Here is a 55,957-nt window from a genome sequence, read left to right as displayed (position 1 = left end):
GCGCCCTCTCAGCCCGGTGCTCCGAGCTCCCGCGTGTGCAAAGGTGCCTCCACGCTAGCGTCAAATCGGGCGCGCTGAACAGAGGGCCCCCCGCATCCTCCGGCTTCTTGCGATGATCGGTCGGTGACCCCACCCACGCAGACTCACGAACCGGGCGCCCACTCGCACAGTCATGGCCCCGCCATGCCGGTCTCCCGGCACCTCCGCAAGGTGATCGCGGCGGTGCTGATTCCATTCGCGGCCGCCGTGGTGGTCGGGCTCGCCGTGCTCTGGCCGGGCGGCGCACCCGCGCACGAGCGGACCGGCGTGGGCTTCGACCGGCAGACCTACGCGGGCCAGGTCGTCCAGATCGAGCGCGTCGCCTGTAAGGACGTGAACGCCTCCCAGGTCCCGTCGACCGGTGACACCTCGACTCCGCAGGGCCGCGAGGCGGTCCAGGAGGAGACGGGGGAGTGCAAGAAGGCGACGGTCGAACTGAAGGAGGGCAAGGAGAAAGGTCACACCTTCGTCGAGATCGTCCAGCCCGACGCACCGCGGCAGTTTCACGTGAAACAGGGCGTTGTGGTCGCCTATGCGCCGGACGCTCCCCGGGATCTCCAGTACTCGGTCTCCGATGTGGACCGCCAGTTCCCGCTGACGCTGCTGGCGGGGATCTTCGCGCTCGCGGTGATCGTGGTGGGACGGATGCGGGGGGTCATGGCGCTGGTGGCGCTCGTGGTCTCGTTCGCGATCCTGACGCTGTTCATCCTGCCGGCGATCCTCCAGGGCTCGAATCCGCTGGTCGTGGCGGTGGTGGGGGCGAGCGCGATCATGCTGATCGCGCTGTATCTGTGCCACGGTCTGACGGCCCGCACCTCGGTGGCGGTGCTGGGCACCCTGATCTCGCTGCTGCTGATCGGCTTGCTGGGGTCGCTCTTCATCGGCTGGGCGAGCCTGTCCGGCAACACCGATGACAACACGGGGCTGATCCATGGCCTCTATCCGGAGATCGACATGAGCGGCCTCCTGCTGGCCGGGGTGATCATCGGTTCGCTCGGTGTGCTCGACGATGTGACGGTGACGCAGACCTCGGCGGTGTGGGAGCTGCGCCAGGCCGATCCGACGATGGGGCCCAGGGCGCTGTACCGGGCGGGCATCCGGATCGGCCGGGACCACATCGCGTCCGTGGTCAATACGCTCGTGCTGGCTTACGCGGGTGCCGCGCTGCCGCTGCTGCTGCTCTTCTCAATCGCGCAGTCGAGCGTGGGGACGGTCGCCAACAGTGAGCTGGTTGCGGAGGAGATCGTACGGACGCTGGTGGGTTCGATCGGCCTGGTCGCGTCGGTGCCGGTGACGACGGCGCTGGCGGCGCTGGTGGTCTCCGCCGACCGGTCCGCCCCGGAGAACCCCGCGCCCCTGCCATCGCCGCCCGCCCCGGACGGACCGGAGGCGGGCCCCGGGGCCGGGCCCGGCTGGGAGCCTCAGGAGTCCCGGGGGCTGCTGGTGCCGGCCCCGGGGATGCGCGGGACCGGCGGCCGGGGCCGCCGCCGTAAGAAGTAGCCCGAGCGGAGCGGGAGGGATCCGGGCCACCCGGGAGGGCAGAATCACCCGGACGGCCCCCCTCGACGGGCCGTCAGCCCGCGTTCTCCTCGGCGAGGATGCGGCCCAGCTCCTCCTCAAGGCTGCCTTCGAAGTCACTGAGTGTGCGCTCCTGGCCGAGCGGGACCAACCGGTCCGTACGGTCCAGGAAGGCCACCAGCGGTGCGGCGCTCACACGGAAGAGCGCGTGGTCGTCGCCGACCTGGAGCCGCATATGGACGTCCGAGAGGTCCTCGGGGGTCGTCGGGGAGATGTGCACATCACCGTCCCCGCTGGGTGTGTTGATGCCGTCGAGCAGCAGTTCGCGACCGAAAGTCCAGGTCACAGGTGCATCGCCGGGCAGATGGAATGTCATCCGTACCGCGTAGGGATCAGCCACCTTGTAGTGGAGTTCCACCGGGATACGGAACGACAGCTCCTCGGAGACGAGGAAGCTCATCAGGACCTCGGCCTGGACCGACTCGCGCATCGTTGTACTCCGGAGTAGATGGAACAGTGGCTGGGAATGATCCCCGTTGACCCTCTTGACGCAATCGTCCTGTAAGCGCTAGCAGATCACAAGGAGTAATTTTTCAGATACTGATAGAGAGGATTTGCGAGGTCAGCAGGGATCCGATCTCTCTGCGTAACCGCTCGGCCGTCGGAAGCAGCCGCTTCTGTTGACAGAGCGGTATAGAAATGGCCACGGCGGCCGCCATCGCTCCGACCGTGACCGGTACGGCGGCGCAGACCGTGCCGAGCCGGTACTCCTGGCGGGAGAGGACCGGTTCCGTCCGCCCCAGCGCGTCGAGGCGCTCCAGCAGGGTGCTCCGGTCCGGCACCGAGTACGGGGTGAGCGGACGGACGGGGTAGCGGTCCAGATGGTCGCGGCGGGACGCCTCGTCGAGCTGGCTCAGCAGGCACTGGCCGATCGCGTGGGCGTGGGCCGTCGTGCGGAAGTCGGCCCGGGCGTCGACCGCGGGGCACGCGGGGCTGTCGGCCACGGAGACCAGGTCCAGCTCGCCCTCGTGGTAGACCGCGAAGTACACGGGGACGCCCAGCGCGTCGCGTAGCCGGGCGAGGACCTCGGTGAGGGTGGAGCGGCGGCCGCGGACGGCTCCGGCGTGCACCAGGCGCTGGGCGGCGTCCCCGAGGACGAAGACGCCCCTCTCACGTCGGAGATAACCCTCGTAGGTGAGGGTGCGCAGCAGGTGGTAGGCGGTGGGGAGAGGGAGCCCCGTCTCGCGCGCGAGCTGCTTGGCGGTGGCTCCATCCGAATGGGAGCCCACCGACTCCAGCAGCCGCAGCGCCCGCCGCACCGATCCGATCAGCGTGGGAGCCGCGGCGGATGTAGCTGTGACCAAAGATCACCCCCAGGCGTGCGGACGGGCCGGAGCCCGCCGGGTGCGGCAGAGGTGAGCCACTTTAGGGGCAGGTCACAGCCGGGGTTGGTTTCCTCTTCACCTTTCCCTCTGGCGGGCTAACAGCCCTATGGACTGACAGCCCTACCAGTCGCCGCGCGAGGACGACGAGGACGCCGTGAACTTCCGCACGGCGTAGATCAGTCCGCCGACCAGGGCGACGAATATCAGCACCTTGAACAGCACACCGATCACGAAGGCGAGCAGGCTCATGATCAGTCCGCCGAAGACCGCGACGGCGATCACGGGCACCGCGATCCACTTCACCCACCACGGCATTCCCGTGAAAATCTCCCGAACCGCCATCGTCCTTACCTCGCTTCACCGAGTTCCTGATGTGACCGCTGTACGCCTTCGATGCTAGAGCCGCACAGGCCCCCGTGGTGGCCCCGCGGCCCCCGCTCTCCCCTGATCCGACCCTGAGACGCGCCTGAGGGTCAGCCCTCGGGCGGCGAGAAGACGACCATCACCCGCAGATCCTCCGTGATGTGGTGGAACTTGTGCGCGGCCCCGGCCGGCACGTAGACCACACTGCCCCGGCCCACCTGGGTCGTCTCCGTCCCGACCGTGATCGACGCCCGGCCGCTCACGACGAAGTACACCTCGTCCTGCCGGTGCGGCTGCTGCGGATCGCTCGCGCCCGCGTCCAGCGCGTACAGCCCCACGGACATGTTGCGTTCCCGTACAAACTGCAGATACGCGCCGTCGTTGGCGGCACGCTCCGCCTCCAGCTCATCCAGTCGGAATGCCTTCATGCCACGATCAGACCATGAAGAATTTCCTAGTCAAGACGATCGCCAACGCGGCTGCCCTGGCGGTGGCGATCTGGCTGATCCAGAACATCACCTTGACCGGCGAGAACACTGGCAAGAAGGCGCTGACGCTGATCCTGGTGGCGCTGCTCTTCGGGCTGGTCAACTTCCTCGTCAAGCCCGTGCTGAAGCTGCTGACCCTGCCGCTGTTCATCCTGACCCTCGGGCTGTTCACCCTGGTGGTCAACGCCCTGATGCTGCTGCTGACCTCGTGGCTCGCGGACAAGCTGAGTCTGAGCTTCCATGTCGAGGGTTTCTGGACGGCCGTGCTCGGCGGTCTGGTCATCTCCGTCGTGTCCTGGGCGCTCAATGTCGCGCTCCCCGACGACAACGACTGAGGCCGCGGATGAGCCACTCCCAGAACATCGGCGACGGCACCCGCGCCGTGCGGGCCGGGCTGCCCGAACCCGTGAAGCACGAACCGACCCTCCCCGGGCCGGTCTTCGCCGCCCACTTCCATCTGCCCGGCGACCCGACCGGACCGTACACCTACGGCCGCGACGAGAACCCGACCTGGACCCTTCTCGAACAGGCCATCAGCGAGCTGGAGGCGCCCGGCAGGCCCGTCGAGACCGTCGCCTTCGCCTCCGGGATGGCCGCGATCTCCGCTGTGGCCTTCTCCCAGCTCCGGGCCGGTGACGCGGTCGTGCTGCCCGACGACGGCTACCAGGCCCTCCCTCTGCTGCGCGAACGGCTGGAGGCGTACGGCGTGGAGGTGCGGACCGCCCCCACCGGCGGGGACGCCCAGCTCCGCGTCCTGGCCGGGGCCCGCCTCCTGTGGATCGAGACACCGTCCAACCCCGGACTCGACGTCTGCGACGTCCGCCGGCTCGTGCGCGAGGCGCACGCCGGCGGGACCCTCGTCGCCGTCGACAACACCCTCGCCACCCCGCTCGGCCAGCGCCCGATCGAACTCGGCGCGGACTTCTCCGTGGCCAGCGACACCAAGGGCATGACCGGCCACGGCGATCTGCTCCTGGGCCATGTGACCAGCGGCGACCCGGAACTCGCCGCCGGGGTGCGGCGCTGGCGCAAGGTCGTCGGGGCGATCCCCGGCCCGATGGAGGCCTGGCTCGCGCACCGCTCGCTGGCCACCCTCCACCTCCGGGTCGAGCGCCAGTGCGCCAACGCGCTGGTCCTCGCCCGCGCGCTCGCCGGACGCGACGACGTCAGCGGGGTGCGCCACCCCGGGCTGCCCGGCGATCCCTCGCACGCCGTCGCCGAGCGCCAGATGCGCCGCTTCGGCTCCGTGGTCTCCTTCGTCCTGCCCGACCGCGACAAGGCGGAACGTTTCCTCCGAGAGCTGCGGTTCGTGGAGGAAGCGACCAGCTTCGGCAGCGTACGGTCCACTGCCGAACGGCGCGGACGCTGGGGCGGCGACGCCGTACCGGAAGGCTTCATCCGCTTCTCCGTCGGCGCCGAGGACCCCGAGGACCTGCTCGCGGACGTCCTGCACGCCCTCGACACGGTGCGCTGACCCCGCCCCGGCGCCGTAAACGCAGTCGTATACGAAGCTGTATATGAGCCGCAGACGAGCCCGCATACGAAGAGACGGTCCGAGCCTCCCCCCTCATGGCTCGGACCGTCCCAGGTTCCACGCCGTTCCACGCGCGGAGAACCATTTAACCAAGGCTAGTTGACTCTGCGTCAGTGTCCAATCACAGTAGCGACAGCGGCCTATCGACTTATTTATAGTTGGTATCGCGGGGGTGCCGCGGGAGCGAGGCCCTGTCCGGACAGGGCGCGGGCGCGGTTCAAGACGGGAGAGCGGGACATGGACCTGGCTCTGCTGCGCACGTTCGTCACCGTGCACCGCGCCGGTTCCTTCACCCGCGCCGCCGCCCTCCTCGGCCTCTCCCAGCCCGCCGTGACCGGCCAGATCAGGACCCTGGAACGGCAGCTCGGACGCCCCCTCTTCCTCCGCCAGGCCCGCGGTGTCACCCCCACCACCATCGGCGACGAACTCGCGCACCGCGCCGCCCCCCACCTCGACGCACTGGTCGAGATCGCCGAGACAGGACTCGACGAGGAATCCGGCGTACGGACCCTCCACCTCGCCGGACCCCCCGAATTCACCTCCCTGCGCGCCCTGCCCGCGCTCACCCCGCTCACCGCCCAGGGACTCGCCCTGCGCACCTCGTTCTTCGGAAACTCCGAGGAAACCCTGGAAGGGCTGGCCGCCGGACATCATGATCTGGCCATCACCACCGCCCAGCCACGCGGCCAACTTCTCACCGCGACTCCGCTCTGCGACGAGGAACACGTCCTGATCGCGGCCCCCCGCTGGGCGGGCCGCCTCGGCCACGAGGTGCTGCGCGAGGGGGGCGTGGTGCTCGAACAGCTCCCGGTGGTCGAGGTGCACGAGTCCCTGCCGTTCGTCTCCCGCTACTGGGCCACCGTGTTCGAGACCCGGCCCGCGGCGGCGGGCACCGTGATCGCCCCCGACCTGCGGGCGGTCCTGGAGTGCGCGGCGGCCGGCGCCGGACTCGCCGTCCTGCCCCGCTACCTCTGTGAGGCGGCCCTGGAGCGCGGCGAGGTCGTCGCCCTGCTCGACCCGCCCGTACCCCCGCTGCGCACCTACTTCCTCGCCGTACGCACCGGCACCCTCGCCCTCCCGCCCCTCGCACGGGCCCACGAGTGGCTGCTGCGTGCCGCCGTGGAGTGGTGACCGGAAGAACCGGCCGGGGCACCGGCGCGGCCGGAAGCCGATGGGCCGCCGGGAGTTTCAGAAGGGGCGGGACGGGCGAACCTCTTCCCATGACCGAACGGCCCGTGGTCAAGCGCACCGCACGCGCCATCCTGCTGGACGGCGACGACCTGATCCTGATCAAACGGACCAAACCAGGAGTGGACCCGTACTGGCTCACCCCCGGCGGCGGGGTCGAGAGAACGGACGCCACCGTCGTCGACGCCCTCCACCGCGAAGTCGACGAAGAACTCGGCGCCAAGGTCATCGATGTGGTGCCGTGCTTCGTCGACACCGTGGAACACATCGCCGACGGCGGCGTCACCGGCGTCAAGGTGCAGCACTTCTTCGTCTGCCGGCTCGACTCGATGGACACCTCGCTGCGCCACGGCCCCGAGATCGACGAACCCTCGGGGGAGTACGAGATCGTCCGCGTGCCGTTCAGCCGCGTCGGCATCGCCGCCGTCCATCTCGTCCCCCTGTCCCTGCGTCACTACCTGGACGGCAACATCGAGGGCGTACGTGCCATGCACGCCCCCGACCTGGGCTGACCTGACCGGCACACTCCGGCCGGCGTCGGCCCCCGGCGCTACGTGGTGGCGCTCCGTGGTGGCGCTACGTGGTGGCCGCGACCAGCTCGTCGAGGGAGTCGTGACGGATCCGCTCCGAGGGGATCCCCGAACCCCGCAGCGCGTCCAGACTGCTGCGGATCATCCCCGGCGGCCCCGACAGATACGCGTCGAACTCGTGCCACGGGCCGTGGTCGCGCACCGCCTCGGGCAGCCGCCCCGCCAGCCCCGCCGTGGGACCCTCCGCGACCACCGGACGCACCGAAAGCCACGGGTGGGCGCTCTCCAGCTCCAGCATCGTCTCCATGTCGTACAGGTCGTGATCGCTGCGCGCGCCGTAGAACACCTCCACCGGACGCCGGTGCCCGCGCTCGGCGACATCCTCGATCAGCGCCTTGATCGGCGCGATACCGGTGCCCCCGCCCAGACAGAGCAGACCGTTGTCCGTGCTGTGGTCGACGGTCATCGAACCGGCCGGCGGCCCCAGCCGCAGGACATCACCGGGACGTGCGTGGTGGACCAGCGCGTTGGACACCCAGCCGGCCGGCACCGCCTTGACATGGAACGACAGCAGACCGTCCGGCCGAGGAGCCGACGCGAAGGAGTAGTGCCGCCAGACCCGCGGCCACCACGGCGTCTCCAGGCTCGTGTACTGCCCCGCGAGGAACGGGTACGGCTGGTCGGGGCGGACCGTGACCACGGCGATGTCGGAGGTCCGCGACTCGTGCGAGACCACCTCGGCCTGCCACCACGCCGGGGCGTGCCGCTCGTTCTCGGCCGCCGCGTCGATCATGATCTGGGAGATCCTCGTGTACGTCCGCACCCAGGCCCCCTCGGTCTCCTCGTCCCAACTGGCCGAGGCGTAACGCGCCAGCGCGCCCATGAGGGCCTCACCGACAGCGGGGTAGTGCACGGACTGGGTGCCGTACTTGCGGTGGCCGCGCCCGAGCTGCCGCAGATAGTCCATGAGGACATCGGGCGAGTCCATGTGCTCGGCGGCCGTCAGCAACGCCTTGAGCAGCCGGTCGCGCTGCGCGTCCATCGCCACGGGGAACAGCGCGCGCAGATCGGGATGGCGCACGAACAGCAGCGAGTAGAAGTACGAGGTGAGCTGCTTCGACACCGGGCCGATCTCGGCCAGCGACCGGCGGACGAGGATCGCGTCCGGCGAGGCGTTCGGGTCCGGGACGGCGGAAGCGGGCGGCACGACGGACGGCTGCCCCGACGGGGCCGCCGGGGCGACGACCGGCGCCTCGGGCGGCAGCGCCGCCGACACCGGCGCCTGAGGCGGCAGCGGATCGCCCTGCGAGCCCTGCTCACCCCCGGACCACGGCGCGACCTGCTCCGCGGGGGCCGGCGCCCCACCGGCGCCCTCCACGCCCGGGGCCCGCTCGTACTCCGGCTGAACGGGATGGTGCCGTACGGCGTCCGCCGACTCCGGCGGTACGGGACCAGGGTGCGCGGCGGCCGACCGTACGGCTGCCTCCGCGACCGCGGGATCGGGACCGGCAGCCCCGCCCCCGGCCGGTTCCGGGCCCTCGGAGACCTGCGGATGCGCCGCGGGGCCCTCTCCTGCGCGCGGCCCCTTGGCGCGCGGCCGGAACGCGTCGGGAACCCCGTCGTCCACAGGGGACGGTGGCACGGCAGCGGGGTTCTCGGCGCCGCTCGGCCCCTGGCCCGGGGGGTCCTCGCGGCGCGGCGGCGCGGTACGGGTCCCACCGGGGCCCACCGGGCGTATCGAGGCGAAGGTGCGGCCCTGGACGGGTATTCGGTCCCGGCCCGCCTCCCCGGCGCCGCCCGGCGCCGCCGGGTCCGTCCGGCCCTCGCCGCTCGGCGCCCGGCGAGGGGCGAACCAGCCGCCGCCCGTCTGCTCCCCGGAGCCACCGCCGTCCCCGGAAGTGCCGTTGTCAGCCGACGTGGTGGTCGGAGCGTCCATGATGTGCCTCGCCTCGAACATCTTTCGGTCGGTCTGCGCACTTCCGCTGATCCGGAATACGCAAGCGATTCCCCGTTCTGACTCGGACTGCCGACAGCCCGCCTCAACCCCCGCCACAACCCCCACGGGGAGACGAGGCGCAGGAATACGACATAGCGCGCGACGCCCGTCGTCGCAGCATGGCGGGCCACACCTCCGCGACGGACAAAGAGCGCGAAGTTCGGGCATCCGTAATGGACTTACCGTTAGGGTGCATCGCTCCCGCACTCAATCGCCGGATCCCGCCGCGTTTCCGCGGCGCCTCCGGATCAGAGTATTACTGCTGGAGGCGCACCAGTTCATAGACCTCACGCAGATCCCCTCCCGAGTACGTGTGCGTGGCGAGCCCCGCCAGGTGATGATCGGCATTCACCGCCACCGCACAGGGCACCACCGTGAAGATCTCCGCATCGGACATCGAATCACCATAGGCAACACAGCGGTCCAGCCCCACCCCGAACTCCGCACACAGTTGGTTCGCGATCTTCACCTTCGCGGCCGGATGGAGAATGCCCGCCCGGTCCACCGGCTCGACGAAAGGCAGAGCCGGCCACCGCGAACCATGCGTGGCATGCGCACCCCACTCCAGCAGCCGCGAAACAAAGAAATCAGGCGAGAGGGAGATAACAGCGCAGTAATCGCCTCTCATCCGGATGTCCGCCCAGACCTCACGGATGCCCGACAGCCACGGAGCGCCCTCGAAAGCCGCCGCCACCTGCTCCGCCGTCAGCTCGGCCCACAACTCCCGTGCCCGTACCGCGAACTCGTCCGGCGCCAGCCCCCGCGAGACGAACCCCCGTTCCAGCTCCGCGATCTCATGGTCCAGCCCCAACTGCCGGGAGATCTCCACCGCGGCGGCCGAACCACGGATGAGCGTTCCGTCGAGGTCGAAGAGATGAAGCATGCGCCCGTCCATCGTGCCCGCCATACCCGCCATGTTCGCCGAGACTAGTACGCGCGCTCACTCACAGGGCAGACGGTCACCGGCAGCACCGTTGTTTCACGTGAAACAACGCAAACCGGTGGACGAACGATCACCGGATCCGACAGCCTGACCCCCATGCCGACACCGCTCTCCGCGCTGCCCATCCGACGCCTGACCATGAGAGACCTCACGGCCTGCGCGGACCTCGCCGAAGACCGCGACTGGGCACGCGAGGAACACCGCTGGAGCCTGCTCCTGGCCGCGGGAACCGCACACGGCATCGACGACCCGGACGGCAAGGGCCTGGCCGCCACCTGCGTCGTCACCTCCTACGGCAGCACCCCTCACGGCGGAGAACTCGCCGCCGTCGGCATGCTCCTCGTCGCCGGCCGGCACGCCCGTCAGGGCCTCGGGCAACGCCTGATGAACCACGTCCTGCACGAGGCCGGCACCACCCCGCTCGTCCTCCACGCCACCCCCCACGGCAGACCCCTCTACGAACGGCTCGGCTTCACCGGCATCGGCACCACCCGGACCGTCCTCGGCCACCTCAGGCCCTCGGGCCCCGCCACGCCTCCTGTGGCCACCCGGCCCGCCACCGCCGCCGACCTGCCCGCCATCATCCGCCTCGACAACGAAACCTTCGGCGCCGACCGCACCCACCTCCTCGCCCGGCTCCCCGCCTTCGCCGACCGCCTCAGAGTCGCCGAGGAATCCTCCACGATCACCGGCTACGCGGCCGCCTGGCCCACCCCGGAGACCGACGTCATCGGCCCCCTCGTCGCCCGGGACACCGACACCGCGAAAGCTCTGGTCGCCGCCCTCGCCCCCGCCTCGGGCCGGCCGCTGCGCACCTCCGTCGACGTACAGCACGAAGAGCTGCTGAACTGGCTCGAAGAGCGCGGTCTGGAACCCACCGCCCCCACCACGCTCATGGTCTACGGCACCCCCGACCTGCCAGGCGACCGGACCCGGTTGTTCGCACCCCTGAACCTGGCCACGGGCTGACCCCGTACCCCTCCGTCCCCGCACGCCCGCCGCACCCCCACGGCGTACCCTGCCGACCATGAGCGACCTGGAGATACGGCCCGCGGCCCGCGACGACATCCCCGCCATCGTGGCCCTGCTGGCGGACGACACGCTCGGCGCGCAGCGCGAGTCCCCAAACGACCTCGCCCCCTACACCGCGGCCTTCGAACGCCTGCATGCCGATCCGAACCAGCACCTCGTCGTGGCCGTACGCGACCGTCGCGTGGTCGGTACGCTCCAGCTCACCATCGTCCCCGGGCTCTCCCGCCGCGGCGCCACCCGCTCCCTCATCGAGGCCGTACGGGTCCATTCCGACGAACGCGGCAGCGGCCTCGGCACCCGGTTCATCGAATGGGCGATCGACGCATCCCGCCGCGAAGGCTGCCAACTGGTCCAACTGACCTCCGATGCCACCCGCACCGACGCCCACCGCTTCTACGAGCGGCTCGGCTTCACCGCCTCCCACATCGGATTCAAACTGAGCATCTGAAAACCGCATCCTTATCCGATCGGGCTCGTTGCCCCCGGCAAGGGGGCAGGACGTATGCCCATCGGGATCCCGCCCCCGCCGGCGGGCCGCACACGGCCCAGGAGGAGACGGATCACATGCTCGACGAGATAGTTCTGCTGGAGTCCAGTTCCCTGCGCGCGAGCGTCGCCGAACGCGACGAAGTCCTCGACAGGGTCAAAGAACTGGCCCTGTCACCGGACGGACTCCACGCCACGACCAAGGACGTCGCCGCCTACTTCGAGGTGAGTGAGCCAGTCATCCGCGCTGTCATCCACGACCACCGGAGCGAACTCCAGTCGAATGGATACCGCGTTCTCAGCGGCGAGGAACTGAGTTGCTTCAAGCAACTCTGTGGCATCCAGTCCCGCAGCCGCTCCATCGGGATCTTCTCCCGACGGGCTGTCCTGAATACCGCGATGCTGCTCCGTGACAGCATCGTCGCACGTCAGGTGCGTACCTACCTGCTCGACAGCGAGCGGAGGCAGGCCATCGAGCCTGTGGACAACTTAATCCACAGGCTGAAGGAATGGATCGACACCCGCATCACCGACGCCCTTGCCCGGCACCCGGCCGCGCCCGACGACGCGGAAGCCGCGCGCATCGCCGAGGACATCGTCCGCACCACCATCGGCACAGCGGTCGTCCCGGTGCTCAACACCGCCATCCGGAACGATGGCGACCAGCGCGCCCGGATCGAAGCCCTCGAAGACGAGGTGACGCGTCTCCAACGCATCCTGCGCGAGCGCGAGGCCGGATCGATGGGCGCGCTCGACGCCATGAACGCACGCCAGTTCGAACAGCACATCGCCTGGCTCTGCCGCCGTGACGGATGCGATCCGGTCACCGTGGCCGGTGGCCGCGGCGACACCGGGGCCGACATCGTCGCCTACACCCCAGACGGACGCCGCGTGGTCGTCCAGTGCAGAGCACGCACCGCTGCGGCGACCATCACGAGCGGCGACGTACGGCAGTTCATCGGCATGGCCAAGCTCGACCACAGGGCCGACATCGCCCTGCTCGTCGCCACCTGTCCCTTCACTCGCGACGCCCTGCTGCTCGCCGCGCGCCACGACATGACGGCGGTCCACCGCGGTCTGCTGGAGGCATGGAACGGGGGTGTGAAACTCCAGGCGTTCCGCCACTGATCCACCTCAACAACCGGGCCCGAAGCCGCAATTCACGCTTGCGGCTTCGGGCCCGATCACACTCTACCGCCCGGCGCCCTTCGCGCCCGGTTTCACGTGAAACATCACCACCGGTCCTACCCTCCGAGCCCGCGCCAGCCCGCCTCGTCCACCCCGCCGGGAACCGCGTCATCCGGCGCGTACGGCCCCCGGGTGAAGACGAACGAGCCGAGGTCGAGATGGCTCACGGAGCCGTCCGGCCGCCGCACCACGCGCAAGGTCTCCCCCGCGTAGTAACCGTCGAGCCCCGTCCAGCCGCCGTCCGCCGCCGGGGCGAAGACCGAACCGCGCCCACCGCCGCGCAACGGGCGCAGCTCCAGCCCACCGTCCGCGGTCAGCCTCAGCCCCAAGGGCTGCGTCCCCCAGTACCACGGTCCGGTGAGCGCCAGCAGCTCCTGGTCCACCTCGGGCAGCGGCTTCCAGGGCTCCGGGATCCGCGGTTCCGCGTCCGCCACGATCCCGATGAGCTCCGCCGCGACCGATCCGGCCGCCAGCCCCGATGTGGCATTGGCCAGTACGGCCGCCGCCACCCCGTCCTCCAGGCTCACCCACAGGCCGGCGACAAAGCCGGGCAGTGATCCCGTGTGGCCCACGAGTGTCCGGCCACCCTGGCGGATCACCTGCGTTCCGAAGCCGTAGAAGCCATCCCACTGCCCCGCCTCCGGCGCCGCGGCCGGCGTCCTCAACTCCGCCACGGACGCCGCGCTCAGGACCTTCTCGTCGCCTTCCACGAGGAAGCCCGCGAACCGGCAGAGGTCGGTGGCGGTCGACCAGAGCTGCCCCGCCGGCGCCATCAGCCCCAGATCCTCGACCGGCTCCGGCAGCAGCGCGTCGGCCCAGGGGTGGACGGCCCATCCCTCTGCGGCCGGTGCGACCGGCCGTACCGTCGTACGGTCCAACGAAAGCGGCTCAAGAACCTCGCGCCGCAGCACCTCCTCCCAGGACGCGCCCCGTACGGCCTCGATCAGCGAACCCAGCAGCGTGAACCCCGGGTTGGAGTAGTGGTGCCGCCTTCCCGTGGGGTGCAGCACGGGCCGTTCTCCCAGCACGTCCACGAGTTCCGGGCGCAGCGCGGCCGGTGTCCGCTCCCACCATGGCGCGGGAGTCTCCGCGGCGAGCCCCGCGCTGTGGCCCAGAAGCTGTGCGACGGTGACCTCACCGACGCCCGTCCCCGGAAGATGCTTCTCCAGCGGATCCGCGAGGTCGATCAGCCCCTCGTCACGCAGCCGCAGCACCAGCACGGCGGTGAAAGTCTTCGTGATCGACCCGATCCGGTACTGCGTAGCCGTATCCGGGGCATGTCCGTCCCCGCAGCCCCGCGCTCCCGTCCACACCGTCCGCCCCTCACGGGCCACCGCCGCGGCCACCGAAGGCACCCGCGCCTCCGCCTGCGCGACAGCGACACGATGCAACAGAGCCCGCCGCGTACCGGGCAACAAGTCTTCCCAAGGTTCGGTCATGCACCACATCTACCCATGGACACCGCACCGTCGACCGCATTTCACGCTGCGCCGAAACCCCTGCCGTCCGCACGTCGCCGGGAACCGGACAGCGTGTCAAAATCCGGTGGACAGCTCCGGAGGCCGTGGCCACAGTGAGCCGTATGACCTCTCTCGTACGCCATATAACGATCGACTGCTCCGACACCTACGCCCTGGGCAATTTCTGGGCCAAGGTCCTCGGCGCCTCGCTCGCCGAGGACGACCTGCCGGGAGACTCGGAGGCCCTCCTCGAAGCACGGGGCGTCACGCTGCTGTTCATCACCGTCCCCGAGGACAAGATCACCAAGAACAGGGTCCACTTTGACCTCCAGCCGCAGGAGCACACCCGCGACGAGGAGGTTGAACGCGTCCTCGCTCTGGGCGCCACTCTTGTGACGGATCACCGCCGCCCCGACGGCCTGGGCTGGGTGACCCTCGCAGACCCTGAGGGCAACGAGTTCTGCGTGGAACGCAGCGCGGCCGAACGAGCGGCCCGACCCGGCGTACCGACGTGACGCGCTGAACCGGGACGTCATGGGCCGGCGTCAGACCGAACGCGCCGGCCGGGCGCGGCGTCTCGGTCACGTCGCCCCGGGCCGGGCCGGCCAGATCGCGTCCGCGCCTTCACCGCATCCCACGTCGAGTGCTCGCCCCCGCGTCAGACCGGCGATCTCGGTGACGAGCACTCCGTTGGGTGCGCCGCCGAAGACCTGGTCGCGGCTGCGATACCTCTCGTCCCAGGACCGCATGTCCACGGTTCCTGCCTGTCCTCGCCGTACGGATGACCGAGTGCTCAGTGGCGCTCCGTCACGTGGGGGAGCAGGGGGAACAGCCGGGTGATGAGCGCCACCGGCCGGGCGTCGTCCGGCCGCGCCAGGGGGCGCTGTTCGCGGTCCTGGTAGGGCGCGAGCGCCCGCCGGACGGTGTCCGCGACCCGGGCCATCTCCTCAGGGGTCAGATAGGCGACGGCGCTGAAGGCCTCGTCGTGACGCCACTGGGCCGGTGCCCGGTCCCGCTGGGCCAGCCACCGCTGCCAGCTCTCGTCCTCCAGCCCCCGGGCCAGCTCGCCGAACGCCTCCTCCGAGGGCGCCTCGGCAGCGGCGTCGTGCCGCCTCAGCCGCCAGGGGCGTGCCCGGCCTCCGCCGTGGGGTGCCTCTTCGACGTATCCATGGCGTGCGAGCTGCCGCAGATGAAACGAGCAGAGCCCGGAGCTGTGCCCCAGCCGGGAGGCGGCTTCGGTCGCCGTGACCGTACCCACTTCGGCGAGCAGGTCCAGCAGGGCGGTGCGGACCTCGTGCTCGCGCAGCCGGTCGCCGGGGCCGCGTGCACGGTCGCGGGGGGTGTCGACATCGCCTTCAGTCACTTTGCAAACTCTGCTACTTTGCAAAGGACTTGGCAAGCGGTCCTCGCGGGGAGAGCACCGGGCCGCGGCGGCGCCCGCAGCACCCGTGGCGCCCGGAAGCAGAAGCGGAGACAGCGATGTCCGTTCACAACGAACCATCCCGGCCCGTCGACCGACGCGTCCGCGTACAGGGCCGCCCCGTCGACTCCTGGCCTGTCCGGTCACCGGAGGCGGAACGGGGCACGGTGCGCCGGATCACGGTGGTCGGCGAGGAGATCCTCGGCCGCCCGTGCCGGGAGGTGACCGAGTTCGGCTCCCCCGCGCTGTCGGCACTGATCGACGACATGTTCGTGACGATGTACGTGGCCGAGGGCGCCGGTCTGGCCGCCAACCAGGTCGACGTCGACCTCCGGCTGTTCGTCTACGACTGCCCCGACGACCACGGGGTCCGGCATGTCGGCCACGTCGTCAACCCGGTTCTGGAACTTCCTCCTCCGCACAGCCGGCGCCTCCTGGACGACCTCGAAGGCTGCCTGTCCGTGCCCGGCGCCACCATGGGGCTTCCCCGCACCGACCGCGCCGTCGTCCACGGCTTCGACCAGAACGGCAGCCCCCTCGTCATTGAAGGAACGGGCTACTTCGCACGCTGCCTGGAGCACGAAAGCGACCACCTCCTCGGCCACACGTATCTCGACCGGCTGTCCGCCCGGGACCGCAAGGACGCGCTGCGCACGATGGCGGACCGCCGTGCGGACGTCTTCGCCCGACGCGCCGACAGGGCCGCCGAACTGGGCCGATAGGACACCGCCGCAGCACGACCCCGGACACGACACCCCGCCTCACCCGCTCGCGGACCCCGCTCGGAATTTCTTCTCCGCGGGGGAAGTTCCGCAGGGGTGCCCCACTCAGGACGGCGTGTCTTCCCGGACGCCGCCCCACCCTCCCCCAGGGGCGAGCGAAAGACAGGTGAACGATGAAGTCCGTCGTCCGGACGGCCGCCGGCGGCCCCGAAGTCCTCCAACTCGTCGAACGTCCCGTGCCCGAACCCGGCCCGGGCGAGGTACGTGTTCGCGTGTTCGTCTCCGGCGTCAACCCCACCGACTGGCGCAGCCGCAGACGAGCGCTGCCGCCGGGCATGGACGAGCAGGTGCCCCACCAGGACGGCGCCGGAGTCATCGACGCCGTCGGCCCACAGGTCGACCCGGCGCGCATCGGACAGCGGGTGTGGCTCTGGGAAGCCGCGTGGGAACGCCCCTGGGGAACCGCACAGCAGTACACGCTCGTCCGCGACGATCACGCCGTGGCCCTCCCCGACCACGCCCCGTTCGAACTCGGCGCCGCCCTGGGCATCCCCGCCCTCACCGCCCACCGCGCGCTGACCGTCCACGACGGCGGACCGGGGCGGATCGCCCCCGGCACCCTGCGCGACACGACCGTGCTCGTGGCAGGCGGTGCCGGCGCCGTCGGCAACGCGGCCGTCCAGCTCGCCCGCTGGGCCGGAGCACGGGTGGTGACCACGGTCAGCGGCCCCGCCAAGGCCGCCCTGGCCCGCGCGGCCGGCGCCCATCACGTGGTCGACTACCGCACGCAGGACGCGACGGCGGAGATCCTGGCGTGCGCGCCCGAGGGCGTCGACATCGTCGTGGAGGTCGCACCGGGCGCCAACGCCGCCCTCGACATCGCCGTCACCGCGCCCGGAGCCGTGGTGGCCTACTACTCGGGCGGCGAGAACGAGCACCTGTCCGTCCCCGTGCTCTCCTCGCTGCGGGCGAACCTGCGCTGGCAGAGCGTCTTTGTCTACACCGTCCCACCCACGGCGAAGCGGCAGGCGGTCACCGATGTCACGGCAGCCGTCGGCGCGGGCGCCCTGCGCGTGGGCGAAGAGGCCGGACTGCCGCTGCACCGCTACCCGCTGGAACGTGCCGCCGATGCCCACGCCGCACTCGAACAGGGCCTGGTCGGAAAGGCCCTGCTCGACCTCCCGTGACCGTACGGCCGCCTCGACGGGCCGTGGGCGAAGCTACGCCGCCTCACCGGCGCCGGCGACCATGCGGACGAGGGTGTCGATGAGTTCGTCGGCGGTGGAGCGCAACGCGTCCGTGTCCAAGTGGCCACTGAGCTCCATGTCCGTGATGCCGTGGGCGCTGGTGAGCAGGAGGGCTCCGTAACGCCGTGTGTCCCGCTCCCCGACGAGACCGGTGACGACGGCCAGAAACTCCTCGTGGAAGCGTCCGGCCGCGCGGATACGGTCCGCGGCCGGATCGTCCACCGGTCCGCAGAGCTGGCGCCGGACGCGGTCGAGTCCTTCACCGAGTTCCTCCGGGCGGTGTCCTGAGCGCCGGAACAGCATCTGGTACAGGTGCGGTTGGTCCCGGCCGACGCCGATGAGGGTGCGAAGAGCGCCGCGCACCTTGGCGGAGGCCGACAGCGCCGGGTCGGTCCGCAGGGCGTGGATCCGATCGGCGATCCGCTGCCAGCTCTCGGTCGCGACGGTGGTCAGCAGGCTGTCCTTGCCCGTGAAGTGCCGGTACGGCGCTCCCCGGCTCACGCCTGCCCGCGCGCCCACCTCGCGCAGGGTGACCGCTTCCGGGCCACCGAGGTCGAGCAGTTCGGCGGCGGCGTCGAGCAGAGCGCGGCGGGTGAGGGCGGCGGACTCCGCACGGGTGACCATGACACCATCATACAGTTGACAGCGTCATCTGAATCGGTACCGTAATCAAGGTGACAACGTCATCTGAAACTCGGAAACTGATCGTCGTAACCGGAGCCTCCACCGGCATGGGCGCGTCAACCGCCCGCCAACTGGCCCGCCACGGATTCCACGTCCTGGCCGGCGTACGACGCGACCGTGACGCCGACGCCATCCGATCCACCGGCGTCGAACCGGTCATCCTCGACATCACGGACACGGAACACGTGGAAGCACTCGCCGCGCGGATCGCCGACGACCCACGCCCCCTGCACGCGCTCGTCAACAACGCCGGCGTCCAGGTCAACGCCCCGGTCGAGGCCCTGCCGATGGCGCAATGGCGACAGGTCTTCGAGGTCAATCTGTTCGGCCACATCGCCGTCACCCAAGCACTCCTCCCCGCGCTGCTGCGCGACAAGGGCCGCGTGATCAACATCAGCTCGATCGGCGGCAAGTACGCCATGGCCACCTACGGCGCGTACGCCGGCGCCAAATTCGCCCTAGAAGCGGTCAGCGACTCCCTCCGCCGCGAGGTCGCATCACTGGGCGTCCAGGTGGTCGTCGTCGAGCCCGGCGGCGTCCGCACCGAGATCGCCGCCCGCGGCATCACCACGGCGAACGACCTCGCCGCCCGGATGACACCGGAACAGAACGAGCGCTACGGCAGCCTGGTCCAGGCGAACAACCAGTTGATGGCCACGGGCACCGCATCAGGCCTGACCGCCGACGCCGCCGCCCGCGTCATCGTGAAAGCCGTGACAACCCGCAGACCACGCACCCGCTACACCGCCGGACGCGACGCCGCCCTGATCATGCGCCTGGGCCCGATGCTGTCCGACCGCATGCTCGACCGCATCCTCGCCGCCAACCTGCGCCGCCACCACCCGAAGAACGCCACCGCCACCGCGCCCCGGGACGAACGCGTGGTACACACCCGATGACCGACCCCGGCACGAGGTCCGAGAACCCCGCCCACCTGTAGGTTCTCACCTTCGCTGTCAGGCACCGATGCTGTGACGTGGGACCCCGCTCGCTGTCTCGGAGCGTGTCACTCAGTGGCAGTCCCAACGGCGTGTCATTTCCCAGGCCGGAGTTCGTTGTTTTCTACGGGTTCTCTAGAACCAGTCCAGCGACTGGCCGTGCGAGCCGGCGAAGGCCATCGGCTGTTCATCCAGGGCCAGAGCGAACACCGCTCGGTCCGGCGGTGCAGAGCGCGGAAGTTGGGCCTCAACGGTCGGCAAGATGTGGGGTCCCTCGTTCGTGATCCTGGGCGGCGTGCTGAACGGGATGCTGTCCGTCGCGTACCCCCAACCCACGGATGATGGCCCGTACGGCCAAGGGTGTCAGCGGAACTTCAACGCGCGGTACGAGCCGGAATCCCCTCACCCGAAAGAGTGGACGCCCCGACCGGCGAGTCTCACATCGACGGCATAAGCGCCATCAATGTGCCATCGGAGATGAGATTGTGCCGCGAAACCTGAGACCCTGCACACCCGCGTCAGGTCTGCGCCATGTCCACAAAACGCGAGTAGTGCCCCTGGAACGCCACCGTGATCGTCGCCGTCGGACCGTTACGGTGCTTCGCCACGATGAGGTCCGCCTCGCCCGCGCGCGGTGACTCCTTCTCGTACGCGTCCTCGCGGTGCAGCAGGATCACCATGTCCGCGTCCTGCTCGATCGATCCCGACTCACGCAGGTCGGAGACCATCGGCTTCTTGTCCGTACGCTGCTCAGGACCACGGTTGAGCTGTGACAGCGCGATCACCGGCAGCTCCAGCTCCTTCGCCAGCAGCTTCAGGTTTCGCGACATGTCCGAGACCTCCTGCTGACGGCTCTCCGCACGCTTCGAACCACCCGACTGCATGAGCTGCAGATAGTCGATGACCACCAGCCGGATGTCATTGCGCTGCTTGAGACGACGGCACTTTGCCCGGATCTCCATCATCGACAGGTTCGGCGAATCATCGATGTACAGCGGCGCCTGCGAGATGTCCGGCATCCGGCGGGCCAGCCGCGTCCAGTCCTCGTCCGTCATCGTGCCCGACCGCATGTGGTGCAGCGCCACCCGCGCCTCCGCCGACAGCAGTCGCATCGCGATCTCGTTCCGCCCCATCTCCAGGGAGAAGATCACGCTCGGCAGATTGTTCTTGATGGACGCCGCACGCGCGAAGTCCAGCGCCAGCGTGGACTTACCCATGGCAGGACGGGCCGCGATGACGATCATCTGGCCGGGGTGCAGACCGTTCGTGAGCGAGTCGAAATCCGTGAAACCGGTCGGCACACCGGTCATCTCGCCGCTGCGCGAACCGATCGCCTCGATCTCGTCGAGCGCGCCCTCCATGATGTCGCCCAGCGGCAGATAGTCCTCGCTCGTCCGCTGCTCCGTGACGGCGTAGATTTCGGCCTGCGCGGAGTTGACGATCTCGTCGACGTCCCCGTCGGCGGCGTACCCCATCTGTGTGATCTTCGTACCCGCTTCCACGAGCCGGCGCAGCACCGCCCGCTCGTGCACGATCTCCGCGTAGTACGACGCGTTCGCCGCCGTGGGCACCGACTGGACGAGGGTGTGCAGATACGAGGCCCCGCCGACCCGGCCGATCTCACCGCGCTTGACCAGCTCGGCCGCCACCGTGATCGGGTCGGCCGGCTCGCCCTTGGCGTAGAGGTCGAGAATCGCCTGGAAGACCGTCTCGTGGGCCGGACGGTAGAAGTCATGGCCCTTGATGATCTCCACGACATCGGCGATCGCGTCCTTCGACAGCAGCATGCCGCCGAGCACCGACTGCTCCGCGTCGAGATCCTGCGGAGGTACCCGCTCGAACCCGCCGGAGCCGCCGTCCCAGGGCCCGCTCTCGCTGCCCCGCTCGTGCTGCTCCTCACGGCCGCCCCGGCCCTCGCCACGGCGCTGCCGGGAGACAGGCAGACGGTCACTGGGACCGGTATCGGTCCAGGGGTCGTCCAACGGCTCGGGAATGCTCACCGGCCACCTCCTCATGTCCGCCCAGCGGACCTCGCCGTGCCACTCTTTGTACGGCACGACACTGACAAAACGAGAGGCCTGACTCCGGTTCCGGCGCGTCGGACGCCGGTCCACGGTAGGCCCGCCGGCGACGTCAGCCAATCTTGTTATCCACAGGCCATGTGGATGAGAGACCAGATGCTGTGGAGAACCTGGGCGAACCTGTGCACGGACCAGGGGACAGCGCTGTGGACAAAGTCATAGCACCCTTCCTGAACCGCCTTTGACCAGGCCTTTTTCCATCCACCGGCTGTGGGGGAGAAAAACTTTCCCGACTGGGCCAAGATCAGCAGAACCGGCGCACAACCGATCCTTCACCGGAGCCAAAAGTAAGGATCACAAGACCATTGCATCACTTACCTGTGGAAGATTAGGTTGAGCGCATGACACAGGCCCACTCGGCATCCAGGACAGGACGGCGACGGCACGATCGCGAGATCGTCGCACTCGCCGTTCCGGCCTTCGGCGCCCTCGTGGCCGAGCCGCTCTTCGTGATGTTCGACAGCGCGATCGTCGGCCATCTCGGCACCCCGCAACTCGCCGGACTGGGTATCGCGGCGGCCCTGCTGACCACCGCCGTCTCCGTCTTCGTCTTTCTCGCGTACGCCACCACCGCGGCCGTCGCCCGGCGGGTCGGCTCGGGCGATCTCCCGGCCGCCATCCGCCAGGGCATGGACGGCATCTGGCTGGCCCTGCTGCTCGGCGCCGTCGTCATCGCGGTGGCCCTGCCCACCGCGCCGTGGCTCATCAGCCTCTTCGGCGCCTCGGACACCGCCGCTCCGTACGCCATCACCTATCTGCGGATCTCCAGCCTCGGCATCCCGGCCATGCTGGTGGTGCTGGCCGCCACCGGCGTATTGCGCGGGCTCCAGGACACGCGTACGCCGCTGTACGTCGCCATCGGCGGGTTCGGCGCCAACGCGGCGCTCAATGTCTCCCTCGTGTACGGCGCCGGTCTGGGCATCGCCGGCTCCGCCTGGGGCACGGTGATCGCCCAGTGCGCCATGGCCGCCGCCTATCTGATCGTCGTCGTACGAGGAGCGCGTCTCCACGGCGCGTCGCTGCGGCCCGACGCGGCGGGGATACGGGCCAGCGCACAGGCCGGTGCGCCCCTGCTGGTCCGTACGCTCTCGCTGCGGGCGGTTCTGATGATCGCCACGGCGGTCGCGGCGCGGCTGGGGGACGCGGACATCGCCGCGCATCAGATCCTGCTGTCGCTGTGGAGTCTGATGGCTTTCGCGCTCGACGCGATCGCCATCGCGGGGCAGGCCATCATCGGCCGCTATCTCGGGGCGGGGGACGCCAAGGGGGCCCGGGAGGTGTGCCGGCGCATGGTGCAGTGGGGGATCGCGTCGGGTGTGCTGCTGGGGGCGCTGATCGTGGTCGCGCGCCCGTTGTTCATCCCGCTGTTCACGGGGGACTCGGCCGTACGGGAGACGCTGTTGCCGGCGCTGCTGGTGGTGGCGGTGACGCAGCCGTTCGCGGGGATCGTGTTCGTGCTGGACGGAGTGCTGATGGGCGCGGGGGATGGCCCGTATCTCGCCGGAGCGATGCTGGTGACGCTGCTGATCTTCGCGCCGGTCGCTCTGCTGGTACCGGTTCTCGGGGGCGGGCTGACGGCTCTCTGGTGGGCGATGGGGCTGATGATGGCGGTGCGGATGCTGACGCTATGGCTGCGGACCCGTTCGGGTCGGTGGCTGGTCACCGGCGCGACGCGCTGACGCACAGCCAAGCGACTCCAGGGTTGTCGTTTCACGTGAAACACCCGGTGTGCCCGTTTCACGTGAAACATGGCGCGGGGCCTGACCATGGAGAGGCCGGACCGTGGAGAGAAAGAAGAGGGCCGTACCCGGTGGGATACGGCCCTCTTCCTGCTTGCTCTGCCGAGCATGTCGCTTAGGCGGCGACGACCTCGATGCCGAGCTTCGCGGCGACCTCGGGGTGCAGACGCACGGACACCTGGTGCGAGCCCAGGGTCTTGATCGGCGAACCGAGCTCGATCCGGCGCTTGTCGACCTCCGGGCCACCGGCGGACTTGATCGCCGAGGCGAGGTCGGCCGGGGTGACGGAGCCGAAGAGGCGGCCGGCGTCGCCGGAGCGAACCGCCAGACGCACCTTCACGCCTTCGAGGCGGGCCTTGATCTCGTTGGCCTGCTCGATGGTGGCGATCTCGTGGATCTTGCGGGCGCGGCGGATCTGCGCCACGTCCTTCTCGCCGCCCTTGGTCCAGCGGATCGCGAAACCGCGCGGGACCAGGTAGTTGCGAGCGTAGCCGTCCTTGACGTCGACGACGTCGCCGGCGGCGCCGAGGCCGGAGACCTCGTGAGTGAGGATGATCTTCATGATTCGGTCACCCTCCCTTTATCGCGCGGTGGACGTGTAGGGCAGCAGCGCCATCTCACGGCTGTTCTTGACGGCCGTGGCGACGTCACGCTGGTGCTGCGTGCAGTTGCCGGTGACGCGGCGGGCACGGATCTTGCCGCGGTCGGAAATGAACTTCCGCAGCATGTTCGTGTCCTTGTAGTCCACGTACTGGGTCTTGTCCTTGCAGAATGCGCAGACCTTCTTCTTAGGCTTGCGCACAGGCGGCTTCGCCATGGTGTTTCTCCTGTGTGATCAAGAAGTGGGGTACGAGCCCGCCCTTAGAAGGGCGGCTCGTCCGAGTAGCCGCTGCCGGAGCTTCCGCCCCAGCCGCCTCCGTTGCCCCCGCCGCTCTGCGGCTGCTGCTGGCCGCCGGCCGGCGCGCTGGTCGCCCACGGGTCGTCGGCGGGTGCACCGCCGCCGCCCTGCTGGCCACCACCACCGGGGCCGCCGCCCCAGTTTCCGCCGCCGCCCTGCTGGCCGCCGCCGTAGCCGCCCTGGCCACCGCGACCGGTGGTCTTGGTGACCTTGGCCGTGGCGTTCTTCAGGCTGGGGCCGACTTCCTCGACATCCAGCTCGTAGACCGTGCGCTTGACGCCCTCGCGGTCCTCGTAGGACCGCTGCTTCAGCCGGCCCTGCACGACGACGCGCATGCCTCGCTGGAGCGACTCGGCGACGTTCTCCGCCGCCTGCCGCCAGACCGAGCAGGTGAGGAACAGGCTTTCGCCGTCCTTCCACTCATTGGTCTGCCGGTCGAAGGTGCGGGGAGTGGACGCGACGCGGAACTTCGCGACCGCCGCACCGGACGGGGTGAAGCGCAGCTCGGGGTCGTCGACGAGATTGCCGACGACCGTGATGACGGTCTCGCCTGCCATGGGTGAACCTCTCGGCGGGGATTGCTTCTGGCTGCTTGCTGCTACTCGGGCCCGTTGACGCTGAGCTGGTGGCTCAGTGGGTCTCGGGGCGGAGGACCTTGGTCCGGAGGACCGACTCGTTCAGGTTCATCTGTCGGTCGAGCTCCTTGACGACCGCAGGCTCGGCCTGGAGGTCGATGACCGAGTAGATGCCCTCGGGCTTCTTCTTGATCTCGTAAGAGAGACGACGACGGCCCCAGGTGTCGACCTTCTCGACCTTTCCGTTGCCCTCACGGACGACGGAGAGGAAGTTCTCGATCAGCGGGGAGACAGCGCGCTCCTCGAGATCGGGGTCGAGGATGACCATCACCTCGTAGTGACGCATGTGGAACCCACCTCCTTTGGACTCAGCGGCCACGGTCGTTCCGTGGCAGGAGGGTCGTGATGCGTGAGCAACGGTATCGGCCGCCACTGACAATCCGGCTCGTCGGACGAGGGGATCGTGTTCTGGCCAGGGCAGACACCGGTGCAGACCGTACAGACTACCCGCACGGTGGCTTCCTGTTGAAATCCTGCTGCCTGCGGGCGCAATCTGTACACATCGGGTGTGCGCGGCGCTACGATGCGCCGCCTCCGGCAAGGCCAGGAGGTGCCAGATGGCACAGGCAATGCGACCGAACCCCTCCACGTCTCTTTTCTCGACGGACGGGAAGTCCCATCCGCTTCAGGACACGCTGATGGTGGTGACGCTGGCGCTGGGGCTTCTCGCCTTGGTCACGGCGTTCTTCCACCCGTTGCATCTGATCAGTTCGTGGGCGGGGCTGGTGGGGATCCTGACGGGTGCGTACGGGCAGTTCGTCTCCGTGACGACACGCGAACGGTTCCTGATCATCATCGGGCTGGGCGCCTCGGCGGTCGGCTTCTTCCTCGGTATGGCGCACGGCGGTCTGTTCGGCGGGGTGATCGGTTAGGGTCGCGCGTTCGGATCCGGTGTGGTCCGAACGGGCGGCGCCGGGGCCTGTGCCCGTGGGTCGGGCCCCGGGGCATCTCCGTCGGCTCGGCCGACGGCCAGACGGGGCGCTCCATCGGCGCAGTAGGCTTCGGCGCGAGAGCCGGAGCCCCTGTATCGATGGGGACACACCTGCCGAGGAGCGCCCCGTATGAGTCTGACCCTGAGGACCATCAGCCGTGAGCAGCATCTGGCGTATATCCAGAGTCTGCCCGCGGCGAGTCATTGCCAGGTCCCGGCGTGGGCTGATGTGAAGACGGAGTGGCGCTCCGAGAACCTGGGCTGGTTCGACAAGAACGGTGAACTGGTCGGTGCGGGGCTGGTGCTGTACCGGCAGTTGCCGAAGATCAAGCGGTATCTGGCGTATCTGCCCGAGGGTCCGGTGCTCAATTGGTATGCGCCGAATCTGGACGAGTGGCTTCAGCCGATGCTGGCGCATCTGAAGCATCAGGGTGCTTTCTCGGTGAAGATGGGCCCTCCGGTGGTGATCCGGCGATGGAACGCGACGGCGATCAAGTCGGGTATTCAGGATCCTGATGTGAAGCGGCTGCGTGATGTGGAGGCGTCGCACATCGAGCCGCGTGCTTTCGAGGTGTCGGACCGGCTGCGCAAGATGGGGTGGCAGCAGGGGGAGGACGGGGGCGCGGGTTTCGGTGACGTCCAGCCGCGTTACGTATTCCAGGTGCCTTTGGCCAATCGTTCGCTGGATGATGTGCTGAAGGGCTTCAATCAGCTTTGGCGGCGCAATATCAAGAAGGCCGAGAAGGCCGGCGTCGATGTGGTGCAGGGGGGGTACGGGGATCTCGCGGAGTGGCAGCGGTTGTACGAGATCACGGCGGAGCGGGATCATTTCCGGCCGCGGCCGTTGTCGTACTTCGAGCGTATGTGGAGTGTGCTGAACGCCGAGGACCCGAATCGGATGCGGTTGTATTTCGCGCGTCATGAGGGTGAGAACGTGGCGGCGGCGACGATGCTGATCGTCGGTGGTCATGTCTGGTATTCGTACGGTGCTTCGGCGAATCACAAGCGTGAGGTACGGCCTTCGAACGCGATGCAGTGGCGGATGCTGCGGGACGCGTACGCGATGGGTGCGACGGTGTACGACCTGCGGGGTATCTCCGATTCCCTCGACGAGACCGATCACCTTTTCGGTCTCATTCAGTTCAAGGTGGGTACGGGTGGCGAGGCCGTCGAATACATCGGCGAGTGGGATTTCCCGCTGAACAAGCTGCTCCACAAGGCGCTCGACATGTACATGTCGCGCCGCTGACCGATTGACGCGCCGCCGGAGGTTTCCGGCGGCGGCGCGGGGCGGATCCTTCTGGTAGGGCCGTCCCGATCCGCACGACGATTCATCTTCTTGTACACCGCAGCACTCTGATACACCGCAGCCGAGAGAAAGGTTCCGGACCGGCAATGGCGCTCTCCCTCTACGTCGACACCGCGCGCTGGCGGGCGCACCAGAAGTCGGTCATCGAGCAGTTCCCGGGGCTTGTCCCGGTCTGCAAGGGAAATGGCTACGGCTTCAGTCACGAACGGCTCTCCGACGAGACCACGCGTTTCGGTTCCGACACGCTGGCTGTGGGCACGATCTACGAGGCCGCACGCATAAAGGACTGGTTCAGCGGCGATCTGCTGGTACTCACCCCGTTCCGGCGCGGGGAGGAGCCGGTGCCGCTGCCGGACCGGGTGGTGCGCTCGGTCTCGTCCGTCGACGGCGTGTACGCCCTGGTGGGCGCCCGTGTGGTCATCGAGTGCATGAGCTCGATGAAGCGGCACGGGGTGAAGGAGGAGGAGCTGGGCCAGCTCCACGCCGCCATAGAGGACGTACGGCTGGAGGGCTTCGCCCTGCACCTTCCGCTGGACCGTACGGACGGTTCCGACGCGGTCGAGGAAGTCATCGCGTGGATGGACCGGCTGCGCGCGGCGCGGCTTCCGCTGCACACGATGTTCGTGAGCCATCTCGCCGCCTCCGAGCTGGCGCGGCTCCAGCAGCAGTTCCCGCAGACACGGTTCCGGGCACGGATCGGCACACGGCTGTGGCTGGGTGACCACGAGGCGACCGAGTACCGGGGGTCGGTGCTGGACGTCACGCGGGTCGCCAAGGGCGACCGGTTCGGTTACCGGCAGCAGAAGGCCGCGTCCGACGGCTGGCTGGTGGTCGTGGCGGGGGGGACATCGCACGGGGTGGGCCTGGAGGCCCCGAAGGCGCTGCACGGGGTGATGCCACGGGCGAAGGGGGTCGCGCGCGCGGGTCTGGCGACGGTGAACAGGAATCTGTCGCCGTTCGTCTGGGACGGGAAGCAGCGCTGGTTCGCGGAGCCGCCGCACATGCAGGTGTCGATCCTGTTCGTTCCGTCGGACGCGCAGGAGCCGAGGGTCGGGGATGAGCTGGTGGCGCATCTGCGCCATACGACGACACAGTTCGACCGGCTCGTGGACCGCTGAGACACCGCCTCACCGGCGCGCTCCCATCGCACGGGCGCCGCCACTCCCGTACACGCTTGAAGGCTCCCCACCGCGTCCGCACGCGAGGGGGAGCCTTCAGCCGTTTTCCGAGGTGTTCGGGCGACGTCGGTGGCCGGTCGGCGTCGCTGTTCGACCGGAGCCGGTGGTCAGCCGAAGTCGGGTGATCGTTCCTGGGCGGGTGGCAGGCTCTTGCGGACGCCCCATTCGAGCCTGACGCCGCCGAAGTGGGTGGCGGGCGTACCGGCGGGCTCCGGTGCGCTCCTGCCGAGCACGAAGCGGTCCTCCGCCCCGTCCAGGACGCCGCCGGAGGGGTCGTCCGTGCCGTCTGTACGGACGCCGTCCCGTTCGGGCAGGAGTATGTCCCGTACGACCAGGGCGCACAGGTAGAGCGTGCCGAGCAGGTGCAGGGTGATGGCGAGCTGGTAGCCCTCGGTGGGCAGGCCCTTGTGGGCGTCGCCGCTGGTCGTGTACGCGAGGTACATCCAGATGCCGAGGTAGTACATGACCTCGCACGCCTGCCAGACGAGGAAGTCGCGCCAGCGGGGGCGGGCCAGGGCGGCGAGCGGGATGAGCCAGAGGACGTACTGCGGCGAGTAGACCTTGTTGGTGAGGATGAACGCGGCGACGACCAGGAAGGCGAGCTGCGCGAAGCGCGGCCGGCGGGGTGCGGTCAGGGCGAGGGCGCCGATGCCCGCGCAGGCCAGCACCATGAGGATCATGGCGTACGTATTGACGGTGCTGACGTCGATGGAGCGGCCGGTGCGCTGGGTGATGATCAGCCAGAAGGAGCCGAAGTCGATCTGCCGCTCCTGGCTGAAGGTGTAGAACTTCTTCCACCCCTCGGGGGCGAGCAGCATCACGGGCAGGTTCACCGCCAGCCAGGAGGCGGCGGCTCCCAGGAGGGCCGTGCCGTACGCGCGGTAGCGGCCGGCGCGCCAGCACAGGACGAGCAGGGGCCCCAGCAGGAGCGCGGGGTAGAGCTTGGCGGCGGTGGCGAGCCCGATCAGGATGCCGAACGCGAGGGCGCGGCCGCGGGACCACATCAGCATGGCGGCGGCGGTGAGGGCGACAGCCAGCAGGTCCCAGTTGATGGTGGCGGTGAGGGCGAGAGCGGGCGCCAGGGCGACCAGGAGGGCGTCCCAGGGGCGACGGCGGTGGGTGCGGGCGACGCAGACGGCGATGACGGCGGCGCAGATCATGAGCATGCCCGCGTTGACCATCCAGTACATCTGCTCGCGGTACTGGAGGGAGCCGCCGGGGGTGAGCCAGGAGGCGACCTCCATGAAGAGGCCGGTCAGGACGGGGTACTCCAGGTACTGCATGTCGCCGCTGAGCCGGTCGAAGTACGGCACGAGGTTGTCGGCGAAGCCGCGCCCGATGAAGAGGTGCGGGATGTCCGAGTAGCAGGCGTGGGTGTACTGGGAGCTGGCCCCGCGGAACCAGGCCCAGTTGTAGCAGGGCATCTTCTGCACCATGCCGAGTGCGAACATGCCGATCGCCACCAGTGCGACGACGCGTACGGGGGAGAGCCGGCCGCTGCCCGGCCAGGCCCAGCGCCCGGCGGGTCCGCCGATCAGCTCGCTGCCGGCCGCGGCGATCTCGTCCCGCCGGGTGGGCGCGACGTCCGGCGGGTCCTGGTGCACGGTTTTCTCTTCTGCGCTCGGCATGGCGTCCATCCTGCCGTATGCCGCTGTGGACGGGGCGGGGCTGTGGACAAGGGCGAGGGCCGCCGCACCGCCCCGTACGGTGTCCGTACGGGGCGGGTGCGACGGCCCTCGCGGGTGGAGCTGCGGCCTCTCGGCCTGGGCGGGCGGCCGGTGCGGCGGCCTGCGGCGGCTTCGGGTGCCGGAGAGGTCTCCGGCGTGTCAGCCGAAGATGCCTCCGCCTCCCCCGTCGTCGGTTTCCTCATCGGACGGACTTGGCGAGGTGCTCGCCCCGCCGTCGCCGCCCCCGCCGGGTCCGCCGTTGCTGTTGCCCTGGTTGCCGTTGCCCTGGTTGCTGTTGCCCTGGTTGGCGCAGCCGAAGATGTTGTTGCAGGTCTCCTCGGAGCTGGAGGGGCTCTGCGTCGGCGTGTCCTCGCTCTCGCTCTCGGACGGGGTCGCGGACGGGCTGTCCGAATCGGTCGGCGACGGGCTGTCACTCAACGTCGGGGACGGGGAGTCGGCGCCGCCTCCGTAGACCGCCTCGCCGATGGGCTCGGGCTTGGGGAACTTCTCGACGGGCTTCCCCTTGAGCGCCTGCGACATGTAGTCCTGCCAGATGTCGGCCGGGAACGAGGCGCCGTGGATCTTCTTCTGGCCACCGGTGCCGAACATCTTCTCGAACTGACGCTTCGTGTTCTTCGCGTCGTCGTCCATCCGGTACATGTCGATGGCCGTGGAGAGCTGCGGGGTGTAGCCCACGAACCAGGCCGACTTGTTGCCGTCGGTGGTACCGGTCTTGCCGGCGACATCACGGCCGGGGAGCTGGGCGCTGCTTCCCGTACCGCCGTCCTTCACGACGTCCGTCAGCACATCGGTGACGTTGTCCGCGACATTGGAGGGGAAGGCAGCCGTCGCCGTCGCCTTGTGCTGGTAGATGACCTCGCCGCCCTTCAGCACCTTGTCGACGGAGTACGGGTCGCGCTGCTTGCCGCTGGCGGCGAAGGTGGCGTAGGAGCTGGCCATCCGGATGGCGCTCGGGTCGGAGATACCGAGCGAGAACGAGGGAACGTTGGACTTGCTGAGAGAACCGGGGAGCAGACCGGCATTGATGGCCGCCTGGCGCACCTGGTCGATCCCGACGTCCATGCCGAGTTGGACGAAGGGCGAGTTGGCCGACCGCTTCATGGCCTTACGCAGGTTGATGTCGCCGAAGTCCTCGCCGCCGTCGTTGGTCTGGAGCCACTCCTTGCCCTCTTCGTTGGTCCAGATCGAACCGTCGTACTGCTTGATCTTCAGCTTGTCGTCGCCGTTGTAGATGGCCTTGTCGGGCGAGACCGGGGTGCGCTGCTCGTCGCTCTGCTGCGGGGGGAGATTCGGGTCGCGCTTGCCGTGTTCCATGGCCGCGGCGAGGACGAACGGCTTGAAGGTCGATCCGACCTGGGCACCGGTCTGGTCGGCGTTGTTGGTGAAGTGCTTGGTGGCGTCCTCACCACCGTAGATCGCGACGATCTTCCCGCTGGACGGCTCGACCGAGGCGCCGCCGAACTGGACGTGTGTGTCGGTCTCCGGACGCTCCTCGGGATCGATATTGGCGTCGTAGATCTTCTTGACCGACTTCTCCAGCATGCCGACCTTCTTCTTGTTGAAGGTCGTGTGGATCTCGTAGCCGCCCGCGGTGAGGTCGTCGGCCGTGATGCCCCGGTCGTTGTTGTTGACGAAGTTCGCCTTGGCGAGGTCGACGAGGTACCCGACCTGTCCGCCGAGGTCACCGGACTTCTTCGGCGGGTCCGGCATCGGGAACTCGGTGTACTCGGCGCGCTTGCCCGCGTCGAGGAGCTTGTCCTCCACCATTCCGTCGAGGATCGACTTCCAGCGGATCTCGGCCCGCCGCTTGTTGGCCTCGGGGGTGGCGTTCGGGTTGAGCTCGGGGGCACCGGCCGGGTCGTAGAGGGTCGCACCCTTGAGCAGCGAGGCGAGGAAGGCGCACTCGCTCGCGTCGAGGTCCTTGGCGTCCTTGCCATAGTACGTACGGGCCGCGGCCTGGATGCCCCAGGAGTTGCGTCCGTAGTATGACGTGTTGAGGTACCCCTCCATGATCTCGCTCTTGTCCATGTCCGTGCCGACCCGCATGGAGATGAAGAGTTCCTTGAACTTACGGCTGAAGGTCTGGCTCTGGTCACCCAGACGGGCGTTCTTGACGTACTGCTGGGTGATGGTGGAGCCACCCTGGGTGTCGCCGCCCATCGCCATGTTGAACACGGCGCGGCCCATGCCCTTGAAGTCGACGCCGGGGTCGTCCCAGAAGGTCTTGTTCTCGGCCGAGACGACCGCGTTCTGCATGGCCTTGGGGATCTCGGTGATGTTGATGATCTGCCGGTTGACCGCGCCGTCGGCGGCGGCCATCTGGCTGCCGTCGTCCCAGTAGTAGACGTTCTTCTGGGCCTCCGACGCCTTCTGGACGTCGGGGACCTCGACCATGGCGTACGCGATGGTCCCGGCGGCCAGGATGGATCCGACGAAGGCGACACCGAGCCCGGTGGTCTGCTTCCAGGAAGGCACCCAGCGGCGCCAGCCGTACTTGTTGTACCGCGGGTAGTCGATGAACCGCTTCTTGCGCGGTTCATCGTCCCCGGCTCCGCCGCCTCCGCGCCGGCCGCCGCCTCCGCCGGGGCCCGAGCCACCGCCGTCGGCCCCACGTCGGCGTCCACCGCGCTGGGCCGCGCGTCTGGCCTCGGCACGCCCGCCGTAGACGGGCTCCTCCTCGTACCCCTCGGCATGGGAGACCGCGGTCTCGCGTGACGGGGCTGCACGGCGACCGGACGGCTGCTGGGCCGCACGCCTGGACGCGGCACGGCCGCCACCTGGTGGCTGCGGCGTTTTGCGACGGTGCTCGCTCATCGAACGACTACTCCTCGGGCAGGCGCGTACGCCTGGAAGCGGCAGTTGGGTTCCGGTCCCCCGAAATGAATACGGACCGGCCCGGCATAGGGCTCATCCGACATGCATCCGATGAACCGACAGTCTTGACGTTCCTGGACGTCGCTGGGTTCCCGGTGGTCTGCATGCCGCACAGACTACGCACGGTCAAAACCCTCCGAGAGCTGAAGTTCACCCTAAATCAGGCAAGTTGCATCATGAGAATCGGGGATGTGACGCCGTTCACTAAAGCCACCCTTGTCCCCATCGCCTCTCCGATCTATCGTCTGGATGTATCGTGTCGATACATCGTTTCGGCATAAGCGTCCGGGACGGCGTCCCGGACCGTGGAGGAGGCGAGGGTGAGCAGACGCTCGGGCATTCTTGAGTTCGCCGTCCTCGGCCTGCTCCGCGAGTCCCCCATGCACGGCTATGAGCTGCGGAAACGGCTCAACACCTCGCTGGGGATCTTCCGCGCCTTCAGTTACGGAACGCTCTATCCCTGCCTCAAGACGCTGGTTGCCAACGGCTGGTTGATCGAGGAACCGGGCAGCGCCCCGGAGGACGCGCTCGCCGCCTCCCTCGCGGGGCGCCGGGCCAAGATCGTTTATCGGCTGACGGCCGACGGCAAGGAGCACTTCGAGGAACTGCTGTCGCACACCGGCCCCGACGCCTGGGAGGACGAGCACTTCGCTGCTCGGTTCGCCTTCTTCGGGCAGACGGAGCGCGATGTGCGCATGCGGGTGCTGGAGGGCCGCCGGAGCAGGCTGGAGGAGCGTCTGGAGAAGATGCGCGCCTCTCTGGCCCGTACCCGCGAGCGGCTCGACGACTACACGCTTGAGCTGCAGCGTCACGGCATGGAGTCCGTGGAGCGCGAGGTGCGCTGGCTGAACGAGCTGATCGAGAGTGAGCGGGTAGGGCGGGATCAGATGCGGTCCGGCCCCGAGGAACCCGCCGCGCAGGAAGCCGGAGAAGCGGACGGCCTGCCCCGGCACCGGGACGCCGCATCTCCCGGGGGTACGCCCCCGGGACGTCCAGGACCGCCGGATCCGTCCGCGGACCCCACCAAGTGAGGCCTTGCACCTCCGCAGGGTTTCATCACGAACCACTGAGATCACACAGGGAGCAACCGCAATGGGTTCGGTTCGCGTAGCCATCGTCGGTGTGGGCAACTGCGCCGCCTCGCTGGTGCAGGGTGTCGAGTACTACAAGGACGCCGACCCGGCGGGCAAGGTACCGGGTCTGATGCACGTCCAGTTCGGCGATTACCACGTACGGGACATCGAGTTCGTGGCCGCGTTCGACGTGGACGCGAAGAAGGTCGGCCTCGACCTCTCGGACGCCATCGGTGCCAGCGAGAACAACACCATCAAGATCTGTGACGTGCCCTCCGCGGGCGTCACGGTCCAGCGCGGCCACACGCTCGACGGCCTGGGCAAGTACTACCGCCAGACGATCGAGGAGTCCCCCGAGGCCCCCGCGGACATCGTCCAGACCCTCAGGGACAAGCAGGTCGACGTCCTGGTCTGCTACCTGCCCGTGGGCTCCGACGACGCCGCGAAGTACTACGCGCAGTGCGCCATCGACGCCAAGGTCGCCTTCGTCAACGCCCTCCCGGTCTTTATCGCCGGCACGAAGGAGTGGGCGGACAAGTTCACCGAGGCCGGTGTCCCGATCGTCGGTGACGACATCAAGTCGCAGGTCGGCGCCACGATCACGCACCGCGTCATGGCGAAGCTCTTCGAGGACCGGGGCGTCGTCCTGGACCGCACGATGCAGCTCAACGTCGGCGGCAACATGGACTTCAAGAACATGCTGGAGCGCGAGCGCCTGGAGTCCAAGAAGATCTCCAAGACGCAGGCCGTCACCTCCCAGATCCCCGACCGCGACTTGGGCGCCGACAACGTGCACATCGGCCCGTCGGACTACGTGGCCTGGCTCGACGACCGCAAGTGGGCCTATGTCCGCCTTGAGGGCCGCGCCTTCGGCGACGTCCCGCTGAACCTGGAGTACAAGCTGGAGGTCTGGGACTCCCCGAACTCCGCGGGCGTCATCATCGACGCCGTGCGCGCCGCGAAGATCGCCCAGGACCGCGGCATCGGCGGCCCGATCCTCTCCGCGTCGTCGTACTTCATGAAGTCCCCGCCCGTGCAGTACTTCGACGACCAGGCGCGTGAGAACGTCGAGAAGTTCATCGCCGGCGAGGTCGAGCGCTAACACCCGCACCGGCCGCAGTAGTCACGGCGGTTGCGGCAGTCAGGGCAGTTGCGGTGGTGGCGCTCTGCGCGGCGGGCCGTACGAGAAGGGGCACCGGGCCATCAGGTCCGGTGCCCCTCTCACGTACGCCGCCGGTCCGTATGTGACGCTGACCCACATGCCTGTCGTACGGGATCTGCGCGTACTCCTGCGTCTCAGGGACTTCCGCCGACTGTTCGCGGTCCGGCTGCTCTCCCAGGCCGCCGACGGTGTCTTCCAGGTCGCGCTCGCCGCGTACGTCGTCTTCTCCCCCGAGAAACAGACCTCGCCCGCCGCCATCGCCTCCGCGATGGCCGTACTGCTGCTTCCCTACTCCCTGGTCGGCCCGTTCGCCGGGGTTCTTCTCGACCGCTGGCAGCGCCGCCAGGTCTTTCTGTACGGGAACCTGCTGCGCGCGCTGCTCGCCGGGTGCACGGCCATCCTGATCCTGGTGTCCGTGCCCGACGTGCTCTTCTACGCCTCGGCGCTCTCCGTGACCGCAGTCAACCGGTTCGTGCTCGCCGGGCTCTCGGCCGCGCTGCCCCGGGTCGTCGACGACGAGCGCCTTGTCCTGGCGAACTCGCTCTCCCCCACCGCCGGTACCCTCGCCGCGACCGCCGGCGGCGGACTCGCCCTCGTCGTGCGGCTGACCGCGTCCGACTCGGACGCCGCCGTGATGCTGCTGGGCGCCGTCCTCTACATCTCCTCGGCGCTCACCTCACTGCTGCTGGCGCGCGAACTACTCGGACCCGAGCACGCGCCCGTACGGCCCCGGCTGGGCGCCTCACTCGCCTCCACCGCGCACGGGCTCGCCGACGGACTGCGCCATCTCGCCGAGCGGCGCGCGGCGGCGGGCGTGCTGGCCGCCATGACGGTGATGCGCTTCTGCTACGGAGCGCTGACGGTGATGGTGCTGATGCTCTGCCGCTACGCGTGGACGGACCGGGAGTCCGACGGACTGGCGCTGCTCGGGCTCGCCCTCGGAATCTCCGGGGCGGGGTTCTTCGCGGCGGCGCTCCTCACCCCGTGGGCGGCGGGCCGGTTCGGGGCGCGCGGATGGATGGCGCTCTGCGCCACGGCGGCGGCTCTGCTCGAACCGGCGCTCGGGCTGCCGTTCGCACCCGTACCGCTGATGGTCGCCGCGTTCCTTCTCGGCCTGATCACCCAGGGAGCGAAGATCGCGACCGACACCGTGGTGCAGACGACGGTGGACGACGACTTCCGCGGCCGGGTCTTCTCCCTCTACGACGTTCTGTTCAATGTCGCCTTCGTGGGCGCCGCCGGGGTGGCCGCGCTGATGCTGCCGCCGGACGGCCGGTCCGCGCCGCTGGTGGTGATGGTGGCGTTTCTCTACGCGGCCGTCGCGGCCGGGCTGACGCGCGGGAGGCGGTGTTTCACGTGAAACACCGCCTCCTGGGGATCGCGCCCGGGTCATGTTTCACGTGAAACATGACCCGGGCGCCGCAATCAGTTCTGCGCCGCCCACCACTCCTTGAGGGCGGAGACGGCCGCGTCCTGCTCCATGGGGCCGTTCTCCAGCCGCAGCTCCAGCAGGAAGGTGTATGCAGCGCCGATCACCGGCCCGGGGCCGACCCCCAGGATCTCCATGATCTGGTTGCCGTCCAGGTCCGGCCGGATCGCATCGAGTTGCTCCTGCTCCTGAAGCTGGGCGATGCGCTCCTCCAGCCCGTCGTAGGCGCGGGAGAGCGCGGTCGCCTTGCGCTTGTTCCGGGTGGTGCAGTCCGATCGGGTCAGCTTGTGGAGCCGGCTCAGCAGCGGGCCCGCGTCGCGTACGTACCGCCGGACCGCCGAGTCGGTCCATTCACCCGTCCCGTAGCCGTGGAAGCGCAGATGCAGCTCGACCAGGCGGGAGACGTCCTTCACCATCTCGTTGGAGTACTTGAGCGCGGTCATCCTCTTCTTGGTCATCTTCGCGCCCACCATCTCGTGGTGGTGGAAGGAGACCCGGCCGTCCTTCTCGAACCGCCGGGTGCGGGGCTTGCCGATGTCATGCAGGAGCGCGGCCAGCCGCAGCACCAGGTCCGGTCCGTCCTCCTCCAGATCGATGGCCTGCTCCAGAACGGTCAGCGAGTGCTCGTAAACGTCCTTGTGGCGGTGGTGCTCGTCGCTCTCCAGCCGCAGCGCCGGCAGCTCGGGCAGGATCCGGTCGGCGAGCCCGGTGTCGACGAGCAGCGCGAGCCCCTGGCGCGGGCGGGCGGCGAGGACCAGCTTGTTCAGCTCGTCCCGGACCCGCTCGGCGGAGACGATCTCGATCCGTGCGGACATGTCCTTCATGGCCGCGACGACATCCGGCGCCACCGCGAAGTCCAACTGCGCGGCGAACCGCGCGGCCCGCAGCATCCGCAGCGGATCGTCGGAGAAGGACGCCTGCGGGGTGCCGGGCGTGCGCAGCACCTGGGCCGCGAGGTCCTCCAGCCCGCCATGCGGATCGATGAACTCCTTCTGCGGGAGGGCCACGGCCATCGCGTTGACCGTGAAGTCCCGGCGGACGAGGTCCTCCTCGATGGAGTCGCCGTAGGACACCTCGGGTTTGCGTGACGTACGGTCGTAGGCTTCCGAGCGGTACGTGGTGACCTCGATCTGGAAACGCTGGTCCACGTCGCCGACCCGGGCGTCCTTCTGGCAGCCGACCGTCCCGAAGGCGATCCCCACCTCCCACACCGCGTCCGCCCAGGGCCGCACGATCCTCAGGACGTCCTCGGGGCGGGCATCGGTGGTGAAGTCCAGGTCGTTGCCGAGCCTGCCCAGCAGGGCGTCCCTGACCGAGCCTCCGACCAGCGCGAGACCGAAACCGGCTTCCTGGAAACGGCGGGCGAGATCGTCGGCGACGGGGGACACCCGCAGCAGTTCGCTGACCGCGCGGTGCTGCACCTGGCTGAGTGCACTGGGGTTGTCTTCATTGGCTTTCGGCACAACAGAAAAGGGTACGTGCCGTGACTCGTCCGGTCGTCCCCGTTTCGGACTCCCCCCCGCCGATTCACGGGTTTCCGGCAGTGCATGAGATTCTTCCGATCATGTGGAGCAGTCCCCAGCACTTCGCCACAGCGCACATCGTTACCATGCGTGGACGCAGCAACCGACAACCACCAACGGCAGCAGACGATGACGGGACGGGCGAGCGCGTGGCCGAGGCGGCAGACTTCCAGGGGACGGGCCATTGCGCTGCCCGCCGATGGCTGCGGCGCACAGCCTCCGTTCTCGCCGGGGTACCGCTCATGGCGAGTCTGCTGGCCGGTACGGCGGCTCCCGCGGCCCATGCCGCGACCGAGGCTCCAGGTGCCACCGGGAGCCGTACTGTCCGTGTGGCGCTCGACACACTCGCGCCCAGCGCCCCGGTGAAGGGCGACACGCTCACCATCTCGGGGACCGTGACCAACGAGGGCAAGGGCACCGTCAACAACGCGCAGGTGGATCTGCGAGTCGGGCCGCGGACGGCCGGCCGGACCGCCATCGACGACGCCGCGGCGCGCTCCGGTGTCTCGGGTGACGTGGCCCCGATCGGCGGACCGTACAAGGTCGTCCTGCCGAAGCTCCCGGCCGGGATCCCGCAGGACTTCGCCCTGTCCGTACCGGTCGGCAAGCTGGGACTGGACGAGGACGGGGTGTACCAGCTCGGCGTCTCGGTGACGGGGAAGACCTCGGCTGCCCCGTACGACCAGGTGCTGGGGGTCCAGCGCACCTTCCTGCCCTGGCAGCCCGACGGGACGGACAAGAAGACACAGGTCACCGCCTTGTGGCCGCTGATCTCGGCCACGCATCTCTCCGCCGAGACCGGGCCGGACGATCAGCAGACACCGGTCTTCGAGAACGACGACCTGGCCGAGGAGCTGGCGCCCGGCGGACGGCTGGAGCAACTGGTCTCCCTGGGCAGCCAGTCCCCGGTGACCTGGGTGATCGACCCCGATCTGATCGCCACCGCCGACGCCATGACCAGGAACTACAGCGTCAGAAGCGGCGACACGACAGTGCCGGGCCGTAACCAGGCCGTGGCGATCAAGTGGCTCGACTCGCTGGAGAAGGCCGTCAAGGACGGCAAGGTCGTCGCGCTGCCGTTCGCCGATCCGGACCTGGCCTCGCTCGCCCACCGCGGCAAGAGCGTCTCCGGCGCCCTCAGCCACCTCCAGCCGGCCACCGACGTGGCCGACGACACCGTGGAGACCGTCCTCCACGTCAAGCCGTCCGTGGACTTCGCCTGGCCGGTGGACGGCGCGATCGACCCGTCGATCATCGATGTGGCGACCTCGGCGGGCGCCCACAAGGTCATCACCCGCAGCGACAGTCTCCAGGACAACCTCGCGTACACCCCGAACGCCGCGCGGCCGATCGGCGGCGGCACCACGGCCGTCGTCGCGGACTACCGGCTCTCGACCGCCTTCGAGGGCGACATGTCGACGTCGAGCAGTTCCACCCTCGCCGTCCAGAGGTTCCTCGCCCAGTCGCTGGCTGTGACGCTCCAGGAGCCCGACAACGAGCGCAATGTCGTGGTCGCCCCGCAGCGGACGCCGACGGCGGCCCAGGCCCAGTCGATGGCGCGCGCGCTGCGTGCCCTGGAGTCCGAGCGCTGGACCGAGCCGACCGACCTGATGGCGGCCGCGGCGGTCGGCCCGGACGCGGACGCCACCACGAAGGTGCCCAGCGCCTCCCACTACCCGAAGAAGCTGCGCGCCCAGGAACTGCCGACCCAGACGTTCCTCGACATCAAGAAGACGCAGGACCGCTTCGACAAGTTCAAGGCCATCCTCACCTCGCCGGACCGGGTCGCCGCGCCCTTCGGCAACGCGATCAGCCGGGCGATGTCGGCGTCGTGGCGCGGCGACCCGGACGGCGCCGCGCAGTACCGGAACACGGTCGACACCTATCTGCAGAGCCTCACCGACGAGGTGCGGCTCATCCCCAAGTCCGTGCTCACCCTGTCGGGGCGCAGCGCCACGATCCCGGTGACCGTCCAGAACCAACTGCTCCAGGGCGTCCAGAACCTGGTGCTGCGACTGAAGTCGGACAACCCGACCCGGCTGAAGCTCGACGGTGATCTGGCCGTCGCGGAACGACCGATCAAGATCGACGGCGGGCACAGCCAGTCGGTGAAGTTCACCGGCGCGGGCAATGCCAACGGGCCCGTGCAGGTGACCGCGCAGCTCTACACGGTGGACGGCAAGCCGTACGGCGGTCCGATGACCTTCCAGGTGAAGGTCTCGGAGATCACGCCCACCGTGATGCTCGTCATCGCGGGCGGTGTGCTGCTGCTGGTCCTCGCCGGGGTGAAGATGTACAGCCAGCGCAAGCGGGCCGTGGCCCGTAAGGCGGGCGCCGGGCCCGTGGACGGCGGTGACGAGGGCGAGAGCGGCGACGACGGCCCTCACGGCGGCAACGGCGACGGCGACCGGGGCGGCCGGGAGGGTACGGACGCCACAGGACCGGACTCCACCGGGCCCGGCACGGCCGGCCCGGACGCTTCCGGGGCCACGCACGGCACGAAGAACACGGCCGGCTCGAAGGCCGTCGAGGACACAGATCCCGGGCAGCCGAGTGACCCGACACCGGACACCGGTCCGGAAAGCGCGGACGCGTCGGGCGCGGGTGAGAAAGTGGACCGTTGAGCGATGTCGTGGCCGGTCGGCCGGGGACGATGAGGTGGGGTAACCATGAACGCGCCGTACGACGGTGACCGTGGGCCGGGCACGGGCGGCGATCCGGCAGGCCAGGTCCCGCCGCCTCAGCCACCTGCCCAGGACCCGTATGTCCAGGACGCCTACGCGCAGGACCCCTACTGGGCGCAGGACCTGTCCGCGCAGGATCCGGTGACGGAGGCGCTGTACGACCGCGCCTCGCACCCTCCGCCGCCTCCCGGCACCTATCCGGACCGCCAGGACCTGTACCGGCAGCCGTACGCCCAGCAGCCCCCGCCCGATCCGCGGGTCTGGGCGCAGACCCCGCCGCCCGAGCCCTCGGGCCCTTCCCGTCTTCTGCCGTACGGGGACGACGCGCGGACCACCCAGTTCACGGGCGTGGACGACCTGGTCACCCGGGCCGCCGACGAGAGCCCCGCGCCGGACGCGTTCGCCCATCTCTACCGGGACCAGCAGGCCACGGCTCAGGCCGTGGCGGCGCCGGAGCCCGAGGCGGTTCCCGCGGCGGCGCCCGCGAAGAAGTCGGGCGGCAAGGCCGCCGGTCTGCTGAAGTCCAGCGCTCTGATGGCCGCGGGCACCCTGGTGTCCCGGCTCACCGGCTTCGTACGGAGCCTGGTGATCACCGCCGCGCTGGGCGCGGCGCTCCTCGGTGACTCCTTCACCGTCGCCTACACCCTGCCGACGATGATCTACATCCTCACCGTCGGCGGCGGCCTGAACTCCGTCTTCGTACCGCAGCTCGTGCGGGCGATGAAGAACGACGACGACGGTGGCGTCGCGTACGCCAACCGGCTGCTGACCCTGGTGATGGTCGCGCTCGGTGCGATCGTGGCGCTGGCCGTGTTCGCGGCGCCCGTACTGGTCCAGGCGATGTCGGACCCGATCGCCAGCGACGCCGCCGCCAACAACGTGGCCGTCACCTTCGCCCGCTACTGCCTGCCCACGATCTTCTTCATGGGTGTGCACGTGGTCATGGGCCAGATCCTCAACGCGCGCGGGAAGTTCGGCGCGATGATGTGGACCCCGGTCCTCAACAACATCGTCATGATCACCACGTTCGGCCTGTTCATCTGGGTGTACGGCACCGCCGCCGACTCCGGTATGACCGTGACGACGATTCCGCCGGACGGCGTACGGCTGCTGGGCATCGGTACGCTCCTCGGCCTCGTCGTCCAGGCGCTCGCGATGATCCCCTACCTCCGGGAGACCGGGTTCCGCTTCCGCCCCCGGTTCGACTGGAAGGGCCACGGGCTCGGCAAGACGGTCAAGCTCGCGAAGTGGACCGTCCTGTTCGTCCTCGCCAACCAGGCGGGTGTCCTGGTCGTCACCCAGCTCGCCACCGCCGCGGGCAAGGCGTCCGGCACGGACGGCGCGGGCATCCTCGCCTACAGCAACGCCCAGCTCATCTGGGGTATGCCGCAGGCCATCATCACCGTCTCGGTCATGGCCGCCCTGCTGCCCCGGATCTCCCGCGCGGCCAGTGACGGCGACCCGGGGGCGGTCCGCGACGACATCTCGCAGGGGCTGCGCAACTCCGCGGTCGCGATCGTCCCGATCGCCTTCGGGTTCCTCGCCCTCGGTGTCCCGCTCTCCGTCCTGATGTTCTCGTCCAGCGGCCTGGAATCGGCGCGGTCCATGGGCTTCATCCTGATGGCGTTCGCCCTCGGTCTCATCCCGTACTCCGTGCAGTACGTCGTCCTGCGCGGCTTCTACGCCTACGAGGACACCAGGACGCCCTTCTACAACACGGTGATCGTCGCCGCGGTCAACGCCGCGGCCTCCGCCCTCGCCTATGTCCTGCTGCCCCCGCGCTGGGCCGTGGTCGGTATGGCAGCGGCGTACGGGCTGGCCTACGCCGTCGGTGTCGGGGTGGCGTGGCGCCGGCTGAAGAAGCGGCTGGGCGGCGATCTGGACGGCGGACGCGTCCTGCGGACGTACGCGCGGCTCTGCCTGGCGTCCGTACCCGGCGCCCTCGCGGCCGGCGCGGTCGCCTACTTCGTACTGGAGGGTCTGGGCAGCACCGCCCTCGCCTCGATCGTCGCCCTGATCGGCGGCGGCATCGTGCTGCTGGGGCTCTTCTTCGTCGCGGCGAAGAAGATGCGGATCGAGGAGATGAACGCCATGGTCGGCATGGTGCGAGGCCGTCTCGGACGGTGACGCGGCACGGCCGGGTACAACCATCACCGGCTGCCGCGTGTCGTGCATAGCGTCCGACTGTGGGCACAATTGGCTTGGCTGTTGGACAGGGCGCAATGGATGGGGAGGCAGGAGCGACGGTGGCGGAACGTAGCACGGCTGCCGTCGACGTGGCCGGCGACAACGGCGATGAGCCGTTGACCGCCAAGGCGGACAAGGCCACGGCCGACGGGTTGGCGAAGGCCCCGGACACGGCGGAGCGGTCCGCCGCCGACGCGGGCAGTGAGCGGCAGGACACCGAGCCGGGCAGCGCGGCGCCCGAACTCCACAGCGGCCACAGACTCGCCGGACGCTACCGCCTGGAGGAGTGCGTCACCCGTCTGGACGGTTTCAGCAGTTGGCGTGCCGTCGACGAGAAACTGCGCCGTGCCGTGGGCGTGCACCTCCTGCCCGCCGACCACGCGCGGGCCCGTTCCGTACTGGCGGCGGCGCGCTCCGCCGCACTGCTCGGCGACCCCCGCTTCGTCCAGGTCCTGGACGCCGTCGAGGAGGACGACCTCGTCTACGTCGTCCACGAATGGCTGCCGGACGCCGTCGAGCTGACCGCGCTGCTCGCCGCGGGCCCTCTGGAGGCCCATGAGGCGTACCAGCTCGTCAGCCAGGTCTCCCAGGCGATGGCCGCCGCGCACCGCGAGGGGCTGGCCCATCTGCGGCTGACGCCCGGCGCCGTCCTGCGGACCTCGACCGGGCAGTACCGGATCCGGGGCCTGGCCGTGAACGCCGCTCTGCGCGGTATCCGCGCCGACCGGCCCCAGCGCACCGACACCGAGGCGATCGGCGCGCTCCTGTACGCGGCGCTCACGCAGCGCTGGCCGTACGAGAGCGACGCCCACGGCCTCTCCGGCCTCCCCAAGGGGGTCGGACTGATCGCCCCCGATCAGGTACGCGCCGGCGTCCACCGCGGTCTCTCGGAGCTCACGATGCGGGCCCTGGTCAACGACGGGGCCACCGCCTCCCGGCAGGAGCCGCCGTGCACCACGCCGGACGAGCTGTCCGCGGCGGTCGCGGAGATGCCCCGTATCCGGCCGCCGGAGCCCACGTTCGCGGCCCCGCCGGAGTACCAGCGCACCACCTACCAGCAGGGCACCTACGGGCGTACCCAGGCAGGTGCCGGGGTGACTTCCCCGACGCCGGTACTGGCGCCGCCGCCCCCGCTCCAGAGCCGTACCGGCAAGGCCCTCAAGTGGACCGTCGCCGCGCTCCTCATCGCCGCTCTGGGCCTGGGGAGCTGGCAGGTCGCCGATCAGCTCCTCGACAAGGACCGTGGCACACCCGACACCACGCCGACGCAGAGCAGCACAGGGGGCAGTGACAAAGCCGTGAAACCCGCCAAGCCGCTCAAGATCGACGACGCGACGGAGTTCATGCCCGAGGGGTCCGGGATAAGGCCGGAGCTGGTGGCGAACGCCACCGACGGCGCCAGCGGCACGGCCTGGATCACCAAGCAGTACTGGAACTTCCCCAATTTCGGTAACCTCCCCGGCCACACGCAGGGCAGCGGCATCGTCGTCGACCTCGGCAGTGTGAAGGACGTGTCCGGTCTCGACATCCGTATGTACCGCTCCGGCCAGAAGGCCGAAGTGCTGGCCGCCGACGCGGACGCGTCGGACCCGACATCGCTCTCGGACTTCTCCCAGCGGCTCACCAAGCTGGAGACAGTGGGAAGCACGGTGAAGGCCACCCTCGACAAGCCTGTCCGGACCCGGTACGTATTGATCCACATCACCGAGCTGCCGCAGGACGGATCCGCCACCCGCTTCCGCGGGGGCATCTCGGAGATCCAGATCACCGGTTGACCGGAGACAGGGGAGGGGGCCCACCGTTGGACGACGCCGCACTGGGCGACTTGAGCGACCAGGACCTGCTGAGCGCTCATGTCACGGGCCACCCTCGGGCCTTCGGCGAGCTGGTACGGCGCCACCGCGACCGGCTCTGGGCCGTTGCCCTGCGTACCCTCGGGGACCGGGAGGAGGCGGCCGACGCCGTACAGGACGCCCTTGTCTCCGCCTTCCGGGCCGCGCACACCTTCCGGGGGCAGTCCGCAGTCACCACCTGGCTGCACCGCATCACCGTCAACGCCTGTCTCGACCGGGCCCGCAAGGCGGCCTCACGCCGTACCTCCCCCGTGGACGACACCGAGCGGCTGGAGCAGCTTCTCGAACCCCATGAGTCGGCCGAGGCGCCCGCCGAGCGCCAGGACCTCCACCGGGAGCTGCTGGCGGCACTGGCCACGCTCCCCGCCGATCAGCGGGCCGCCCTGATCCTCGTCGACATGCAGGGGTACCCCGTGGCGGAGGCCGCCGCCGTACTCGGGGTGCCCGTCGGTACCGTGAAGAGCCGCTGTGCGCGCGGCCGGGCCAGACTTCTCCCTCTGCTCACCCATCTACGCGGGGGCACCAGGGATAACAGCGGTTCCGAGCGGGGAAGGAACCGGACGCCGCGGGCAACCGTCCCACCGGCATCGGGGCCAAAGGATTCAGGGTCGAGCGATCCTGCTGGAGTGAAGGGCGGAGGTGGGCGCGCATGACATCTACGACCGACACCGCTCAACATCCGGATGTCTCGGAGATCTCCGACCATGCCGAGGGTCTGCTGTCACCGGCCCGCAGCGCCGATCTCCGGCACCATCTCGACGAGTGCGTGCTCTGCTCCGATGTCCACGACTCCCTCGAAGAGATCAGGGGCCTGCTGGGCACCCTGCCGGGGCCGCCGAGGATGCCCGACGATGTCGCGGGCCGTATCGACGCCGCGCTCGCCGCAGAAGCGCTTCTCGACGCGACCACACCGGATGAGTCCACCGCGCCCGACGAGTCCACCGCATCCCCTGTCCCCGCGTCGGCGGCCGAGTCCGCGGAATCCGATGTTTCACGTGAAACATCGCCCCCGCCCGAGCCACGGACCCCGGGTGCCGCACCGGTGTCAGCGCCGGAGACGGTACGGGCCGACCGCCCCGCCGGACGGCCGAAGGCGGCCACCGGGCCCGGCCGTGGTGGGCGGTCCCGCCTGCGCCGACGCCGTACCGCTGTCCTGGGTGCCGTCTTCGGAACGGCCTTCGTGGGCATCGGTGTGCTGCTGCTCCCGTCGCTCCACTCCTCGGACTCCGGCGAAGGCGAAGCCTCCAAGGCGGTCAGCTCCGCCGCGAGCGACGGCGAGCTGTTCTCGGACGCACGGCTTCAGGACCGTGTGGACACCCTGCTGGCCTCCGGCGCCGATGCCGGGACCGGAAGCGAGACCAAGGCAGGCCGGCCGCGCTCCATGGAGGGCGACCGGGGAGGAGCCTCGAACTCTCCCCTCCTCACGCCCGCGCCCGTCGTCCCGGCCTGTATCCAGCGGGGGATCGGCAGCAGCCTGTCGGCGCTGGCCGCAGAGCGGGGCACGTATCAGGGAAGCGACGCCTATCTTGTCGTCCTGCCGCACTCCGATGACAGCACCCGGGTCCAGGCCTATGTGGTCGATGCGACCTGCGTGAAGAGCGCTCCCTCATCCGACGGGACCGTCCTGCTGACGCACTCCTACCTCCGCCGCTGACGCGCCTCGCGCCGAGCCGGGAGACCCCGGGAATGCCGGACCCGTAGGATCCGTTGGATGGGGTGAAAGTCGTTGATCCGGCCCCAGTAGTGCAGTCTGCAGAGACGAGGAAGAAACCCGTGAGCGACGTCCGTAATGTGATCATCATCGGCTCCGGGCCCGCCGGCTATACGGCCGCGCTGTACACCGCGCGCGCATCGCTGAAGCCGCTGGTCTTCGAGGGCGCCGTCACCGCCGGTGGTGCGCTGATGAACACCACCGATGTGGAGAACTTCCCGGGCTTCCGCGACGGCATCATGGGCCCGGACCTCATGGACAACATGCGGGCCCAGGCCGAACGCTTCGGCGCCGAGCTGGTTCCGGACGATGTCATCTCGGTCGACCTCACCAGTGACATCAAGACGGTCACCGACACCGCGGGCACCGTGCACCGCGCCAAGGCCGTGATCGTCACGACGGGCTCCCAGCACCGCAAGCTCGGCCTGGCCAACGAGGACGCTCTCTCCGGGCGTGGTGTCTCTTGGTGCGCCACCTGTGACGGCTTCTTCTTCAAGGACCAGGACATCGCCGTGATCGGCGGCGGGGACACCGCGATGGAGGAAGCCACCTTCCTCTCGCGGTTCGCCAAGTCCGTCACGATCGTCCACCGCCGGGACACCCTGCGTGCTTCCAAGGCCATGCAGGAGCGTGCCTTCGCCGACCCGAAGATCAAGTTCGCCTGGGACAGCGAGGTCGCCGAGATCCACGGCGAGCAGAAGCTCTCCGGGCTGACCCTGCGCAACACGAAGACCGGCGAGACCTCGCCGCTCGCGGTGACCGGGCTGTTCATCGCGGTGGGCCACGACCCGCGGACCGAGCTGTTCAAGGGCCAGCTCGACCTGGACGGAGAGGGCTACCTGACCGTGGCCGCCCCGTCGACGCGGACCAACCTCGCGGGCGTCTTCGGCGCCGGCGATGTGGTGGACCACACCTACCGCCAGGCGATCACCGCCGCGGGCACCGGCTGTTCCGCAGCCCTCGACGCCGAGCGTTTCCTCGCCGCGTTGAGCGACAGCGAGAACGCCGAGCCGGAGAAGACACCCGCAGTCTGACCAGCACTCCTCATCCCCACCACTCAACCCGTAAGGAGGCCGCCGTGGCCGGCGACCTGAAGCATGTGACCGACGGTTCATTCGACGAGGACGTCCTCAAGAGCGGTAAGCCCGTACTGGTGGACTTCTGGGCCGCCTGGTGCGGACCGTGCCGCCAGATCGCCCCCTCGCTGGAGGCCATCGCCGCCGAGCACGGCGACAAGATCGAGATCGTCAAGCTCAACATCGACGAGAACCCGGCCACCGCCGCGAAGTACGGGGTCATGTCCATCCCGACCCTGAACGTCTACCAGGGCGGAGAGGTCGTCAAGACGATCGTCGGCGCCAAGTCCAAGGCCGCACTCGTCCGCGACCTCGACGACTACATCGGCTGACACCACCACGGGCGTCGGCAGACGCACGATGTTTCACGTGAAACGGGTCCGCCCCCATCCGGGGCGGACCCGTTCTCCGTTCGGTTCGCCACTGCCCGCCTCAGAGCGGTCGCAGCGCCGGTTCCTTCTTCACCGCACCCAGGAGCCGGTCGAGCGCCAGCTCCACGTCTTCCTTCCACGAGAGCGTGGTGCGCAGCTCCAGCCGCAGCCGTGGATACCGCATGTGCGGGCGGACCGTCTTGAAGCCCACCGCGGTGAGATGGTCGGCGGGCAGCACACAGGCCGGCTCCTTCCAGCGGCTGTCACCGAACGCCTCGATGGCCTTGAAGTCCCGCCGCAGCAGATCCTTCGCCACGGTCTGCACCATCACCCGTCCGAGCCCCTGGCCCTGATACCCGGGCATCACCCAGGCCGTCATCAACTGGACGGCGTCCGGCGAGACCGGGCTCGTGGGGAAGGCCAGGGAGCGGGGCACATAGGCCGGGGGCGCGTACAGGACGAAGCCGACCGGCAGATCATCGATGAAGACGATGCGCCCGCAGGATCCCCACTCCAGCAGGACGGCCGAGATCCACGCCTCTTTCTCCGCCCCCGCCCGGCCCGCTCCTACCGCGGCTTCACCGCTGACCGGATCAAGTTCCCAGAAGACACACGTACGGCAGCGATGGGGGAGGTCCGAAAGGTTGTCCAGCGTGATCGGTACGAGCCGACGCCCCATGGAGGCTTTTCCTCACTTCTTTCCCCTGCCGCGCCCTGAGCGCCCGTCAGCGCGCCCCGTTCCCGGAGCAGACCACCGACAAAGCCACCGAGCACGCCGAGTCCCAGTCCGGCCGACACCAGTTGGCCGCGGCTCACCGATCGCATGGTCCTCGTTCTCCCTCTGCGGTGGATCAAGGTGGATGCGCCCTACCAGAACGCATCGTATCCACCCAGAGATGCCCCGGACACCGCAGGATCGCAAAGGGCGGGCCGTGTCCGGTCACTCCGGAACACGGCCCGCCCCAGGGGTGCGGTGGAGCCTCAGCTCTCCTCTTCGTCCCCGGGGTCCTCGGCGAGTCCTTGGTCCAGGACGCGCCCCTCACCGGGGGCGAGGGTGCCGAGGATCCGGTCCAGATCGTCTATCGAGGCGAACTCGACGACGATCTTTCCCTTCTTCTGTCCGAGGTCGACCTTCACCCGGGTCTCGAAGCGGTCGGAGAGCCGCGACGCCAGATCGCTCAGCGCCGGCGACAGCCGGGCTCCGGCCCGCGGGCCCTTCGACTTGGGCGCGGTCTGCGGACGCGACCCCATCAGGGTCACGATCTCCTCGACCGCCCGTACGGAGAGACCTTCGGCCACGATGCGGTGTGCCAGCCTGTCCTGCTCCTCGGAGTCGTCCACCGACAGCAGCGCCCTGGCATGACCGGCGGAGAGCACTCCGGCCGCGACCCGGCGCTGCACCGGAGGGGAGAGACGCAGCAGCCGCAGGGTGTTGGAGACCTGCGGACGCGAACGCCCGATCCGGTCGGCGAGCTGGTCGTGCGTGCAGTTGAAGTCCTTGAGCAACTGGTCGTAGGCCGCAGCCTCCTCCAGCGGGTTCAACTGAGCGCGGTGCAGGTTCTCCAGCAGTGCGTCCAGGAGCAGCTTCTCGTCGTCCGTGGCGCGGACGATCGCGGGGATGCGCTCCAGGCCTGCCTCCCGGCAGGCCCTCCAGCGCCGCTCGCCCATGATCAGCTCATAGCGCTCCGACCCCACCTGTCGTACGACGACGGGCTGGAGAAGCCCCACCTCCTTGATGGAGGTGACCAGCTCGGCGAGCGCGTCCTCGTCGAAGACCTCACGAGGCTGCCGGGGGTTCGGCGTGATCGAGTCGATCGGCAGCTCGGCGAAGTGGGCTCCGGCCACGGCCTGCTCGGGTGCCGCCGTGCGCTCCGGTACGACGGCCTCCGCCTCCGGGGAGACGGTGGCCGTCGGCAGCGACGTCACCTTCGCGGCGGCGACCCCCCGCTCCGCCGTCAGTACCGGGGCGCCGCCCGGAGAGGCCGTGGCCGCCCCGGGGGCGGCAACCGGCTGCTCCTGCGGAGCGGCAGGGATCAGTGCACCGAGCCCACGCCCCAATCCTCTACGTCGCTCGCTCACTGGATCCCCTCCGACATGCTCTGCTGGCTGTTCTGGATACCCACATGGGTTTGCTGGGCGTCATAGTGGACCCCCACCCCCCGCAGGGCGATCTCACGGGCGGCTTCGAGGTACGAGAGGGATCCGCTGGAACCCGGATCATAAGTCAGCACCGTCTGTCCGTAGCTCGGCGCCTCCGAGATACGGACGGACCGGGGGATGCTCGTCCGCAGCACCTCGTTGCCGAAGTGGCTCCGCACCTCGTCCGCCACCTGTGAGGCGAGCCGTGTCCGGCCGTCGTACATGGTGAGCAGAATCGTCGAGACATGCAGCGTGGGGTTGAGATGCCCCCGTACCAGATCGACGTTCCGCAGCAACTGGCCCAGTCCTTCCAGTGCGTAGTACTCGCACTGGATGGGGATCAGGACCTCCGCGCCCGCGACCATCGCGTTGACAGTCAGCAGGCCGAGCGAGGGCGGGCAGTCGATGAGGATGTAGTCCAGCGGCTGCTCGTATGCCTCGATCGCCCGTTGCAGCCGGCTCTCCCGTGCCACCAGTGACACCAGCTCGATCTCCGCACCGGCGAGATCGATGGTGGCCGGGGCACAGAAGAGACCTTCGACGTCCGGGACCGGCTGGACCACCTCGGAGAGCGGCTTGCTCTCCACCAGGACGTCATAGATCGACGGTACTTCGGCATGGTGGTCGATCCCCAGCGCCGTGGAGGCGTTGCCCTGTGGATCGAGGTCAACCACCAGCACGCGCGCTCCGTGGAGCGCGAGCGACGCGGCGAGGTTGACCGTGGTGGTGGTCTTGCCTACGCCACCCTTCTGGTTGGCGACGACCATGACGCGCGTCTGTTCGGGGCGGGGCAGACCCTCGCCGGCCCGGCCCAGTGCCTCCACCGCCAGTTGGGCAGCACGGCCAATGGGGGTGTCGTCCATCGGGGGCGGTGTTTCACGTGAAACATCCTCCCCCTGCGACTCGGTGCGGGGACCGGGGACCGGATCGGTCATCGGTCCCGCGATGTTGGCGTCGGACCGCAAGGATTCACTCTCCTCGACTTCAGACTCGCAATGAACAGAGCCTGCCATGCTTTCGGGGTCGTGAACCAGCGAGGCCCGTGGATCTGTGGATGAATCCGCGTCTGTGGACAACCCCGCCCCCCGTACGAGGGGTTTTCGGCCGCGCGGTGTGGCAGACGCGCGGCCTCGGGTGATGATGCCCTGCAGCAGTGAGCGACGTTTCACGTGAAACACGATGCACGCGCCGCGGGGCTAGACCATCACGACACTCCGCAATGCATAGGTATGGCAGCTTGTATGGACCATCACTGATAGCCACTGAGGACTGTACGGCTCAACGGCGGCGCCGTGCACGGCCGGCCCGCGCGGCCTTGGCCCGCTTCGTCGCGAACCGCACACCGCCGGGGCTCTCCCCGACCTCCACCCGCACCACCGTGGCGAGCGGATCGACGATGCCCTCCCCGACCTGGAGGACCGAGGTCTCCACCACGCCGAGCTTGCTCAGCGCCGCACGGGCCCCGTTGATCTCCTCCTCGGCCGTGTCGCCCTTGAGGGCCAGCATCTCGCCGTAGGGACGCAGCAGCGGCACCCCCCAGCCCGCCAGCCGGTCCAGCGGCGCCACCGCCCGTGCCGTCACCACATGGACCGGCTGGAGCGTGCCCAGGACCTCCTCGGCCCGGCCGCGTACCACCGTCACATGATCCAGGCCCAGCAGCTCGACCACTTCCTGGAGGAAGTTCGTCCGCCGCAGCAGCGGTTCCAGCAGCGTGATCTTCAGGTCCGGCCGGACCAGCGCCAGCGGGATCCCGGGAAGACCCGCGCCCGAGCCGACGTCGCAGACCATCACACCCTCGGGCACGACCTCGGAGAGCACCGCACAGTTCAACATGTGCCGCTCCCACAGGCGCGGCACCTCGCGGGGGCCGATCAGGCCGCGCTTGACACCCGCGTCCGCCAGCAGCTCCGCGTAGCGGACAGCCTCCGGAAAGAACTCACCGAAAACAGTGCGCGCCTCGTCCGGTGCGGGGGGAAGCTCTGCTGCCTCCGTCACGGGAACCGTCCTTCCATACCGAACCACCCAGCGGTGGCTGACTATCAGGCTGACAAAGATCGGCCCCGCCTGCGCGACAGGCGGGGCCGAAAACGTTGAACCACTCAGGCAGGGAGCACCACGACGAAGCGCTCGGGCTCCTCGCCCTCGGACTCGCTGCGCAGACCGGCGGCGGCGACCGCGTCGTGCACGACCTTCCGCTCGAAGGGCGTCATCGGGCTCAGCTTCACCGGCTCACCGGTGCTCTTCACCTCGTCCGCAGCCTTGGCGCCCAGCTCGGCCAGCTCGGTGCGCTTCTTGGCCCGGAAACCCGCGATGTCCAGCATGAGCCGGCTGCGGTCCCCGGTCTCCCGGTGGACAGCGAGCCGCGTCAGCTCCTGAAGTGCCTCCAGGACCTCACCGTCGCGCCCCACCAGCTTCTGAAGATCCCCACCGGCCGCGTCGCTGATGATCGAGACCGCTGCCCGGTCTGCCTCGACGTCCATGTCGATATCGCCGTCGAGATCGGCGATGTCGAGCAGGCCCTCAAGGTAGTCGGCCGCGATCTCCCCTTCCTGCTCCAGGCGGGTCAGGGTGTCGTTCCCCTCGGGAGCGGCGGAGATGGTGCCTTCCGTCACGGATGGACTCCTTCTTGATTCTTACTTCTTGGTCGGGTGCTTGGGCCGCTGCTGACCCTTGCGCTGCCCGGACTTGGCCTTCTGGCGTGTGGCACCGGCGGCGGGCTTGCCCGACGGCTTCGGCGCGGTGTCCTGCGCCTCGTCCTTCTTCTGCAACGAAGTCTTCGCCTGCGGTTCGTCCGCCTCGGAGTCACCGGACGCCGACTTGTCCGTACCGGCCTGGGACGCGGCGGCCTGCCGCTGCGCCTTGGTCTGGCGCTTGGGCTGCTGGCGCCTGGCCGCGGCACCCGCCTCGGCCTCGGCGGCGGCGGTGTCGCTCTTGATCACCGTGCCGTCGGGCTGCGCGGCCAGACCCGACTTGCCCAGACCCACGACGAACTTGCGCTCGTTGTCGTTACGGTCCGGACCCTTGGCCACGATCGCCTGCACGACGGTGCGCTTGCGACGGGACCGCACCTCGCCATGCGTGGTGATGCTCTTCAGCAGACGCTGCAGGTACTGGTCCTGCGCCTTGCTGCCCGGGGTCGGGTTCTGGTTGATCACGTACATCTGCTGGCCCATGGTCCACACGTTGGTGGTCAGCCAGTAGACGAGCACACCGACGGGGAAGTTCACGCCGGTGACCGCGAAGATCAGGGGGAAGATGTACATCAGCATCTTCTGCTGCTGCATGTACGGCGTCTTGACCGTCAGGTCGACGTTCTTCGTCATGAGCTGGCGCTGCGTGTAGAACTGCGACGCCGACATCAGGACGATCATGATCGCGGTGACGATCCGCACATCGGTCAGCGACGCGTTGAGCGAGGCGACCTTCTCGCTGCTGTCCAGGAACTTGGCGGCCAGCGGGGCGCCGAAGATGTGCGCCTGCCGCGCACTGTCCAGCAGCCCCTGGTTGATCACGCCGATGGTCTTGCCGCTCGCGATGCTGGAGAGCACGTGGTAGAGCGCGAAGAAGAACGGGGACTGCGCCAAGATGGGCAGACACGAGGAGAGCGGGTTCGTACCCGTCTCCTTGTACAGCTTCATCATCTCTTCGGACTGACGCTGTTTGTCGTTCTTGTAGCGCTCCTGGATCGCCTTCATCTTGGGCTGGAGCACCTGCATGTTCCGCGTCGACTTGATCTGCTTCACGAAGAGCGGGATCAGACAGATACGGATCAGTACCACCAGGGACACGATGGACAGTCCCCAGGCCCAGCCCGTGTCGGGGCCGAAAATCATCCCGTACAGCGAGTGGAACTGGACGATGACCCAGGAAACAGGTGTGGTGATAAAACTGAAGAGACTGGCAATCGTGTCCACTAATCAGGCTCCTTGAGCTTTGGGCGAGGTCTCTGCGGCCGGGCTCGGGGTGTCGGGGGCCGATCCCCCGGAAGGCACGCCGGCAGCGGGCCGCCCGCCCTTACCGCCGCGCCACGCGTTGCGCAGCAGTTCATGCCATCGCGGCCGTTTCCGCGGCGGGACATGGTCCACACCGCCCGGCGACCACGGATTGCACCGCAGAATGCGCCAGGCGGTAAGCGCCGTGCCCTTCACCGCGCCATGGCGGTCGATGGCCGTATATCCGTAGTGCGAACACGACGGGTAGTACCGGCAGACAGGCCCGAGGAGCGGGCTGATCGTCCACTGGTACAGCTTGATCAGAGCCAGCAGCGGGTACTTCATCGCGCGCCCCCTCCCAGCAGCCGCCGGAGAGCGGCGTCCAGGTCTCGGGCCAGCAGTGCATGGTCGGCGTCACCTGATCCGGGCAGCGCCCGTACGACAACCAGGCTACCGGGGGGCAGCGCGGACAGTCGGTCGCGTATGAGATGGCGCAGACGCCGCTTCACACGGTTCCGTACGACCGCTCCGCCCACCGCTTTGCTTACGACGAAACCCGCACGCACCGGGGAAGCGCTCTCCCCAGGCGCGTGCGGGTCCGTTGCACCGCTGTTCAGATGGACGACGAGGAGCGGGCGTCCGGCCCGGCGGCCTCGTCGTACCGCGGTCGCGAAGTCCTCGCGCCGCCTCAGCCGATTCTCGGTAGGCAGCACGTCATGACCTGTTTGTCAGCAGGCGATCAGGCGGACAGACGGGCGCGACCCTTGCTACGACGCGTCGCGAGAATCGCGCGGCCGGCACGGGTACGCATCCGCAGCCGGAACCCGTGGGTCTTGGCGCGACGGCGGTTGTTCGGCTGGAAGGTGCGCTTGCTCACTCGGGGGCTCCAGAAAATGATGTGTGGATGGCGGGACATCGCCTGGCTGTCACCGTGCGCCCACGAGAAGCTGAGAAGCTCGCGATCACGCCCGAGTGCACCGCTTCATAACCACAGATCGTGATCTTTGCCCATCGGAGGCAGGCGGCAGCAGCCATCGACAACTCGACCTGGTCACGGTACGCGCGGCTACGCCATCCGGTCAAACCAGCTCGGTGCCGGGCTCCATTGTGCACAGGCTGTGGACAACAACTTGAACCGCGCGGGTCGGCCTGACTACCTTGGCGGAGACCGCCCCCTGTGCGCCGGTCGGTCTTCACCCCGGCGTTTCCCGCCGGCCTTCCCACCCCGTCCCGGGAAGCACACATTCGTGGGACCAGCGAGAGAGCGTGTCTTGTGGCTGATGTACCTGCCGATCTTGCCGCAGTGTGGCCACGAGTGCTGGAGCAACTCCTCAGGGAGGGCCAGCAGGGCGTAGAGCCCAAGGACAAACAGTGGATCGAACGGTGCCAGCCACTGGCCCTGGTCGCCGACACCGCGCTGCTCGCCGTCCCCAACGAGTGGGGCAAGCGCGTCCTCGAAGGGCGCCTCGCCCCCCTCATCAGCGAGACGCTGAGCCATGAGTGCGGCCGGCCCATCCGGATCGCGATCACCGTCGACGACTCGGCGGGCGAACCCACCCCGCCGGCCCCGCCCGTACCCCAGCAGCACCGCTACCAGGGCCCGCTCCACGACGAACCGCGCCAGGACGACGGTTACGACGGCTACGGGCACCGCCCCTCCGACGACGGCATGCCCTCCGTACGCCCCGCCTACCCGGACTATCCGCAGCAGCGCCCCGACCCCGGCGCCTGGCCGCGCACCCAGGAGGACCTGTCCTGGCAGTCCCGCTCCGGCGGTTACCAGGACCGCGACCCGTACGCCACCGCCCGGCCGCAGCACCACGACTACCGGCAGCCGCAGGGCCAGGACCGGTCCCCGTACGAGCGGTCCGCCGACCAGCACGACCACCACGCCCGCCACGACCGGCACGATCTCCAGGAGCCGCCGGCGCCCCGGCACGGCGGCGGGCAGAGCGTGGGCCGCGCGCGGGCCGGAGCGCCGGGGCCGCTGGGCGCCCAGCCCGCCCCCGCGCCGGGCCCCGGCGAGCCGCAGGCCCGGCTCAACCCCAAGTACCTCTTCGACACCTTCGTCATCGGCGCGTCCAACCGCTTCGCGCACGCGGCGGCGGTCGCCGTCGCCGAGGCGCCGGCCAAGGCGTACAACCCGCTCTTCATCTACGGCGAGTCCGGGCTCGGCAAGACCCACCTGCTCCACGCCATCGGGCACTACGCGCGCAGCCTCTACCCCGGTACGCGGGTGCGCTACGTCAGCTCCGAGGAGTTCACGAACGAGTTCATCAACTCGATCCGGGACGGCAAGGGCGACACCTTCCGCAAGCGGTAC

At 69.2% G+C, this 55,957-nt stretch carries 53 protein-coding genes, 1 pseudogene and 1 riboswitch (2 of these 55 only partly in view); of the genes and pseudogenes, 27 read left to right on the top strand and 27 right to left on the bottom strand.

Features of this window, described 5'->3' with window-relative positions; all coding sequences use genetic code 11:
• Positions 1–43, bottom strand: a riboswitch (TPP riboswitch) (it extends 102 nt beyond the left edge of the window).
• A 140-nt stretch (positions 44–183) separates the two neighbouring features.
• Positions 184–1,539 carry a YibE/F family protein gene (locus ACIQ7D_RS08005; protein WP_403935079.1) on the top strand — a complete coding sequence of 452 codons (1,356 nt, stop codon included), beginning with the start codon at positions 184–186 and terminating at the stop codon, positions 1,537–1,539.
• A gap of 73 nt (positions 1,540–1,612) precedes the next feature.
• Here the strand turns inward: ACIQ7D_RS08005 and ACIQ7D_RS08000 are convergent, their stop codons facing one another.
• The 4 genes from ACIQ7D_RS08000 to ACIQ7D_RS07985 all read right to left on the bottom strand — a co-directional run bounded on the left by ACIQ7D_RS08000 (position 1,613) and on the right by ACIQ7D_RS07985 (position 3,733).
• Positions 1,613–2,047 carry an SsgA family sporulation/cell division regulator gene (locus tag ACIQ7D_RS08000; protein ID WP_329822853.1) on the bottom strand — a complete coding sequence of 145 codons (435 nt, stop codon included), beginning with the start codon at positions 2,045–2,047 and terminating at the stop codon, positions 1,613–1,615.
• Positions 2,048–2,150: 103 nt separating this feature from the next.
• Positions 2,151–2,921, bottom strand: a complete 771-nt coding sequence (locus ACIQ7D_RS07995) for an IclR family transcriptional regulator (RefSeq protein WP_403934864.1) — start codon at positions 2,919–2,921, stop codon at positions 2,151–2,153.
• Positions 2,922–3,062: 141 nt separating this feature from the next.
• Complete coding sequence (locus ACIQ7D_RS07990; RefSeq protein WP_403934861.1) at positions 3,063–3,284, bottom strand: DUF5326 family protein; 222 nt, start codon at positions 3,282–3,284, stop codon at positions 3,063–3,065.
• Positions 3,285–3,415: 131 nt separating this feature from the next.
• On the bottom strand, positions 3,416–3,733 hold the full coding sequence (locus tag ACIQ7D_RS07985) for a cupin domain-containing protein (protein WP_403934858.1): 318 nt from the start codon (positions 3,731–3,733) through the stop codon (positions 3,416–3,418).
• 14 nt (positions 3,734–3,747) lie between these two features.
• Here ACIQ7D_RS07985 and ACIQ7D_RS07980 point away from each other — a divergent pair, with 14 nt between their 5' ends.
• The 4 genes from ACIQ7D_RS07980 to ACIQ7D_RS07965 all read left to right on the top strand — a co-directional run bounded on the left by ACIQ7D_RS07980 (position 3,748) and on the right by ACIQ7D_RS07965 (position 7,027).
• Positions 3,748–4,128 carry a phage holin family protein gene (locus ACIQ7D_RS07980; protein WP_403934856.1) on the top strand — a complete coding sequence of 127 codons (381 nt, stop codon included), beginning with the start codon at positions 3,748–3,750 and terminating at the stop codon, positions 4,126–4,128.
• Positions 4,129–4,136: 8 nt separating this feature from the next.
• A complete protein-coding gene (locus ACIQ7D_RS07975) occupies positions 4,137–5,267 on the top strand; it encodes a cystathionine gamma-lyase (RefSeq protein ID WP_403934853.1) in 1,131 nt (376 codons plus the stop codon).
• A 297-nt stretch (positions 5,268–5,564) separates the two neighbouring features.
• Positions 5,565–6,458 carry a LysR family transcriptional regulator gene (locus ACIQ7D_RS07970; protein WP_403934850.1) on the top strand — a complete coding sequence of 298 codons (894 nt, stop codon included), beginning with the start codon at positions 5,565–5,567 and terminating at the stop codon, positions 6,456–6,458.
• An 89-nt stretch (positions 6,459–6,547) separates the two neighbouring features.
• A complete protein-coding gene (locus tag ACIQ7D_RS07965; protein WP_403934847.1) occupies positions 6,548–7,027 on the top strand; it encodes an NUDIX domain-containing protein in 480 nt (159 codons plus the stop codon).
• Between the two features lie 64 nt (positions 7,028–7,091).
• On the opposite strand, the gene ACIQ7D_RS07960 is transcribed toward ACIQ7D_RS07965, so the two are convergent.
• Positions 7,092–8,981 (bottom strand): globin domain-containing protein, encoded by a 1,890-nt coding sequence (locus ACIQ7D_RS07960; protein ID WP_403934844.1) that lies wholly within the window; start codon positions 8,979–8,981, stop codon positions 7,092–7,094.
• A gap of 316 nt (positions 8,982–9,297) precedes the next feature.
• A complete protein-coding gene (locus tag ACIQ7D_RS07955) occupies positions 9,298–9,948 on the bottom strand; it encodes an HAD family hydrolase (protein ID WP_403934841.1) in 651 nt (216 codons plus the stop codon).
• 132 nt (positions 9,949–10,080) lie between these two features.
• Between ACIQ7D_RS07955 and ACIQ7D_RS07950 the strand changes: the two genes are divergently transcribed.
• The 3 genes from ACIQ7D_RS07950 to ACIQ7D_RS07940 all read left to right on the top strand — a co-directional run bounded on the left by ACIQ7D_RS07950 (position 10,081) and on the right by ACIQ7D_RS07940 (position 12,630).
• Positions 10,081–10,953, top strand: coding sequence for a GNAT family N-acetyltransferase (locus ACIQ7D_RS07950; protein WP_403934839.1), 873 nt, complete (start codon positions 10,081–10,083; stop codon positions 10,951–10,953).
• 58 nt (positions 10,954–11,011) lie between these two features.
• Positions 11,012–11,464: a GNAT family N-acetyltransferase gene (locus tag ACIQ7D_RS07945; RefSeq protein WP_403934837.1), complete on the top strand. Its 453-nt coding sequence runs from the start codon at positions 11,012–11,014 to the stop codon at positions 11,462–11,464.
• Between the two features lie 116 nt (positions 11,465–11,580).
• Positions 11,581–12,630 carry a restriction endonuclease gene (locus tag ACIQ7D_RS07940; RefSeq protein WP_403934835.1) on the top strand — a complete coding sequence of 350 codons (1,050 nt, stop codon included), beginning with the start codon at positions 11,581–11,583 and terminating at the stop codon, positions 12,628–12,630.
• Positions 12,631–12,746: 116 nt separating this feature from the next.
• Here the strand turns inward: ACIQ7D_RS07940 and ACIQ7D_RS07935 are convergent, their stop codons facing one another.
• Positions 12,747–14,129: a serine hydrolase domain-containing protein gene (locus ACIQ7D_RS07935; RefSeq protein ID WP_403934833.1), complete on the bottom strand. Its 1,383-nt coding sequence runs from the start codon at positions 14,127–14,129 to the stop codon at positions 12,747–12,749.
• A 143-nt stretch (positions 14,130–14,272) separates the two neighbouring features.
• Between ACIQ7D_RS07935 and ACIQ7D_RS07930 the strand changes: the two are divergent.
• Positions 14,273–14,653: pseudogene (locus ACIQ7D_RS07930) on the top strand (VOC family protein); the annotation flags it as partial.
• 78 nt (positions 14,654–14,731) lie between these two features.
• Here the strand turns inward: ACIQ7D_RS07930 and ACIQ7D_RS07925 are convergent.
• Positions 14,732–14,899, bottom strand: a complete 168-nt coding sequence (locus ACIQ7D_RS07925; protein WP_403934830.1) for a hypothetical protein — start codon at positions 14,897–14,899, stop codon at positions 14,732–14,734.
• Between the two features lie 44 nt (positions 14,900–14,943).
• Positions 14,944–15,513: a winged helix-turn-helix domain-containing protein gene (locus ACIQ7D_RS07920; protein WP_403934827.1), complete on the bottom strand. Its 570-nt coding sequence runs from the start codon at positions 15,511–15,513 to the stop codon at positions 14,944–14,946.
• 116 nt (positions 15,514–15,629) lie between these two features.
• On the opposite strand from ACIQ7D_RS07920, the gene def reads away from it, so the two are divergent.
• The gene (gene def, locus ACIQ7D_RS07915; protein WP_403934824.1) at positions 15,630–16,292 is read left to right on the top strand and encodes a peptide deformylase; all 663 of its coding nucleotides are present in this window, start codon (positions 15,630–15,632) and stop codon (positions 16,290–16,292) included.
• Positions 16,293–16,465: 173 nt separating this feature from the next.
• Positions 16,466–17,479: an NADPH:quinone reductase gene (locus ACIQ7D_RS07910; RefSeq protein ID WP_403934822.1), complete on the top strand. Its 1,014-nt coding sequence runs from the start codon at positions 16,466–16,468 to the stop codon at positions 17,477–17,479.
• Positions 17,480–17,512: 33 nt separating this feature from the next.
• Here ACIQ7D_RS07910 and ACIQ7D_RS07905 read toward each other — a convergent pair whose 3' ends face one another.
• On the bottom strand, positions 17,513–18,163 hold the full coding sequence (locus tag ACIQ7D_RS07905; protein WP_403934820.1) for a TetR/AcrR family transcriptional regulator: 651 nt from the start codon (positions 18,161–18,163) through the stop codon (positions 17,513–17,515).
• 50 nt (positions 18,164–18,213) lie between these two features.
• Between ACIQ7D_RS07905 and ACIQ7D_RS07900 the strand changes: the two genes are divergently transcribed.
• Positions 18,214–19,122 (top strand): SDR family NAD(P)-dependent oxidoreductase, encoded by a 909-nt coding sequence (locus tag ACIQ7D_RS07900; RefSeq protein WP_403934818.1) that lies wholly within the window; start codon positions 18,214–18,216, stop codon positions 19,120–19,122.
• 557 nt (positions 19,123–19,679) lie between these two features.
• Here the strand turns inward: ACIQ7D_RS07900 and dnaB are convergent.
• Entirely contained in the window at positions 19,680–21,161 is a 1,482-nt protein-coding gene (gene dnaB / locus ACIQ7D_RS07895) for a replicative DNA helicase (protein ID WP_403934815.1), read from the bottom strand.
• A 422-nt stretch (positions 21,162–21,583) separates the two neighbouring features.
• Here dnaB and ACIQ7D_RS07890 point away from each other — a divergent pair, with 422 nt between their 5' ends.
• A complete protein-coding gene (locus ACIQ7D_RS07890; RefSeq protein ID WP_403934812.1) occupies positions 21,584–22,921 on the top strand; it encodes an MATE family efflux transporter in 1,338 nt (445 codons plus the stop codon).
• A gap of 175 nt (positions 22,922–23,096) precedes the next feature.
• Here the strand turns inward: ACIQ7D_RS07890 and rplI are convergent, their stop codons facing one another.
• From rplI to rpsF, 4 genes are all read right to left on the bottom strand, one after another.
• Complete coding sequence (gene rplI, locus ACIQ7D_RS07885; RefSeq protein ID WP_384994226.1) at positions 23,097–23,543, bottom strand: 50S ribosomal protein L9; 447 nt, start codon at positions 23,541–23,543, stop codon at positions 23,097–23,099.
• A gap of 18 nt (positions 23,544–23,561) precedes the next feature.
• A complete protein-coding gene (gene rpsR, locus ACIQ7D_RS07880) occupies positions 23,562–23,798 on the bottom strand; it encodes a 30S ribosomal protein S18 (protein WP_003967857.1) in 237 nt (78 codons plus the stop codon).
• A gap of 44 nt (positions 23,799–23,842) precedes the next feature.
• On the bottom strand, positions 23,843–24,436 hold the full coding sequence (locus tag ACIQ7D_RS07875) for a single-stranded DNA-binding protein (protein WP_403934809.1): 594 nt from the start codon (positions 24,434–24,436) through the stop codon (positions 23,843–23,845).
• A gap of 73 nt (positions 24,437–24,509) precedes the next feature.
• Entirely contained in the window at positions 24,510–24,800 is a 291-nt protein-coding gene (rpsF, locus tag ACIQ7D_RS07870) for a 30S ribosomal protein S6 (protein ID WP_006604399.1), read from the bottom strand.
• A gap of 271 nt (positions 24,801–25,071) precedes the next feature.
• Here rpsF and ACIQ7D_RS07865 point away from each other — a divergent pair, with 271 nt between their 5' ends.
• The 3 genes from ACIQ7D_RS07865 to ACIQ7D_RS07855 all read left to right on the top strand — a co-directional run bounded on the left by ACIQ7D_RS07865 (position 25,072) and on the right by ACIQ7D_RS07855 (position 27,872).
• Positions 25,072–25,386, top strand: a complete 315-nt coding sequence (locus tag ACIQ7D_RS07865) for a hypothetical protein (protein ID WP_403934806.1) — start codon at positions 25,072–25,074, stop codon at positions 25,384–25,386.
• A 189-nt stretch (positions 25,387–25,575) separates the two neighbouring features.
• Complete coding sequence (locus ACIQ7D_RS07860) at positions 25,576–26,694, top strand: lipid II:glycine glycyltransferase FemX (protein WP_403934804.1); 1,119 nt, start codon at positions 25,576–25,578, stop codon at positions 26,692–26,694.
• Between the two features lie 146 nt (positions 26,695–26,840).
• Positions 26,841–27,872 (top strand): alanine racemase, encoded by a 1,032-nt coding sequence (locus tag ACIQ7D_RS07855; protein ID WP_329822829.1) that lies wholly within the window; start codon positions 26,841–26,843, stop codon positions 27,870–27,872.
• A gap of 167 nt (positions 27,873–28,039) precedes the next feature.
• Here the strand turns inward: ACIQ7D_RS07855 and ACIQ7D_RS07850 are convergent, their stop codons facing one another.
• On the bottom strand, positions 28,040–29,560 hold the full coding sequence (locus tag ACIQ7D_RS07850) for a glycosyltransferase family 87 protein (protein WP_403934801.1): 1,521 nt from the start codon (positions 29,558–29,560) through the stop codon (positions 28,040–28,042).
• A gap of 198 nt (positions 29,561–29,758) precedes the next feature.
• A complete protein-coding gene (locus ACIQ7D_RS07845) occupies positions 29,759–32,434 on the bottom strand; it encodes a transglycosylase domain-containing protein (RefSeq protein WP_403934798.1) in 2,676 nt (891 codons plus the stop codon).
• A 380-nt stretch (positions 32,435–32,814) separates the two neighbouring features.
• On the opposite strand from ACIQ7D_RS07845, the gene ACIQ7D_RS07840 reads away from it, so the two are divergent.
• The 3 genes from ACIQ7D_RS07840 (at position 32,815) to ACIQ7D_RS07830 (ending at position 36,089) form a co-directional block, all read left to right on the top strand.
• Entirely contained in the window at positions 32,815–33,525 is a 711-nt protein-coding gene (locus ACIQ7D_RS07840) for a helix-turn-helix transcriptional regulator (protein WP_403934795.1), read from the top strand.
• A 61-nt stretch (positions 33,526–33,586) separates the two neighbouring features.
• The gene (locus tag ACIQ7D_RS07835; RefSeq protein ID WP_403934792.1) at positions 33,587–34,669 is read left to right on the top strand and encodes an inositol-3-phosphate synthase; all 1,083 of its coding nucleotides are present in this window, start codon (positions 33,587–33,589) and stop codon (positions 34,667–34,669) included.
• 157 nt (positions 34,670–34,826) lie between these two features.
• Positions 34,827–36,089 carry an MFS transporter gene (locus tag ACIQ7D_RS07830; protein WP_403934789.1) on the top strand — a complete coding sequence of 421 codons (1,263 nt, stop codon included), beginning with the start codon at positions 34,827–34,829 and terminating at the stop codon, positions 36,087–36,089.
• Positions 36,090–36,154: 65 nt separating this feature from the next.
• On the opposite strand, the gene ACIQ7D_RS07825 is transcribed toward ACIQ7D_RS07830, so the two are convergent.
• Positions 36,155–37,621 carry a CCA tRNA nucleotidyltransferase gene (locus ACIQ7D_RS07825; protein WP_403934786.1) on the bottom strand — a complete coding sequence of 489 codons (1,467 nt, stop codon included), beginning with the start codon at positions 37,619–37,621 and terminating at the stop codon, positions 36,155–36,157.
• A 209-nt stretch (positions 37,622–37,830) separates the two neighbouring features.
• Between ACIQ7D_RS07825 and ACIQ7D_RS07820 the strand changes: the two genes are divergently transcribed.
• The 7 genes from ACIQ7D_RS07820 (at position 37,831) to trxA (ending at position 47,524) form a co-directional block, all read left to right on the top strand.
• Complete coding sequence (locus ACIQ7D_RS07820; protein WP_403934784.1) at positions 37,831–40,305, top strand: DUF6049 family protein; 2,475 nt, start codon at positions 37,831–37,833, stop codon at positions 40,303–40,305.
• Between the two features lie 45 nt (positions 40,306–40,350).
• Entirely contained in the window at positions 40,351–42,492 is a 2,142-nt protein-coding gene (gene murJ / locus ACIQ7D_RS07815) for a murein biosynthesis integral membrane protein MurJ (protein ID WP_403934781.1), read from the top strand.
• Positions 42,493–42,611: 119 nt separating this feature from the next.
• The gene (locus ACIQ7D_RS07810; protein ID WP_403934778.1) at positions 42,612–44,327 is read left to right on the top strand and encodes a protein kinase family protein; all 1,716 of its coding nucleotides are present in this window, start codon (positions 42,612–42,614) and stop codon (positions 44,325–44,327) included.
• 26 nt (positions 44,328–44,353) lie between these two features.
• Complete coding sequence (gene sigM / locus ACIQ7D_RS07805) at positions 44,354–45,058, top strand: RNA polymerase sigma factor SigM (protein WP_403934775.1); 705 nt, start codon at positions 44,354–44,356, stop codon at positions 45,056–45,058.
• Complete coding sequence (locus tag ACIQ7D_RS07800) at positions 45,055–46,059, top strand: hypothetical protein (protein ID WP_403934772.1); 1,005 nt, start codon at positions 45,055–45,057, stop codon at positions 46,057–46,059. The genes sigM and ACIQ7D_RS07800 overlap by 4 nt, the downstream gene beginning before the upstream one ends.
• Before the next feature lie 119 nt (positions 46,060–46,178).
• A complete protein-coding gene (gene trxB, locus ACIQ7D_RS07795; protein ID WP_403934769.1) occupies positions 46,179–47,150 on the top strand; it encodes a thioredoxin-disulfide reductase in 972 nt (323 codons plus the stop codon).
• A gap of 44 nt (positions 47,151–47,194) precedes the next feature.
• On the top strand, positions 47,195–47,524 hold the full coding sequence (trxA, locus tag ACIQ7D_RS07790; protein ID WP_385004364.1) for a thioredoxin: 330 nt from the start codon (positions 47,195–47,197) through the stop codon (positions 47,522–47,524).
• Positions 47,525–47,624: 100 nt separating this feature from the next.
• Here the strand turns inward: trxA and ACIQ7D_RS07785 are convergent, their stop codons facing one another.
• The 9 genes from ACIQ7D_RS07785 to rpmH all read right to left on the bottom strand — a co-directional run bounded on the left by ACIQ7D_RS07785 (position 47,625) and on the right by rpmH (position 54,511).
• A complete protein-coding gene (locus tag ACIQ7D_RS07785; RefSeq protein ID WP_403934765.1) occupies positions 47,625–48,242 on the bottom strand; it encodes a GNAT family N-acetyltransferase in 618 nt (205 codons plus the stop codon).
• 302 nt (positions 48,243–48,544) lie between these two features.
• Entirely contained in the window at positions 48,545–49,642 is a 1,098-nt protein-coding gene (locus tag ACIQ7D_RS07780; RefSeq protein WP_403934763.1) for a ParB/RepB/Spo0J family partition protein, read from the bottom strand.
• Complete coding sequence (locus ACIQ7D_RS07775; protein WP_403934761.1) at positions 49,639–50,715, bottom strand: ParA family protein; 1,077 nt, start codon at positions 50,713–50,715, stop codon at positions 49,639–49,641. Before ACIQ7D_RS07775 ends, ACIQ7D_RS07780 begins: the two co-directional genes overlap by 4 nt.
• A gap of 265 nt (positions 50,716–50,980) precedes the next feature.
• Positions 50,981–51,697 (bottom strand): 16S rRNA (guanine(527)-N(7))-methyltransferase RsmG, encoded by a 717-nt coding sequence (rsmG, locus tag ACIQ7D_RS07770; protein ID WP_384995605.1) that lies wholly within the window; start codon positions 51,695–51,697, stop codon positions 50,981–50,983.
• Positions 51,698–51,801: 104 nt separating this feature from the next.
• A complete protein-coding gene (locus ACIQ7D_RS07765) occupies positions 51,802–52,314 on the bottom strand; it encodes a protein jag (RefSeq protein WP_403934757.1) in 513 nt (170 codons plus the stop codon).
• Positions 52,315–52,335: 21 nt separating this feature from the next.
• A complete protein-coding gene (yidC, locus tag ACIQ7D_RS07760) occupies positions 52,336–53,616 on the bottom strand; it encodes a membrane protein insertase YidC (RefSeq protein ID WP_403934754.1) in 1,281 nt (426 codons plus the stop codon).
• A 3-nt stretch (positions 53,617–53,619) separates the two neighbouring features.
• Positions 53,620–53,979, bottom strand: coding sequence for a membrane protein insertion efficiency factor YidD (gene yidD / locus ACIQ7D_RS07755; protein WP_329822809.1), 360 nt, complete (start codon positions 53,977–53,979; stop codon positions 53,620–53,622).
• Complete coding sequence (gene rnpA / locus ACIQ7D_RS07750) at positions 53,976–54,347, bottom strand: ribonuclease P protein component (RefSeq protein WP_382890305.1); 372 nt, start codon at positions 54,345–54,347, stop codon at positions 53,976–53,978. The genes yidD and rnpA overlap by 4 nt, the downstream gene beginning before the upstream one ends.
• A 26-nt stretch (positions 54,348–54,373) precedes the next feature.
• The gene (gene rpmH / locus ACIQ7D_RS07745) at positions 54,374–54,511 is read right to left on the bottom strand and encodes a 50S ribosomal protein L34 (protein ID WP_003975051.1); all 138 of its coding nucleotides are present in this window, start codon (positions 54,509–54,511) and stop codon (positions 54,374–54,376) included.
• A gap of 396 nt (positions 54,512–54,907) precedes the next feature.
• Here rpmH and dnaA point away from each other — a divergent pair, with 396 nt between their 5' ends.
• Positions 54,908–55,957 carry the 5' portion of a chromosomal replication initiator protein DnaA gene (gene dnaA, locus ACIQ7D_RS07740; protein WP_403934750.1) on the top strand. The gene runs 738 nt beyond the window's last position, so only the first 1,050 of its 1,788 coding nucleotides appear in the window; its start codon is at positions 54,908–54,910; its stop codon lies beyond the right edge, outside the window.

It is taken from the genome of Streptomyces sp. NPDC096310, assembly GCF_044763125.1.
GTDB lineage: Bacteria > Actinomycetota > Actinomycetes > Streptomycetales > Streptomycetaceae > Streptomyces.
This window is presented reverse-complemented; position numbering and strand designations above follow the sequence as displayed.

What these genes read in the sequence shown, in the direction of transcription:
- ACIQ7D_RS07945 (WP_403934837.1), top strand. Translation starts at nt 11,012, where the DNA reads ATGAGCGACCTGGAGATACGGCCCGCGGCCCGCGACGACATCCCCGCC.
- ACIQ7D_RS07955 (WP_403934841.1), bottom strand. Translation starts at nt 9,948, where the DNA reads ATGGCGGGCACGATGGACGGGCGCATGCTTCATCTCTTCGACCTCGAC.
- yidD (WP_329822809.1), bottom strand. Translation starts at nt 53,979, where the DNA reads ATGAAGTACCCGCTGCTGGCTCTGATCAAGCTGTACCAGTGGACGATC.
- ACIQ7D_RS07980 (WP_403934856.1), top strand. Translation starts at nt 3,748, where the DNA reads ATGAAGAATTTCCTAGTCAAGACGATCGCCAACGCGGCTGCCCTGGCG.
- ACIQ7D_RS07910 (WP_403934822.1), top strand. Translation starts at nt 16,466, where the DNA reads ATGAAGTCCGTCGTCCGGACGGCCGCCGGCGGCCCCGAAGTCCTCCAA.
- ACIQ7D_RS07985 (WP_403934858.1), bottom strand. Translation starts at nt 3,733, where the DNA reads ATGAAGGCATTCCGACTGGATGAGCTGGAGGCGGAGCGTGCCGCCAAC.
- def (WP_403934824.1), top strand. Translation starts at nt 15,630, where the DNA reads ATGTCCGTTCACAACGAACCATCCCGGCCCGTCGACCGACGCGTCCGC.
- rpsF (WP_006604399.1), bottom strand. Translation starts at nt 24,800, where the DNA reads ATGCGTCACTACGAGGTGATGGTCATCCTCGACCCCGATCTCGAGGAG.
- ACIQ7D_RS07850 (WP_403934801.1), bottom strand. Translation starts at nt 29,560, where the DNA reads ATGCCGAGCGCAGAAGAGAAAACCGTGCACCAGGACCCGCCGGACGTC.
- ACIQ7D_RS07860 (WP_403934804.1), top strand. Translation starts at nt 25,576, where the DNA reads ATGAGTCTGACCCTGAGGACCATCAGCCGTGAGCAGCATCTGGCGTAT.
- ACIQ7D_RS07965 (WP_403934847.1), top strand. Translation starts at nt 6,548, where the DNA reads ATGACCGAACGGCCCGTGGTCAAGCGCACCGCACGCGCCATCCTGCTG.
- ACIQ7D_RS07940 (WP_403934835.1), top strand. Translation starts at nt 11,581, where the DNA reads ATGCTCGACGAGATAGTTCTGCTGGAGTCCAGTTCCCTGCGCGCGAGC.
- ACIQ7D_RS07970 (WP_403934850.1), top strand. Translation starts at nt 5,565, where the DNA reads ATGGACCTGGCTCTGCTGCGCACGTTCGTCACCGTGCACCGCGCCGGT.
- ACIQ7D_RS07775 (WP_403934761.1), bottom strand. Translation starts at nt 50,715, where the DNA reads ATGGCAGGCTCTGTTCATTGCGAGTCTGAAGTCGAGGAGAGTGAATCC.
- ACIQ7D_RS08000 (WP_329822853.1), bottom strand. Translation starts at nt 2,047, where the DNA reads ATGCGCGAGTCGGTCCAGGCCGAGGTCCTGATGAGCTTCCTCGTCTCC.
- ACIQ7D_RS08005 (WP_403935079.1), top strand. Translation starts at nt 184, where the DNA reads ATGCCGGTCTCCCGGCACCTCCGCAAGGTGATCGCGGCGGTGCTGATT.
- rplI (WP_384994226.1), bottom strand. Translation starts at nt 23,543, where the DNA reads ATGAAGATCATCCTCACTCACGAGGTCTCCGGCCTCGGCGCCGCCGGC.
- ACIQ7D_RS07830 (WP_403934789.1), top strand. Translation starts at nt 34,827, where the DNA reads ATGCCTGTCGTACGGGATCTGCGCGTACTCCTGCGTCTCAGGGACTTC.
- ACIQ7D_RS07845 (WP_403934798.1), bottom strand. Translation starts at nt 32,434, where the DNA reads ATGAGCGAGCACCGTCGCAAAACGCCGCAGCCACCAGGTGGCGGCCGT.
- ACIQ7D_RS07785 (WP_403934765.1), bottom strand. Translation starts at nt 48,242, where the DNA reads ATGGGGCGTCGGCTCGTACCGATCACGCTGGACAACCTTTCGGACCTC.
- ACIQ7D_RS07990 (WP_403934861.1), bottom strand. Translation starts at nt 3,284, where the DNA reads ATGGCGGTTCGGGAGATTTTCACGGGAATGCCGTGGTGGGTGAAGTGG.
- ACIQ7D_RS07905 (WP_403934820.1), bottom strand. Translation starts at nt 18,163, where the DNA reads ATGGTCACCCGTGCGGAGTCCGCCGCCCTCACCCGCCGCGCTCTGCTC.
- ACIQ7D_RS07835 (WP_403934792.1), top strand. Translation starts at nt 33,587, where the DNA reads ATGGGTTCGGTTCGCGTAGCCATCGTCGGTGTGGGCAACTGCGCCGCC.
- murJ (WP_403934781.1), top strand. Translation starts at nt 40,351, where the DNA reads ATGAACGCGCCGTACGACGGTGACCGTGGGCCGGGCACGGGCGGCGAT.
- ACIQ7D_RS07855 (WP_329822829.1), top strand. Translation starts at nt 26,841, where the DNA reads ATGGCGCTCTCCCTCTACGTCGACACCGCGCGCTGGCGGGCGCACCAG.
- ACIQ7D_RS07975 (WP_403934853.1), top strand. Translation starts at nt 4,137, where the DNA reads ATGAGCCACTCCCAGAACATCGGCGACGGCACCCGCGCCGTGCGGGCC.
- ACIQ7D_RS07925 (WP_403934830.1), bottom strand. Translation starts at nt 14,899, where the DNA reads ATGCGGTCCTGGGACGAGAGGTATCGCAGCCGCGACCAGGTCTTCGGC.
- ACIQ7D_RS07875 (WP_403934809.1), bottom strand. Translation starts at nt 24,436, where the DNA reads ATGGCAGGCGAGACCGTCATCACGGTCGTCGGCAATCTCGTCGACGAC.
- rpsR (WP_003967857.1), bottom strand. Translation starts at nt 23,798, where the DNA reads ATGGCGAAGCCGCCTGTGCGCAAGCCTAAGAAGAAGGTCTGCGCATTC.
- ACIQ7D_RS07960 (WP_403934844.1), bottom strand. Translation starts at nt 8,981, where the DNA reads ATGGACGCTCCGACCACCACGTCGGCTGACAACGGCACTTCCGGGGAC.
- ACIQ7D_RS07800 (WP_403934772.1), top strand. Translation starts at nt 45,055, where the DNA reads ATGACATCTACGACCGACACCGCTCAACATCCGGATGTCTCGGAGATC.
- ACIQ7D_RS07890 (WP_403934812.1), top strand. Translation starts at nt 21,584, where the DNA reads ATGACACAGGCCCACTCGGCATCCAGGACAGGACGGCGACGGCACGAT.
- ACIQ7D_RS07865 (WP_403934806.1), top strand. Translation starts at nt 25,072, where the DNA reads ATGGCACAGGCAATGCGACCGAACCCCTCCACGTCTCTTTTCTCGACG.
- ACIQ7D_RS07935 (WP_403934833.1), bottom strand. Translation starts at nt 14,129, where the DNA reads ATGACCGAACCTTGGGAAGACTTGTTGCCCGGTACGCGGCGGGCTCTG.
- ACIQ7D_RS07950 (WP_403934839.1), top strand. Translation starts at nt 10,081, where the DNA reads ATGCCGACACCGCTCTCCGCGCTGCCCATCCGACGCCTGACCATGAGA.